This is a genomic window from Klebsiella sp. BIGb0132, assembly GCF_024810075.1.
In the GTDB taxonomy this organism is placed as follows: Bacteria; Pseudomonadota; Gammaproteobacteria; order Enterobacterales; family Enterobacteriaceae; genus Klebsiella; species Klebsiella terrigena.
In genome coordinates this window covers 57,672-113,957 of the sequence record NZ_JANUDW010000005.1, presented here as the reverse complement: position 1 = coordinate 113,957, position 56,286 = coordinate 57,672, and the positions used below count along the sequence as shown (strand labels likewise).

General features: G+C 58.3%; 54 protein-coding genes and 1 other annotated feature (2 of these 55 running past the window's edge). Of the genes, 23 read left to right on the top strand and 31 right to left on the bottom strand.

The genetic code is table 11. From position 1 onward, the window contains the following. Positions 1 to 491, top strand: partial view of a TetR/AcrR family transcriptional regulator gene (locus M2416_RS15515; protein ID WP_045853791.1) — the 3' portion only. Its footprint begins 157 nt before the window's first position; only the last 491 of its 648 coding nucleotides appear in the window; its start codon lies off the left edge, out of view; it ends in the stop codon at positions 489 to 491. 70 nt (positions 492 to 561) lie between these two features. On the opposite strand, the gene M2416_RS15510 is transcribed toward M2416_RS15515, so the two are convergent. Next, positions 562 to 978 carry a GNAT family N-acetyltransferase gene (locus M2416_RS15510; RefSeq protein ID WP_045853790.1) on the bottom strand — a complete coding sequence of 139 codons (417 nt, stop codon included), beginning with the start codon at positions 976 to 978 and terminating at the stop codon, positions 562 to 564. Positions 979 to 1,355: 377 nt separating this feature from the next. On the opposite strand from M2416_RS15510, the gene M2416_RS15505 reads away from it, so the two are divergent. The 8 genes from M2416_RS15505 to M2416_RS15470 all read left to right on the top strand — a co-directional run bounded on the left by M2416_RS15505 (position 1,356) and on the right by M2416_RS15470 (position 12,131). Further along, positions 1,356 to 2,480, top strand: coding sequence for an efflux RND transporter periplasmic adaptor subunit (locus M2416_RS15505; protein WP_259225587.1), 1,125 nt, complete (start codon positions 1,356 to 1,358; stop codon positions 2,478 to 2,480). Then, positions 2,480 to 5,587 (top strand): efflux RND transporter permease subunit, encoded by a 3,108-nt coding sequence (locus tag M2416_RS15500; RefSeq protein ID WP_259225586.1) that lies wholly within the window; start codon positions 2,480 to 2,482, stop codon positions 5,585 to 5,587. Before M2416_RS15505 ends, M2416_RS15500 begins: the two co-directional genes overlap by 1 nt. Positions 5,588 to 5,590: 3 nt before the next feature. Continuing rightward, positions 5,591 to 6,955: an efflux transporter outer membrane subunit gene (locus M2416_RS15495; protein ID WP_259225585.1), complete on the top strand. Its 1,365-nt coding sequence runs from the start codon at positions 5,591 to 5,593 to the stop codon at positions 6,953 to 6,955. A 48-nt stretch (positions 6,956 to 7,003) separates the two neighbouring features. Next, complete coding sequence (locus M2416_RS15490; RefSeq protein ID WP_259225583.1) at positions 7,004 to 8,167, top strand: multidrug effflux MFS transporter; 1,164 nt, start codon at positions 7,004 to 7,006, stop codon at positions 8,165 to 8,167. Between the two features lie 163 nt (positions 8,168 to 8,330). Next, positions 8,331 to 9,233 (top strand): N-acetylmuramic acid 6-phosphate etherase, encoded by a 903-nt coding sequence (murQ, locus tag M2416_RS15485; RefSeq protein ID WP_259225582.1) that lies wholly within the window; start codon positions 8,331 to 8,333, stop codon positions 9,231 to 9,233. Between the two features lie 24 nt (positions 9,234 to 9,257). Then, entirely contained in the window at positions 9,258 to 10,691 is a 1,434-nt protein-coding gene (gene murP, locus M2416_RS15480) for a PTS N-acetylmuramic acid transporter subunit IIBC (RefSeq protein WP_259225578.1), read from the top strand. 146 nt (positions 10,692 to 10,837) lie between these two features. After that, a complete protein-coding gene (locus M2416_RS15475) occupies positions 10,838 to 11,740 on the top strand; it encodes an EamA family transporter (protein WP_259225576.1) in 903 nt (300 codons plus the stop codon). Positions 11,741 to 11,840: 100 nt separating this feature from the next. Continuing rightward, positions 11,841 to 12,131: a YicS family protein gene (locus tag M2416_RS15470; protein WP_041143292.1), complete on the top strand. Its 291-nt coding sequence runs from the start codon at positions 11,841 to 11,843 to the stop codon at positions 12,129 to 12,131. 122 nt (positions 12,132 to 12,253) lie between these two features. On the opposite strand, the gene M2416_RS15465 is transcribed toward M2416_RS15470, so the two are convergent. Beyond that, positions 12,254 to 13,195 (bottom strand): LacI family DNA-binding transcriptional regulator, encoded by a 942-nt coding sequence (locus tag M2416_RS15465; RefSeq protein ID WP_041143293.1) that lies wholly within the window; start codon positions 13,193 to 13,195, stop codon positions 12,254 to 12,256. Positions 13,196 to 13,489: 294 nt separating this feature from the next. Here M2416_RS15465 and M2416_RS15460 point away from each other — a divergent pair, with 294 nt between their 5' ends. The 4 genes from M2416_RS15460 to M2416_RS15445 all read left to right on the top strand — a co-directional run bounded on the left by M2416_RS15460 (position 13,490) and on the right by M2416_RS15445 (position 17,049). After that, positions 13,490 to 13,804: a PTS sugar transporter subunit IIB gene (locus M2416_RS15460; protein WP_041143294.1), complete on the top strand. Its 315-nt coding sequence runs from the start codon at positions 13,490 to 13,492 to the stop codon at positions 13,802 to 13,804. An 11-nt stretch (positions 13,805 to 13,815) separates the two neighbouring features. Then, on the top strand, positions 13,816 to 15,141 hold the full coding sequence (locus M2416_RS15455; RefSeq protein WP_041143295.1) for a PTS sugar transporter subunit IIC: 1,326 nt from the start codon (positions 13,816 to 13,818) through the stop codon (positions 15,139 to 15,141). A 133-nt stretch (positions 15,142 to 15,274) separates the two neighbouring features. After that, entirely contained in the window at positions 15,275 to 15,577 is a 303-nt protein-coding gene (locus tag M2416_RS15450; RefSeq protein WP_041143296.1) for a PTS lactose/cellobiose transporter subunit IIA, read from the top strand. Between the two features lie 92 nt (positions 15,578 to 15,669). Beyond that, complete coding sequence (locus tag M2416_RS15445; RefSeq protein ID WP_259225573.1) at positions 15,670 to 17,049, top strand: carbohydrate porin; 1,380 nt, start codon at positions 15,670 to 15,672, stop codon at positions 17,047 to 17,049. An 85-nt stretch (positions 17,050 to 17,134) separates the two neighbouring features. On the opposite strand, the gene nepI is transcribed toward M2416_RS15445, so the two are convergent. Together nepI and M2416_RS15435 are read right to left on the bottom strand one after the other, a co-directional pair. Continuing rightward, positions 17,135 to 18,322, bottom strand: coding sequence for a purine ribonucleoside efflux pump NepI (gene nepI / locus M2416_RS15440; protein ID WP_259225571.1), 1,188 nt, complete (start codon positions 18,320 to 18,322; stop codon positions 17,135 to 17,137). A 176-nt stretch (positions 18,323 to 18,498) separates the two neighbouring features. Further along, on the bottom strand, positions 18,499 to 18,951 hold the full coding sequence (locus M2416_RS15435; protein ID WP_041143299.1) for a DUF1198 family protein: 453 nt from the start codon (positions 18,949 to 18,951) through the stop codon (positions 18,499 to 18,501). 487 nt (positions 18,952 to 19,438) lie between these two features. Here M2416_RS15435 and M2416_RS15430 point away from each other — a divergent pair, with 487 nt between their 5' ends. Then, positions 19,439 to 19,768 carry a putative T6SS immunity periplasmic lipoprotein gene (locus tag M2416_RS15430; protein ID WP_259225562.1) on the top strand — a complete coding sequence of 110 codons (330 nt, stop codon included), beginning with the start codon at positions 19,439 to 19,441 and terminating at the stop codon, positions 19,766 to 19,768. A gap of 196 nt (positions 19,769 to 19,964) precedes the next feature. On the opposite strand, the gene uhpT is transcribed toward M2416_RS15430, so the two are convergent. From uhpT to rbsK, 7 genes are all read right to left on the bottom strand, one after another. Further along, positions 19,965 to 21,356, bottom strand: a complete 1,392-nt coding sequence (uhpT, locus tag M2416_RS15425) for a hexose-6-phosphate:phosphate antiporter (RefSeq protein WP_123552575.1) — start codon at positions 21,354 to 21,356, stop codon at positions 19,965 to 19,967. A gap of 213 nt (positions 21,357 to 21,569) precedes the next feature. Continuing rightward, entirely contained in the window at positions 21,570 to 22,898 is a 1,329-nt protein-coding gene (uhpC, locus tag M2416_RS15420) for an MFS transporter (protein WP_041143301.1), read from the bottom strand. 9 nt (positions 22,899 to 22,907) lie between these two features. Next, entirely contained in the window at positions 22,908 to 24,389 is a 1,482-nt protein-coding gene (uhpB, locus tag M2416_RS15415) for a signal transduction histidine-protein kinase/phosphatase UhpB (protein ID WP_175637002.1), read from the bottom strand. A gap of 17 nt (positions 24,390 to 24,406) precedes the next feature. Further along, on the bottom strand, positions 24,407 to 25,000 hold the full coding sequence (gene uhpA / locus M2416_RS15410; protein WP_041143303.1) for a transcriptional regulator UhpA: 594 nt from the start codon (positions 24,998 to 25,000) through the stop codon (positions 24,407 to 24,409). Between the two features lie 82 nt (positions 25,001 to 25,082). Next, positions 25,083 to 26,099 carry an aldose 1-epimerase family protein gene (locus M2416_RS15405; protein ID WP_259225554.1) on the bottom strand — a complete coding sequence of 339 codons (1,017 nt, stop codon included), beginning with the start codon at positions 26,097 to 26,099 and terminating at the stop codon, positions 25,083 to 25,085. An 11-nt stretch (positions 26,100 to 26,110) separates the two neighbouring features. After that, positions 26,111 to 27,427, bottom strand: coding sequence for an L-fucose:H+ symporter permease (gene fucP / locus M2416_RS15400; RefSeq protein ID WP_041143305.1), 1,317 nt, complete (start codon positions 27,425 to 27,427; stop codon positions 26,111 to 26,113). A 26-nt stretch (positions 27,428 to 27,453) separates the two neighbouring features. Further along, the gene (gene rbsK / locus M2416_RS15395) at positions 27,454 to 28,374 is read right to left on the bottom strand and encodes a ribokinase (protein WP_041143306.1); all 921 of its coding nucleotides are present in this window, start codon (positions 28,372 to 28,374) and stop codon (positions 27,454 to 27,456) included. A gap of 335 nt (positions 28,375 to 28,709) precedes the next feature. On the opposite strand from rbsK, the gene M2416_RS15390 reads away from it, so the two are divergent. Next, positions 28,710 to 29,501: a DeoR family transcriptional regulator gene (locus M2416_RS15390; protein WP_259225552.1), complete on the top strand. Its 792-nt coding sequence runs from the start codon at positions 28,710 to 28,712 to the stop codon at positions 29,499 to 29,501. Between the two features lies 1 nt (position 29,502). Here M2416_RS15390 and ilvN read toward each other — a convergent pair whose 3' ends face one another. The 3 genes from ilvN to ivbL form a co-directional block, all read right to left on the bottom strand. Then, positions 29,503 to 29,793: an acetolactate synthase small subunit gene (gene ilvN, locus M2416_RS15385; RefSeq protein WP_041143308.1), complete on the bottom strand. Its 291-nt coding sequence runs from the start codon at positions 29,791 to 29,793 to the stop codon at positions 29,503 to 29,505. Positions 29,794 to 29,796: 3 nt separating this feature from the next. Beyond that, the gene (gene ilvB / locus M2416_RS15380) at positions 29,797 to 31,485 is read right to left on the bottom strand and encodes an acetolactate synthase large subunit (protein WP_076947896.1); all 1,689 of its coding nucleotides are present in this window, start codon (positions 31,483 to 31,485) and stop codon (positions 29,797 to 29,799) included. Positions 31,486 to 31,586: 101 nt separating this feature from the next. Beyond that, a complete protein-coding gene (gene ivbL / locus M2416_RS15375; protein ID WP_071844866.1) occupies positions 31,587 to 31,682 on the bottom strand; it encodes an ilvB operon leader peptide IvbL in 96 nt (31 codons plus the stop codon). Positions 31,683 to 32,257: 575 nt separating this feature from the next. Between ivbL and tisB the strand changes: the two genes are divergently transcribed. The 4 genes from tisB to emrD all read left to right on the top strand — a co-directional run bounded on the left by tisB (position 32,258) and on the right by emrD (position 35,145). Beyond that, on the top strand, positions 32,258 to 32,347 hold the full coding sequence (gene tisB, locus M2416_RS15370) for a type I toxin-antitoxin system toxin TisB (protein ID WP_071844867.1): 90 nt from the start codon (positions 32,258 to 32,260) through the stop codon (positions 32,345 to 32,347). Between the two features lie 88 nt (positions 32,348 to 32,435). Next, positions 32,436 to 32,882: a GNAT family N-acetyltransferase gene (locus M2416_RS15365; protein ID WP_259225549.1), complete on the top strand. Its 447-nt coding sequence runs from the start codon at positions 32,436 to 32,438 to the stop codon at positions 32,880 to 32,882. A 69-nt stretch (positions 32,883 to 32,951) separates the two neighbouring features. Beyond that, positions 32,952 to 33,785, top strand: coding sequence for a DMT family transporter (locus M2416_RS15360; RefSeq protein WP_041143311.1), 834 nt, complete (start codon positions 32,952 to 32,954; stop codon positions 33,783 to 33,785). A gap of 175 nt (positions 33,786 to 33,960) precedes the next feature. Next, complete coding sequence (gene emrD, locus M2416_RS15355; RefSeq protein ID WP_259225548.1) at positions 33,961 to 35,145, top strand: multidrug efflux MFS transporter EmrD; 1,185 nt, start codon at positions 33,961 to 33,963, stop codon at positions 35,143 to 35,145. A 62-nt stretch (positions 35,146 to 35,207) separates the two neighbouring features. On the opposite strand, the gene dsdC is transcribed toward emrD, so the two are convergent. Further along, positions 35,208 to 36,137, bottom strand: coding sequence for a DNA-binding transcriptional regulator DsdC (gene dsdC / locus M2416_RS15350; RefSeq protein WP_259225547.1), 930 nt, complete (start codon positions 36,135 to 36,137; stop codon positions 35,208 to 35,210). A gap of 226 nt (positions 36,138 to 36,363) precedes the next feature. On the opposite strand from dsdC, the gene dsdX reads away from it, so the two are divergent. Both dsdX and dsdA read left to right on the top strand, forming a co-directional pair. Then, on the top strand, positions 36,364 to 37,701 hold the full coding sequence (gene dsdX, locus M2416_RS15345) for a D-serine transporter DsdX (protein ID WP_076947900.1): 1,338 nt from the start codon (positions 36,364 to 36,366) through the stop codon (positions 37,699 to 37,701). A gap of 17 nt (positions 37,702 to 37,718) precedes the next feature. Next, positions 37,719 to 39,047: a D-serine ammonia-lyase gene (gene dsdA / locus M2416_RS15340; RefSeq protein ID WP_259225545.1), complete on the top strand. Its 1,329-nt coding sequence runs from the start codon at positions 37,719 to 37,721 to the stop codon at positions 39,045 to 39,047. A 7-nt stretch (positions 39,048 to 39,054) separates the two neighbouring features. Here dsdA and M2416_RS15335 read toward each other — a convergent pair whose 3' ends face one another. The 5 genes from M2416_RS15335 to M2416_RS15315 all read right to left on the bottom strand — a co-directional run bounded on the left by M2416_RS15335 (position 39,055) and on the right by M2416_RS15315 (position 43,303). Next, the gene (locus M2416_RS15335) at positions 39,055 to 39,495 is read right to left on the bottom strand and encodes a regulator (protein ID WP_310504036.1); all 441 of its coding nucleotides are present in this window, start codon (positions 39,493 to 39,495) and stop codon (positions 39,055 to 39,057) included. Positions 39,496 to 39,554: 59 nt separating this feature from the next. Next, entirely contained in the window at positions 39,555 to 39,899 is a 345-nt protein-coding gene (locus M2416_RS15330) for a DUF202 domain-containing protein (protein ID WP_076947902.1), read from the bottom strand. 7 nt (positions 39,900 to 39,906) lie between these two features. Next, complete coding sequence (locus M2416_RS15325) at positions 39,907 to 40,254, bottom strand: YidH family protein (protein WP_041143316.1); 348 nt, start codon at positions 40,252 to 40,254, stop codon at positions 39,907 to 39,909. 107 nt (positions 40,255 to 40,361) lie between these two features. Beyond that, the gene (locus M2416_RS15320) at positions 40,362 to 41,684 is read right to left on the bottom strand and encodes a 6-phospho-alpha-glucosidase (RefSeq protein ID WP_259225542.1); all 1,323 of its coding nucleotides are present in this window, start codon (positions 41,682 to 41,684) and stop codon (positions 40,362 to 40,364) included. Beyond that, a complete protein-coding gene (locus M2416_RS15315) occupies positions 41,681 to 43,303 on the bottom strand; it encodes an alpha-glucoside-specific PTS transporter subunit IIBC (RefSeq protein WP_259225541.1) in 1,623 nt (540 codons plus the stop codon). Before M2416_RS15315 ends, M2416_RS15320 begins: the two co-directional genes overlap by 4 nt. 298 nt (positions 43,304 to 43,601) lie before the next feature. On the opposite strand from M2416_RS15315, the gene M2416_RS15310 reads away from it, so the two are divergent. Next, positions 43,602 to 44,369 carry a GntR family transcriptional regulator gene (locus M2416_RS15310; RefSeq protein WP_076947904.1) on the top strand — a complete coding sequence of 256 codons (768 nt, stop codon included), beginning with the start codon at positions 43,602 to 43,604 and terminating at the stop codon, positions 44,367 to 44,369. Here M2416_RS15310 and M2416_RS15305 read toward each other — a convergent pair. From M2416_RS15305 to ibpA, 3 genes are all read right to left on the bottom strand, one after another. Further along, complete coding sequence (locus tag M2416_RS15305; RefSeq protein ID WP_045853756.1) at positions 44,316 to 45,977, bottom strand: putative transporter; 1,662 nt, start codon at positions 45,975 to 45,977, stop codon at positions 44,316 to 44,318. The genes M2416_RS15310 and M2416_RS15305 overlap by 54 nt on opposite strands. 191 nt (positions 45,978 to 46,168) lie before the next feature. Further along, positions 46,169 to 46,597, bottom strand: coding sequence for a small heat shock chaperone IbpB (gene ibpB / locus M2416_RS15300; RefSeq protein ID WP_041143321.1), 429 nt, complete (start codon positions 46,595 to 46,597; stop codon positions 46,169 to 46,171). Between the two features lie 112 nt (positions 46,598 to 46,709). Then, positions 46,710 to 47,123 (bottom strand): small heat shock chaperone IbpA, encoded by a 414-nt coding sequence (gene ibpA, locus M2416_RS15295; protein WP_041143322.1) that lies wholly within the window; start codon positions 47,121 to 47,123, stop codon positions 46,710 to 46,712. Further along, positions 47,117 to 47,191 (bottom strand) — a sequence feature (ROSE (Repression Of Heat Shock gene Expression) occurs in the 5'-region of heat shock genes and acts as an RNA thermometer to modulate expression.). It overlaps the preceding gene by 7 nt. A 239-nt stretch (positions 47,192 to 47,430) precedes the next feature. Here ibpA and M2416_RS15290 point away from each other — a divergent pair. Continuing rightward, a complete protein-coding gene (locus tag M2416_RS15290) occupies positions 47,431 to 47,763 on the top strand; it encodes a YceK/YidQ family lipoprotein (RefSeq protein WP_045853754.1) in 333 nt (110 codons plus the stop codon). A gap of 1 nt (position 47,764) precedes the next feature. Here M2416_RS15290 and M2416_RS15285 read toward each other — a convergent pair whose 3' ends face one another. From M2416_RS15285 to yidA, 8 genes are all read right to left on the bottom strand, one after another. Continuing rightward, complete coding sequence (locus M2416_RS15285; protein WP_076947906.1) at positions 47,765 to 48,991, bottom strand: DUF3748 domain-containing protein; 1,227 nt, start codon at positions 48,989 to 48,991, stop codon at positions 47,765 to 47,767. 51 nt (positions 48,992 to 49,042) lie between these two features. Then, on the bottom strand, positions 49,043 to 50,380 hold the full coding sequence (locus M2416_RS15280; protein ID WP_259225532.1) for an MFS transporter: 1,338 nt from the start codon (positions 50,378 to 50,380) through the stop codon (positions 49,043 to 49,045). Positions 50,381 to 50,558: 178 nt separating this feature from the next. Further along, positions 50,559 to 51,707 carry a galactonate dehydratase gene (gene dgoD, locus M2416_RS15275; protein WP_259225531.1) on the bottom strand — a complete coding sequence of 383 codons (1,149 nt, stop codon included), beginning with the start codon at positions 51,705 to 51,707 and terminating at the stop codon, positions 50,559 to 50,561. Further along, the gene (locus M2416_RS15270) at positions 51,704 to 52,321 is read right to left on the bottom strand and encodes a 2-dehydro-3-deoxy-6-phosphogalactonate aldolase (RefSeq protein ID WP_041143327.1); all 618 of its coding nucleotides are present in this window, start codon (positions 52,319 to 52,321) and stop codon (positions 51,704 to 51,706) included. The genes dgoD and M2416_RS15270 overlap by 4 nt, the downstream gene beginning before the upstream one ends. Continuing rightward, entirely contained in the window at positions 52,305 to 53,180 is an 876-nt protein-coding gene (locus M2416_RS15265; protein WP_076947908.1) for a 2-dehydro-3-deoxygalactonokinase, read from the bottom strand. The genes M2416_RS15270 and M2416_RS15265 overlap by 17 nt, the downstream gene beginning before the upstream one ends. Beyond that, complete coding sequence (gene dgoR / locus M2416_RS15260) at positions 53,177 to 53,866, bottom strand: D-galactonate utilization transcriptional regulator DgoR (protein ID WP_041143329.1); 690 nt, start codon at positions 53,864 to 53,866, stop codon at positions 53,177 to 53,179. Before dgoR ends, M2416_RS15265 begins: the two co-directional genes overlap by 4 nt. 241 nt (positions 53,867 to 54,107) lie before the next feature. Continuing rightward, a complete protein-coding gene (locus tag M2416_RS15255) occupies positions 54,108 to 55,247 on the bottom strand; it encodes a BamA/TamA family outer membrane protein (RefSeq protein WP_259225530.1) in 1,140 nt (379 codons plus the stop codon). A 228-nt stretch (positions 55,248 to 55,475) separates the two neighbouring features. Next, on the bottom strand, positions 55,476 to 56,286 hold the 3' portion of the coding sequence (gene yidA / locus M2416_RS15250) for a sugar-phosphatase (protein ID WP_041143331.1). It continues 2 nt past the right edge of the window; only the last 811 of its 813 coding nucleotides appear in the window; only part of the start codon is in view: it crosses the right edge, with 1 base visible at position 56,286; the stop codon is at positions 55,476 to 55,478.

Below are 56,286 nucleotides of genomic sequence, written 5' to 3'. Positions count from 1 at the left end.
AGGCCGGGGTCACGCCGGCGATGCTGCATTACTATTTCAACTCGCGGGAGATATTAGTCGACCAGCTGCTGGAGGAGCGCTTTATGCCGCTGCGCAGCGAAATCAGCAAAATTTTTATCGCCCATCCGCAAGATCCGCTGACCGCGTTTACCCTGCTGATTGAGGCGCTCGCCGCGCTGGCGGAGCAAAACGACTGGTTTGCGCCGCTGTGGATGCAGGAGATGATTGGCGAAATGCCGGTGCTGCGTCAGCATATGCACGCCCGCTTTGGCGACGATAAGTATCACCGGATGCTGGAGACCATAGGCCGCTGGCAGCAGGAGGGGAAACTCAACCCGGCCCTGTCGCCGGAGCTGCTGTTCACCAGCCTGATTAGCCTGGTGCTGGTGCCCTATTCGCGCATTCGCACCGATCCGCGCTTAAAAACGATGTCCCGACAAACCATCGTCAGCCACGCGCTGGCGATGATCCAGCAGGGGATTGGCGGCTGATATCCGCGGCTGTTTTCCCTCTGCCGCCCGGATCGGACGCATCGCGCCGCAGTCCGGGGCGGCAGCAGCCTTACAGCGCCTTCGAGAGATAATGGCGCTCCATGCCGGGGTGCGGGAAATCAGGCAGCGACATCTGCAGCCGGTAGCCCTGTTTTTGATAAAACGGCAGGGCCTGGAAGCTGAAGGTGTCCACCAGCACGTGGTTACACCCCTCTTCGCGCGCCTGCTTTTCCGCCGCACGCATCAGCTCGCCGCCCAGCCCGCTACCGCGCGAGGCTTCGCTGACCCACAGGTACTCAATACACAGCCAGTTCGCCTTTCTTTTGGCGATCAGACCGCCCTGCATCTCCCCCGCCCGATCGCGGAGATAGATCCCCAGTTCACCAAACTGCGTCGGGTCGAGGTAGCGCAGGTTGTATTCCCGTAGACCCGCCAGCAGCTCATCACGATCCGCGGGATTAATGCTGGTTGTCATTATTAAAGCCATTAATGCCTCCCGATTAAATTATGTAAGGGTATTAGCGGTGCTTACTTTCACAAAAAATTCTTATTTCCTCCATTATTTTTTGCCTTAATTTTCACGATTCAAATTTAGACAAAAAAACCTTTTCATTGGTCGATTGAGACGTATAATGAGCAAAAATGAGAATGATCATTCTCAACAAAAATCCAGGAGTGGAGCCATCTCATCTGCAGAGAAGCCAAAAAAATGACCGCTCCGGCGGCCGTCGTCGAATAACAGCATACAGGAACGTCTGAGTTCCTTTTTAGCCATTTTCGTTTATCCGAAAATGCCTCAGCGCCCAACCCATCACCTCACTATTGAATTAGCGGGGCGGACGTCGTTTATCCTGAGAAAATATAATGAAATACACCACCATACCCATCGCAATAGCATTATTTCTGCTGGTCGGATGCGATAATTCGCAAACATCTGCCCCGCAGCAAATGACGCCGGAAGTCGGCGTTGTCACCCTGAAAGGCCAGCCCGTTTCCGTCATCAGCGAGCTGACCGGCCGCACCACCGCATCGCTCAGCGCCGAAGTACGCCCGCAGGTGGGCGGCATCATTCAAAAGCGTCTGTTTACCGAAGGCGACAGGGTGAAAGCCGGCCAGGCGCTGTATCAAATTGACCCGGCCAGCTACCGCGCCGCCTATAACGAAGCGGCGGCCGCCCTGAAGCAGGCGCAATCGCTGACGGTTGCCGACTGCCAGAAGGCCCGCCGCTATACGCAACTGGTCAAAGACAACGGCGTGTCGCTGCAGGATGCCGATGACGCGCAGTCCACCTGTAACCAGGACAAGGCCAGCGTCGAGTCGAAAAAAGCCGCGCTGGAGAGCGCCCGCATCAACCTGAACTGGACCACCGTCAGCGCGCCGATTGCCGGGCGGATCGGCATCTCCTCCGTCACCCCAGGCGCGCTGGTCTCTGCCGATCAGGATACGGTCCTGGCGACGATCCGCGGGCTGGAGACGATTTACGTCGATCTCACGCGATCGAGCGTTGATCTGCTGCGCCTGCGCCAGCAAACGCTGGCAACCAACGCCAATACCCTCAGCGTCACCCTGATCCTCGAAGACGGCAGCACCTATGCCGAGAAGGGCCGCCTGGCGCTGACCGAAGTGGCGGTGGACGAATCAACCGGCTCGGTCACGCTGCGGGCGGTGTTCCCCAACCCGCAGCACGTCCTGCTGCCGGGAATGTTCGTCCGCGCCCGCGTCGATGAGGGCGTGATGGACGATGCGATCCTCGCCCCGCAGCAGGGGATCACTCGCGATGTCAAAGGTAACGCCACCGCGCTGGTGGTCGATGCCGACGGTAAAGTCGCCCAGCGTGAGGTCGCAACCGGCGAAGCCTACGGCGATAAGTGGCTGGTGGAGAGCGGCCTGAAGAGCGGCGACAGGCTGATCGTTGAAGGTACCAGCAAGGTTGCCGCCGGGCAGCAGGTCAAAGCCGTTGAAATGAAAAACAGCGGAGGCAACGCCTGATGTTCTCCCGCTTCTTCGTTCGACGCCCGGTGTTCGCCTGGGTCATCGCCATCCTGATTATGCTCGCCGGGATCCTCGCCATCCGCACGCTGCCGGTCGCCCAGTACCCGGACGTCGCGCCGCCGTCGGTGAAAATTTCCGCCACCTACACCGGCGCCTCTGCCGAAACCCTGGAAAACAGCGTGACCCAGGTTATCGAGCAGCAGCTTACCGGGCTGGATAACCTGCTCTACTTCAGCTCCACCAGCAGCTCCGACGGCTCGGTGAGCATTAACGTGACCTTCGAGCAGGGGACCGACCCGGACACCGCGCAGGTGCAGGTGCAGAACAAGGTCCAGCAGGCCGAATCGCGGCTGCCCAGCGAAGTGCAGCAGTCCGGCGTGACGGTGGTGAAATCGCAGAGCAGCTTCCTGCTGATCCTCGCGGTGTACGATAAAACCGACAAGGCCACCAGCTCCGATATCGCCGACTGGCTGGTGAGCAACATGCAGGACCCGCTGGCGCGCGTGGAAGGCGTCGGCAGCCTGCAGGTATTTGGCGCTGAATACGCGATGCGCATCTGGATGGACCCGACCAAACTGGCCTCCTATGCGCTGATGCCTTCCGATGTCGAAACGGCAATCGAAGCGCAGAACGTGCAGATCTCGGCGGGTAAAATCGGCGCGCTGCCGTCCTCTAACGCCCAGCAGCTTACCGCTACCGTGCGCGCTCAGTCGCGCCTGCAAACCGTCGATCAGTTCAAAAACATCATTGTGAAGAGCAAGAGCGACGGCTCGGTCGTCCGCCTGAGCGACGTCGCCCGGGTTGAAATGGGCAGCGAAGATTACACCGCCTCGGCGAACCTCAACGGCCACCCTGGCGCCGGCATCGCCGTCATGATGGCGCCGGGCGCCAACGCGCTGGATACCGCGACGCGGGTGAAGGATAAGATTGCCGAGTATCAGCGCCAGATGCCGCAGGGCTACGACATCGCCTATCCGAAGGACAGCACCGAGTTTATTAAAATATCGGTCGAGGATGTGATTCAAACGCTGTTTGAAGCCATCGCGCTGGTGGTCTGCGTGATGTATCTGTTTCTGCAGAACTTCCGCGCCACGCTGATCCCGGCGGTGGCGGTGCCGGTGGTGCTGCTTGGCACCTTCGGCGTGCTGGCGCTGTTTGGCTACTCCATCAATACCCTGACGCTGTTTGCGATGGTGCTGGCGATCGGTCTGCTGGTGGATGACGCCATCGTGGTGGTGGAAAACGTCGAGCGAATTATGCGCGATGAGGGGCTTCCCGCCCGGGAAGCCACCGAAAAGTCGATGGGCGAAATTTCCGGGGCGCTGATCGCCATTGCCCTGGTGCTGTCGGCGGTGTTCCTGCCGATGGCCTTCTTCGGCGGCTCAACCGGCGTTATCTATCGTCAGTTCTCGGTCACCATCATCTCGGCGATGATGCTCTCCGTGGTGGTGGCGCTGACCTTAACCCCGGCGCTGTGCGGCGCGCTGCTGAGCCACTCTAAGCCGCATACCAGGGGCTTCTTCGGGGCGTTTAACCGCCTGTGGGGGCGCACGGAGCAGGGCTATCAGCGCCGCGTGCTCGGCGGCCTGCGCCGTTCGGCGACGATGATGGGCGCCTTCGCGCTGATTTGCGCCGTCATGGCGCTGGCGATGTGGAAGCTGCCGGGCAGCTTCCTGCCGGCAGAGGATCAGGGCGAAATCATGGTGCAGTACACCCTGCCGGCAGGCGCGACCGCCGTGCGCACCGCCGAGGTTCGCCGCCAGGTGACCGACTGGTTCCTGACCAAAGAGAAGGCCAATACCAACGTTATCTTTACCGTCGACGGCTTCAGCTTCAGCGGCAGCGGGCAGAACGCAGGGATGGCTTTCGTGTCGTTGAAAAACTGGTCCCAGCGCAAGGGCGCAGCCAACACCGCGCAGGCCATTGCCCTGCGCGCCACCAAAGAGCTCGGCAGCATCCGCGACGCCTCGCTGTTTGCCATGACGCCTCCTTCAGTGGACGGCCTCGGGCAGAGCAACGGCTTTACCTTTGAGCTGATGGCCAGCGGCGGCACCGATCGCGACAGCCTGATGAAAATGCGCAGCCAGCTGCTGGCGGCGGCCAATCAGAGCCCGCAGCTGCAGTCGGTGCGCGCCAACGACCTGCCGCAGATGCCGCAGCTGCAGGTGGATATCGACAACAACAAAGCGGTGGCGCTGGGGCTATCGCTGAGCGACGTCACCGCCACCCTCTCCAGCGCCTGGGGCGGCACCTACGTCAACGACTTTATCGATCGCGGGCGGGTGAAAAAGGTCTATATCCAGGGCGATAGCGATTCTCGCGCCGTCCCCGCCGATCTCGGGAAATGGTTCGTGCGCGGCAGCGATGACGGCATGACGCCGTTCTCCGCCTTCGCCACCACCCGCTGGCAGTACGGCCCGGAAAGCCTGGTGCGCTACAACGGCTCCGCCGCATTTGAAATCCAGGGCGAAAACGCCGCCGGCTCCAGCTCCGGCGCGGCGCTGGATAAGATGGAAGCCCTCGCCAACAGCCTGCCGGCGGGCACCACCTGGGCATGGAGCGGCATGTCACTGCAGGAAAAGCTGGCCAGCGGCCAGGCCATGAGCCTGTACGCCATCTCCATTCTGGTGGTGTTCCTGTGCCTCGCGGCGCTGTATGAGAGCTGGTCGGTGCCGTTCTCGGTGATCATGGTTATCCCCCTCGGCCTGCTCGGCGCGGCGCTGGCTGCCTGGCTGCGCGATCTGAATAACGACGTCTACTTCCAGGTTGCGCTGTTGACCACCATCGGCCTGTCGTCGAAGAACGCCATTCTGATCGTTGAGTTTGCCGAATCGGCGGTGGATGAAGGCTATTCGCTTTCGCGGGCGGCAATCCGCGCCGCGCAAACCCGTCTGCGCCCTATCGTCATGACTTCGCTGGCGTTTATCGCCGGGGTGCTGCCGCTGGCGGTAGCGACCGGCGCGGGGGCCAACAGCCGCGTGGCGATCGGCAGCGGGATCATCGGCGGCACGCTGACCGCCACGCTGCTGGCGGTGTTCTTCGTTCCTCTGTTCTTTGTGCTGGTGAAGCGGTTCTTCACCCGCCAGCGTCCTTCTCAGGAGTAGGTTATGTTTCGTTTTACGTTAGTTTTTATCGCGCTCCTGAGCGCAGGCTGCGTCTCCCTTGACCCGCACTACGAGCGCCCGGCGGCGCCGGTGCCCGCCACGCTGCCCGGCGCCCACGGCGAGGCGACGACGGTCGTCAGCCAGTGGCAGCAGGTGGTAAACGACGCGCGGCTCAAAAAGGTGGTGACCATCGCGCTGAACAGCAACCGCGACGTGCAAAAAGCGCTGGCCGATATCGAAGCCGCCCGCGCCCAGTTTGGCGAAACCCGCGCTTCGCTGTTCCCCACCGTTGACGCCGAGCTGAGCCATACCCGCAGCAAAACGGTGGCCAGCGGCCTCACCTCATCGGCGGAAGCCGACGGGGCGGTCTCCAGCTTCGAGCTGGATCTGTTCGGCAAAAACCAGAGCCTGACCCGCGCGGCGCGGGAAACCTGGCTCGCCAGCGAATTTACCGCTCAGAATACGCGGCTGACGATGATAGCCGACCTGACCACCGCGTGGATCACCCTCGCGGCGGACAACAGCAGCCTGGCGCTGGCCAAGGAAACCATGGCCAGCGCCGACAGCTCGCGCAAAATTGTCGCCCGCCAGATGGCGGTCGGTACCGCTGCGGCCAGCGATCTCAGCGATGCCGAAGCGGTTTACCAGCAGGCGCGCGCCAGCGTCGCCAGCTATCGTACCCAGGTCGCGCAGGATAAAAACGCGCTCAACCTGCTGGCCGGCGAAAGCGTCCCTGAGAGCCTGCTGCCCGGCACGCTGCAAAGCCTCGGTGATAGCAGCATCGCCCTGATCCCCGCCGGCGTCTCTTCGTCGGTCCTGCTGCGCCGCCCGGATATTCAGGAGGCCGAGCACAACCTCAAGAGCGCCAACGCCGATATTGGCGCCGCGCGCGCCAACTTCTTCCCGAGCATTTCGCTCACCGCCAGCGCCGGGGTCGGCAGCGATTCGCTCTCTTCGCTGTTCAGCCACGGGATGCAGGTGTGGTCGTTCGCGCCGTCAATCAGCCTGCCGCTGTTTACCGGCGGCAGCAACCTGGCGCAGCTTCGCTATGCCGAAGCGGAGAAAAAGGGGCTGATCGCCACCTACGAGAAAAGTATTCAGAGCGCGTTCAAAGACGTCGCCGACGCCCTGGCGCGCCGGGAAACGCTGGGCGAGCAGCTGGATGCCCAGCAGCAGTACGTCGCCGCCGAGCAGAAATCGCTGGATATCGCCACCCGCAGCTATCAGGCAGGGATTGGCAACTATCTGTCGGTGCTGACCGCGCAGCGCACGCTGTGGTCGGCGCAGGCCACGCTGATTACCCTCCAGCAAACCGATCTGCAAAACCGCATTACGCTCTGGCAGTCGCTGGGAGGCGGCGCCAGCTGATCTGCTCCCGCCGGGCCGCAGGGCCCGGCATCCTCATAAGGACCTGCTATGCCGCGTATTTCTCTCTCCTGGGTTGTTATTCTCGGGCTGCTCTCGGGCATCGGCCCGCTCTGTACCGACTTCTACCTGCCGGCGCTGCCGGATATCACCCGCCAGCTGAACGCCACCAGCACGCAAACCCAGCTCTCGCTGACCGCCGCGCTGCTCGGGCTGGGCCTCGGCCAGCTGTTTTTTGGCCCGCTCAGCGACCGCATCGGCCGCCGCAGGCCGCTGATCCTCTCGCTGCTGCTGTTTATCGTCTCCTCGGCGATGTGCGCCCTGACCCAGGATATCCATCTGCTGATTCTCTGGCGCTTTTTGCAGGGCTTTGCCGGCGCGGGCGGCTCGGTGCTGTCGCGTTCGATTGCCCGCGACCGCTACCAGGGCGCGCTGCTGACGCAGTTCTTTGCCCTGCTGATGACCGTCAACGGCATTGCGCCGGTTCTGTCGCCGGTGCTTGGCGGCTACGTCATCACCGCCTTCGACTGGCGCACTCTGTTCTGGATAATGGCGGCGATCGGCGGCGTACTGCTACTGCTAAGCCTGGCGATCCTCCACGAAACCCTGCCGGCAAAAGGCGCCGCGACCTCGCGTAAATCGGGCGGCTCGCCGGTGCTTAAAAATCGCCGCTTTATGCGCTACTGCCTGATTCAGGCCTTTATGATGGCCGGCCTGTTCTCCTATATCGGCTCGTCGTCCTTCGTGATGCAGAGTGAATTTGCCATGAGCGCCATGCAGTTCAGCCTGCTGTTCGGCCTGAACGGGATTGGGCTGATTATTGCCGCGCTTATCTTCTCCCGCCTGACGCGCCGCTTTTCGGCCGAGTCCCTGCTGCGCACGGGTCTGATGCTGGCGGTGCTGTGCGCCGCCGGCATGCTACTGTTCGCCTGGCTGAAGCTGCCGCTGCCGGCGCTGATCGGCCTGTTCTTCACCGTGTCGTTTATGAGCGGCATCAGCACCGTGGCCGGGGCCGAAGCGATGAACGCCGTTGATGCCGGGCAGTCGGGCACCGCGTCCGCGCTGTTAGGTACGCTGATGTTTGTCTTTGGCGGCATCGCCGCGCCGCTCGCCGGACTCGGCGGTGAAACCATGTTGAAAATGAGCCTGGCCATGGCGATAAGCTATTTTCTGGCCCTGCTGCTGAGCCTGAAAACCCCCGCTGCGCTACGCTAGCCCAGCCTGCGGTAATAAAATATTCCAGTTTTATTACCGCACAATCCCCCGCCATACCTACAAATATCTTATTATCTGCCGTGCGCTAATCGTGATAACCTTCACATGAATGGAATAATTAATTCCTTAGAATACCCGCCACCGTGAATAATGAGGTTTTGTTATGAGTATCGACCTGAGCAAACTGCTGACCGAACGGCGCAACGCCAATAGCGCCAATATTGACACCCTGTCTACCGTTGAAATGCTGACGGTGATTAACCAGGAAGACAGGCTGGTGGCCGAGGCAATTACCCCCTATTTGCCGCAGATCGCTCAGGTTGTCGATAAGGTCGCCACCGCGCTGCAGGCGGGCGGACGCCTGATTTATATCGGTGCGGGCACCTCCGGCCGCCTGGGGATCCTCGACGCCAGCGAATGTCCGCCCACCTTCGGCACGCGTCCGGAGCAGGTGGTCGGGATTATCGCCGGCGGGCATAAAGCCATCCTCAGCGCGGTGGAAAACGTCGAAGACAACAAGGCGCAGGGCGCAATGGACCTGCAAAACCTCAATTTCAGCAACCGCGACGTGCTGGTTGGCCTCGCCGCCAGCGGACGGACGCCGTACGTCATCGGCGCAATGGAGTATGCCCACAGCCAGAACGCGTTTGTCGCTATCGTCAGCTGCAATCCGCACGGCGAGATGGCCCGGCTGGCGGACGTCGCTATCACTCCGGTCGTCGGCCCGGAAGTGGTAACCGGCTCAACCCGCCTGAAGGCAGGCACCGCGCAAAAGCTGGTGCTGAATATGATTTCGACCGGGGCAATGATCCGCGTCGGCAAGGTGTACAGCAACCTGATGGTTGACGTTGAGGCCACCAACGCCAAGCTTATCGAGCGTCAGGTCTCCATCGTCATGGAGGCGACCGAGTGCGATCGCGACGCCGCCCAGCGCGCGCTGGACGCCTGCGGCCGTCACTGCAAAACGGCCATTGTGATGGTGCTTGCCGATCTTAGCGCCGAAGAAGCGCAGTCGCTGCTGGCCAAAAATAGCGGCTATATCCGCAAAGCGCTGGGCAACGCCTGAGCGCCAACAGACAGGTAAACTGCAATGGCAAAAATAAATAAAGAGATGATAGCGCGGATCCTTACCCACGTCGGCGGAGCCGGAAACGTGGCCCAGGCCGGTAACTGTATGACCCGCCTGCGCCTGACGCTGCGCGACGAAGCGCTGGCCGATAGCGCCGCAATCCGTCAGGTTGAAGGCGTGATGGGGGTTATCGTCAGCGATGAGCAGTTTCAGGTCGTGCTTGGCCCGGGCAAAGCGCAAACCGCGGCGGAAATGATGAACGCCATGCTGGAGGATGCGCCGCAGGACGCCCCGTCGCTGGCGGATGTCGCCGCCGAGAAGAAACAGGCGCTGAAGAGCAAGCAAACCGGCGGGGTACAGAAGTTTCTCGCCAAATTCGCCACCATTTTTACGCCGCTGATCCCCGGCTTTATCGCCGTCGGCCTGCTGCTCGGCTTTGCTACCCTGGCAGAACAAATCTTCGTCCTGGAGAATGCGCACCCTAACGCCAGCCTGGTGGCGCTGATCGGCTATATGAAGATCTTCAGCAAAGGGATGTTTACCTTCCTGAGTATCTTAATCGGCTATAACGCCCAGAAGGCGTTTGGCGGCTCCGGGGTCAACGGGGCGATTATCGCCTCGCTGTTCGTTCTCGGCTACAACCCCGAAGCGACCAGCGGATTTTACGCCGGGATCACCACCTTCTTCGGCCACGGCATCGACCCGCGCGGCAATATTATCGGTGTGCTGATCGCCTCGATTATCGGCGCATGGGTGGAAAGGCAGGTGCGACGTATCATGCCGGCCAACCTCGATATGATCCTCACTTCGGCGGTCACGCTGCTGATTATGGGCGCGGTCACCTTTACGGTGATCATGCCGATTGGCGGCTGGCTGTTTACCGGAATGTCGTGGCTGTTCCTGCACCTCAACGGTAACCCGTTCGGTTCGGCGGTGCTGGCGGGGCTGTTCCTGCTGGCGGTGATGTTCGGCGTCCATCAGGGCTTTGTCCCGGTCTATTTCGCGCTGGTGGATGCGCAGGGCTTTAACTCGCTGTTCCCGATCCTGGCGATGGCCGGCGCCGGGCAGGTGGGCGCCGCGCTGGCCCTCTACTGGCGGGCGAAGCATGGCTCTCTGCTGCGCACCCAGATCAAAGGGGCGATTATCCCCGGCTTTCTGGGTATCGGCGAACCGCTGATCTATGGCGTCACCCTGCCGCGGATGAAGCCGTTTATCACCGCCTGTATCGGCGGCGCCTGCGGCGGCTTCTTCCTCGGCCTGATCGCGTGGCTGGGCCTGCCGGTGGGGCTGAATACGGTCTTTGGGCCCTCCGGACTGGTGGCGCTGCCGCTGATGACCTCCGGCAGCGGCATCTACGCCGGGATGGCGGTCTACGCGGCGGGGCTGGCCGTCTCTTACCTGTGCGGCTTTGCGCTGACCTGGCTGTTCGGCAGTAAGAACGTTGATTTGAGCTAAGGCGCAGCGCTGGTCAGGGGGCGCCTGGTCGGCCGTTCCCCGATCTGCGCCGCGCTTATGCGGACGGCGACTACCATTTCCTTCCCCGCCGTCCGAACGCGCCCATGCTATGATTCCCTTTTCGCGATATACCACCTGAGGGAAAGATGGGCTCCAGTAAAAAAGGGATGCTGAATGTACTTATAGCCGCCGTGCTATGGGGGAGTTCCGGCGTCTGCGCGCAGTACATTATGCAGCAAAGCCAGATGTCATCACCGTTTCTGACCATGACGCGCCTGCTGTTCGCCGGCCTGATCCTGCTGATGCTCTCTTTCGTCCACGGCGATAAAATTTTCCGCGTCCTGCAAAACCGCAAAGATGCCGTCAGCCTGCTGATTTTCTCGCTGTTTGGCGCGCTGACCGTGCAGTACACCTTCCTGATGACCATCGAAAAATCAAACGCCGCGACCGCGACGGTACTGCAGTTCCTGTCGCCGACGATTATCGTCGCCTGGTTCGCGCTGGCCCGCAAAACGCGCCCTCGCCCGCTGGTGCTGGCAGCGATCGGCACTTCGCTGGCTGGCACGTTTCTGCTGGTGACCCACGGCAACCCGACAACGCTCTCTATTTCACCCGCGGCGCTCTTCTGGGGGGTGGCTTCGGCCTTTGCCGCCGCCTTCTACACCACCTATCCGTCAACGCTTATCGCCCGCTACGGCACCCTGCCGATCGTCGGCTGGAGCATGCTGCTCGGCGGGGCGATGCTGCTGCCGTTCTACGGCGGCCAGGGCAGCAACTTTGTGGTCAACGGCCCCCTGCTGCTGGCCTTCTTTTATCTGGTGGTGATCGGCACTTCGCTGACCTTCAGCCTTTACCTGAACGGCGCGCAGATGATTGGCGGCGCGAAGACGGGGATCCTCAGCTGCGCCGAGCCGCTGAGCAGCGCCCTGCTCTCTTTGCTGCTGCTGGGTATCACCTTTACGCTGCCGGACTGGCTCGGCACCCTGCTGATCCTGTCATCGGTGGTGCTGATAGCCGTGGATTCACGGCGGCGCGTTCGGGCAGCATAGAAAAGCAATTTACTGATTTTAAACAATTTATAATCCAGATGATTTGCGTGTTTTGCGCACTACGCATATAGTTTGGTATCACCCTTGAAGGAGAAGCGCCATGAAAGCGTGTTGGATGTTGTGCCTGGTCAGCGCCCTCAGCGCCTCGGCTGCGTGGGCCGAATCGCCGCTACAAAGCCTGCAGTTCGAGCAGCAAAAACAGCTGGTATTAAAAGCGGTGAAGGAAAAATGCACCCCGGCGGCAACCCTTAGCGATAACGACTTTGCCAATAAGGTTCTCGCCTCGAAAGAGAATCAAACCTACGTGCGTGAGGCAACCCTGGCAAAAGAGCGTAATAACCAGAAGAACTACCAGGCGGCGATCGACAAGATTACCTGCCCGGCGCAGTGATCGCCCCTGCGACGCGGCCAACAGGCCGCCCGCCGCGCAAATAAAAATACCTGTCAGTTACGCCACTGGCAGGTATTTTTTTGACTTCATCATGGCCCCGCGGCTGCGCGCGCGGGGCCAGCTTAGATTTTCGGAATAATAAGATCCCCACGCAGCATGCTGCCGCCCAGCATTTGCGTCTTTTCCGTCAGCCAGCTGACGATCCGCATCGCCATCACATCCATCGAGTACTCAATCGCCGGAATGGTCGGAATACCCGGCAGCTGTAGCGAGCCGGCCAGGCTAAAGACCATCACCTTTTCCGGCACCGCGCGGCTGAACGCCTGCAGCTGCGGGACAACCCGCTGCGCCTGCTGCTCGTCCGCAACCAGCAGCGCATTGAAGTTCAACGTCGTCGCGTTGCTCACCAACTCCTGCACCGCCACCGACGGCGAAGTGCTGTCGAGGAATACCAGGTTACGATTAAACGGCAGGAAATTTTTCTCCAGCGCATGCTTGTAGCCCAGCAGCACCTGATCGGCAAAGCCGCTCCCCTCGGGATGGATGAGCGCAATTTGACGTCGCCCTTGGCTAATCAAATAGTTACAGGCAGTTTCCGCGGCAAAAGCGTGGTCAAACTGAATGCTGTTCGCCCCTTCGCTCTCGAGGCAGTCAATCAGCGCCACATCCGGCCGGTCAATATTCAGCGGGAAGCGGGCGCCGATAATCAGGATATCGTCGCACAGGCCGCAGCTGAGCTCTTCGAGCGAGTTCATCACCCCGTCGCGGGTGTTGGCGAAGCGCAGCAGCAGATGCTTTTGATGCTGACTCAGCTGTTTTTCCAGGGCATACAGATAGCTGGTGGTTTGATTGATATTATCCTGGGCGCAAATCACCCCGATGCAGCCCGTGCTCTGGCTGAACAATGATTGGGCAATCATATTTGGCCGGTAATTGAGCTCTTCCGCCGCCTGCAGTACCGCCTGACGACTGGCCTCTTTGACGCCGCGAGAGCCGCTCAGCACGCGTGAAACTGTGGCCTTTGAGACGCCAGCTAACCGTGATACATCGTTGATTGTAGACATCTTTCTCCCCTGACAGGGTCGGGCCGATCCCTGTAAATCTTTAGACCTGAATCGCTTCAATAGTAACCAACGGCAGTATATCCGTTTCCTTTTTTATTTGGAAACCGATTTTCCGTTTCATGGAAAATCATCGCAAAAACCACGGAATTATGTGAGCCGAATCTAATTAATCAGCCCCGTACACGGTAGATCTTGACGGTTATCACAGTTCTGTTTTTTATAAATGGAAACCGGTTTCCGTCTGATATCAAATCATCCACGCAATAACTTTTTACATATTGAGGATGAGTGTCGATGTACAAGATTATGCTGTGCTGCTCTGCGGGGATGTCCACCAGTCTGCTGGTCAGGAAGATGGTCGATGAGGCGAAGGAACGTAACCTGCCTGTGCAGATAGACGCCTATGGCGTTTCCGAATTTGACATGCAGTTTCCGCAATACCAGGTGGTTCTGCTCGGGCCCCAGGTAAAATACATGCTGAAAACATTATCTGAGAAAGCCGCTTCCCTGAATATTCCGGTCCAGCCGATAAACGCCATGGACTATGGAATGCAGCGGGGAGATAACGTCCTGGATTATGCTCTGTCGCTGATAGCAGCGGCGCATTAAGAGGTGTGCAAATGAGTTCTCTGTATCAGTCCATGATTGCCGTGATCGAGCAATCTATTACTCCGCTGGCAGGACGCCTTGGGCAGCAGAAATACGTTATCGCCATCCGCGATGGCTTCACTGCCGCATTGCCGTTTATGATCATCGGCTCTTTCATGCTGGTATTTATCTTTCCTCCTTTTTCACCCGACACCACCAACGGTTTTGCCCGCGGCTGGCTGGATTTCTCACAGCAGTATCGTGAGCAGCTGATGCTGCCGTTTAACCTGAGCATGGGGGTCATGACCTTCTTTATTTCCGTCGGCATTGGCGCCAGCCTCGGCCGCCAGTTTCAGCTCGACCCGGTGATGTCCGGCCTGCTGGCCTTTATGGCCTTCCTGCTGGTCGCAGCACCCTACGCTGACGGCAAAATTTCCACCCAGTATCTGTCAGGCCAGGGGATCTTCACCGCCTTAATTACCGCCATCTACTCCACCCGCGTTTACGCATGGCTGAAGCAGAATAATATTACTATCCGCCTGCCGAAAGAGGTGCCCACCGGCGTCGCGCGCTCGTTCGAAATCCTGATCCCGGTGCTGGTGGTGATCGGGACACTGCATCCGCTGAACCTGTTTATCGAAGCGCAGACCGGTATGATCCTGCCGCAGGCGATTATGCATCTGCTGGAGCCGCTGGTGTCGGCCTCCGACTCCCTGCCGGCAATCCTGCTCTCCGTGCTGATGTGCCAGATTTTCTGGTTCGCCGGGATCCACGGCTCGCTGATTGTGACCGGGATTATGAACCCGTTCTGGATGGCGAACCTGTCGGCAAACCAGGCGGCACTGGCCGCTGGCGCCGCGCTACCGCACGTTTATCTGCAGGGCTTCTGGGACCACTATCTGCTGATTGGCGGCGTGGGCTCGACGCTTCCGCTGGCATTCCTGCTGCTGCGCAGCCGCGTGGCGCACCTGCGGACCATCGGCAAAATGGGCATCGTGCCAAGCTTCTTCAACATTAACGAACCGATTCTGTTCGGGGCGCCGATTATCATGAACCCGATGATGTTTATCCCGTTCGTGTTCGTGCCGATGATCAACGCGGTGCTGGCCTACGGCGCAACCCGTCTCGGCTGGCTGACTCAGGTGGTCTCGCTGACGCCGTGGACCACGCCGGCCCCTATCGGCGCCTCCTGGGCGGCTAACTGGACCCTGAGCCCGGTGGTGATGTGCGTCATTTGCATGGTGATGTCAGCCGTCATTTACCTGCCATTCCTCCGCGCCTATGAACGCTCATTAATGAAAACTGAAGTCGAAAAAGCCAAAGCTGCCGTTCCGGTTGCTGAAACAGTCAGTCAGTAATAGTCGGGAAATACGCTCTTAGCTGTATTTCCCGGAGCGTCCGATAAAAATAACACCGTCATCAGGAATTATGCGGAAAAGGGATTTTCGCCGTACGCTTTAAATAATAAAGTTAATGATCTCAGGAACTATTATGATTGAATTAGAAGATGCGGTAATGGAAATTATCGTGAATGCGGGACAGTCACGCTCATTATGTTTCGAAGCGATTCATGCTGCCCGCCACGGTAATATTGATGAAGCTAAACTGCTCCTTAATGAAGCCGACGGCTACGCCCGCCGGGCGCACCAGATGCAGACCCAGCTTATCGAGCAGGATGCGGGCGAGGCGCGCCAGCCGATGACGCTGATTATGGTCCACGCTCAGGACCATCTGATGAATTCGCTGCTGGCTCGCGAGTTTTCACAGGAAATTATTCACTTATACCAACGTTAATATATAAACGTCATCCCATAGCTCACCCTTTATATTAATCGGGGCGGGATGGTTATTATCTTAATATATAAATTATTACCAGCGAGATAATTATGAATAATGTAAAAATGCTGCCATTAGCCATGGCGGTCGTTGCCGCACTGTGCCCAATTTCTGTATTAGCACAAGATTTTACTCAGCAACAAATCGACGCCATTGTGGCGAAAGCCGTGGATAAAGCGCTGGCCGACCGTCAGGCCAAAATCGATGCCGCCGCCGATAAAAAGGTGGACGTCATTACCAACCCCCAGACCACCGCAGCCACGCCGGATATGGCTATTCCATTCGGCCTGAAGTTTAGCGGCTACGCCCGCTACGGCGCCCAGTTCCAGACCGGCGATCAGAAGTTCGTCGGCGTCGACGGCTCTTACAACGGCGCGTCGGCCATCGGCCGTCTCGGCAACGAAGGTAACGGCGGCGAATTCCAGATAACCAAAGCCTTTAAGAGCAGCCAGGGCGCTATCTGGGATATTAACGTTATGTTCGACCACTGGAGCGACGAAGTTAACCTGAAAAAGGCCTACGTCGGCGTCACTAACGTCCTCGAATCAAACCCCAACGCCTATATCTGGGCCGGCCGCGACTTCCACCAGCGTCCGCAGCAGGGGATCAACGACTACTTCTGGATGAACCACGACGGCCAGGGCGCCGGGGTGAAAAACTTTGATATCGGCGGCGTGCAGTTTGACGTGGCGGGGGTCTCACAGGTTGAGTCCTGTAGCCCGGAGGTGATGGCCGATGAGTCCAACCCGTCGCGCATCACCTGTACCGGCGGCTCGGGCACCGGCGATGACGGCCACTACGCGCTGACGTCAAAAATCCACAATATGAAGGCTGGCCCAATCGACGTTGAGGTGTACGCCAACTACGGCTTTGATTCAAAAGCGGTGGATAACGACGCGCAGCTCGATGCCTGGCAGGGCGGCCTGGTGCTGAGCCATACCAACGACGGCGGCGTGAACAAAGTTATCCTGCGCTATTCCGATAACTCGGATAACAGCGTCTATAACAAAACCGACGATCTGACGGCCATCTACGCCAGCTTTGAGGGCAGCCACAAGTTTACCCGACAGGCGCAGGTGGAGTATCTGCTGGCCTTCCATGACTACGACAACGGCAAGGACAATACCGATAACCGTAAAAACTACGGCGCGATTATCCGTCCGATGTATTTCTGGAACGACGTGCATTCAACCTGGCTGGAGGCCGGCTATCAGCGCGTTGACTACGATCAGGGTGGCGACAACAAGGGCTGGAAGCTGACGCTGTCGCAAAACATCTCTATCGGGATGGGGCCTGAGTTCCGGCCGATGCTGCGCTTCTACGTCACCGGCGGTCAGGTGGATAATAAACATACCGCTAAGGTCAACGGCACCAGCAGCGATCAGCTGGACTCGCTGAACGTCGGCGGCATGTTTGAGGCCTGGTTCTAAGTCAGAAAGCAGTCCCGGGTCGCGGCATGAATGCCCGGCCCGGGTTTGGTTGCCCGGCCGGCGCTGCGCCCCGGGGCAACGACAGCTAGATCCGCACCTTCGTTGCCACCAGCAGCCCGGTCAGCAGCATCAGGGCGCCCGAGATAATCAGCGGCGACAGCAGGCCCAGGTGGTCGAGCGCCACGCCGCCAACCGCGGCCCCGCAGGTATTCGCCAGCTGAATCACCGCAACCTGGATCGAACCGGCCTTTTCCGCCTGGTCTGACAGCGAACGGGTGATCCACGTTGACCAGCCCACCGGGATCAGGGCGAAAGCAAAGCCCCAGATAATCGCCACCGTGGAGGCCACAATCTGACTTTCTCCCCACAGCACCAGCACCGCCGCGCTGGCCGCCAGAACCAGAGGCGCAGTCGCTAAGGCGGTTTTCACCGAGCGCTTCAGGAGCATCGACGACAGCGAGGTCCCGACAAAGCTGGCAATCCCAAAGCTCAGCAGCACCAGCGTCAGGCCATCAACGTCAAAGCCCGCGAGGGTCATATAGACCGGGCGAATGTAGGTAAAGAAGGAAAACTGGCCGGCGAAGGCCATGAAAATAGCGCACATCCCGGCCATTACGCCGGGACGCTTCAGCAGGCTCAGCATGTTTTGCTGCTGATGCGGCGCTTCACCAGGCAGCGAAGGCAGCACCTTCAGCACCCAAATCGTGCACAGCACGCCCATTACCGCCGCCGCGTTAAAGACGTTGCGCCAGCCGATAATGCCGCCGAGGAAACTGCCCAGCGGCGCGGCAATCACCAGCGCAATCGACACCGCTCCGAAGATAACCGACAGCGCTTTTGGCACCACCCGCATCGGAACCAGACGCATGGTCAGCGACGCCGACATCGCCCAGAATCCCCCTAACGCCAGCCCCAGACAGGCGCGACCTACCAGCAGCAGCCAAAAGCTGTTGGCAAAGGAGACCAGCAGGCAGGAGAGCGTCAGCAGCACGGAAAACAGGATCACCACGTAGCGGCGATCGGTGGTGCGGATAAGGGTCGTAATAAACAGGCTGGCAAACATCGCCACAAACGCGGTCGTGGTGACCGACTGTCCGGCCATCCCCTCGGAAATGCCTAAATCCTGCGCCATCGGCGTCAGCAGGCTCACCGGCAGGAACTCAACGGTTATCAGGCAGGCGACGCAAAAGGCCACCGCAAAAACCGCCGACCAGTTTGGCCGTGAAACTTCATTGGTCTGCGATTTGCTCGTGGTGCGGATATGTTCTGTCATGGCGTAACCTGAAGCTAAAAACGTACGGAAAAGCAGCGCAGTCTATCATCAAAATTGTGACGAATTTAACGTTTTGACAACTTTTCTTTCATTACCACGCTCAGTCGGATAGCCATTGCGTAATTCATGGATAAATTCAACGACGAGACAAATAGGAAGCGCAATGACTCGTGATATTAATGCAGATAAAACACCCCCTCTTCCGGCAGGAAGAGCTGGTTATAGCGCAGCTGGAAAGCGTTTAGCTCCTGCGGATCGGGCTCTATTTCACGCATAAAGCCAAGCGTCAGGCGGATTTGCGCATCGGTGATTGGCGCGGCAAGCCGGGCTTTACGCAGCAGACGGTACCAGCTGTTCAGATTCTCTTCGCTGCCATCAACAATGCAGACCTGCCAGATTAGCAGCACCTGCGCAGCATTCTGCAGATGGGCCTCATCGGGGCGCTCAAGGTAGCGAATAAACTCGGTTCCAGCCGTTTTACCAAACTGGTCGATCATCGACTCAATCGCAACCGGCGTGATCCCCAGCCGTTCGTTTAAGCGTTTGATCGCCCGGCGGGAATCAGAGGTCAACACCCGAAATCCGACCACAAACACCACGCCAAGCGTTGCCAGTATTATCCAGACCATACGTTCTCCTTAAATCAGCCGCTCATCATAGCGGGAAACATCCGGTCTCGACAGCAGGCAGCGCCAGATTAGTGAACTGAAAAAAGGGAAAAAACGACATGCAGCCAGGCCTGCGAACGCGAGCCCTTAACCGGCTAAATTCGGGGGATGACTAAGGGGGTAGCTGCAAGAGACCCGCCAACGGCAGTTGGCAAAAACGGGAGAAACGGGAGAAACGGTTAAAACTCATTGTTAGTTTCAGGAGGTGTTTTATTTCTCGCTATACCATTTCAATTTATAATACCGTTCAATAACCCATACATATCTTTTATACAATACGCCTGATTATTATTGACTTCGCCCGGCAAACATTTTTATGTGGCGCTTGTAATAACATCAACATTACCTTTCCACCTTAACTTTAAGATTATTCGCGTAAATCCCTTGTCTTTTATTATTAACTTCAGGAGTAGCATCGATGTAAATCTGTCATGAAAGGATTCCCTGGATGAAAAGACTCATCACTGCCCCTTTAATCTTCCTTCTTTCGGGTTGCCCTGGAGGTCAACCTGCCCCCTCCCAGCGTAGCGTCTTTATTCATGGAGACACTCTTTGCTTTAGCGTAAATAAAAATGACACGTTAGATCATTACAGTGTCTATTATTACCCAAAAGGCACTTACACGGTTATTAAAAGCAACGACAAAATAAATGTGCCCTACCCCAACACATGTTTTAAAATTAAATTAAAACACGGTTATCAATACAACATCTATTATGGCCTAAACGGCAAGCAGTACATAGACTCATTCTTTATTGATAACGATGGGAGATTATGAAAATGTCATTGCCAGCGTATTCATTTCTTCCGTTGATTTTACGCATGTCTACTATCCGGGTAGTTCTTCTCCAAATAGGGATGAAGCCATCAAAAAACCATCTGTAGGTCAGGAGCGGCCTAAATGCCCCTCCTTTACAGCAGATATAAAAAAAGCCCGGCGGGAAGGCCGGGCAAAGTTACTCATACCTGAAGCCTCAGGCGGTCTGCAATCGTTGTTTCTTCTTCTCGCGGCGAATTTTACGTTCTTCAAATACCGCCACGATGGCCATCAGGCAGATACAGCCAATGGCCGCCGCGTCCAGCGCCGCGAAGGTGCCCGCCCAGCCGGTGAGACCGAAGACCGGCGTGCCGTCGGCGATCATCCCGAGGCCCAGCTTGGCGAAGCTGTCGCCAATCAGGTAGGCGAAGGTGCCTTTGATGCCGTCCGCTGCGCCAATCGCCTTTTTCGGCACAAAACCGACGGCGGCGACGCCGATCAGCAGCTGCGGGCCAAAGACTAAAAAGCCGAGGGCAAACAGCGACATCAGATAGACATACTGATTGCTGGCATGCTGGTAAACGCCGAGCGTCGCAATGATCAGCGCCAGCGCGACGCAGGCAACCAGCGCCCGGCGGCCGTTAGCCAGATCCGACAGCCAGCCCCACAGCAGGGTGCCGACCAGCGCACCGACTTCAAACAGGGTAAAGCCCTGAATCGCCACCTCTTTTGACAGCTTCAGCTCCTGGAACGCGTAAACGGTTGACCACTGGTCGATGCCGATACGCACCACGTAGAGGAAAATATTGGAGAAGCACAGCAGCCAGATAACTTTGTTTTTCAGCACGTACTCGACGAAGATCTGCCACTTGGTCATCGCGCTCTCTTCGGTTTCTTTATCCTCTTCGCTGATCTCCTCCCCGAACAGCTCTTCGGCATTGCCGAGGCCGTAGGATTCAGGGGAGTCGCTGCCAAAACGCAGGCCGATAAAGCCCACGACCAGCGCGATAATCGACGGGAAGATAAACATCCCGATAACGTGGCCGTCGAACAGGTAGTTGGCGCCAAACAGCGCGACCCCTGCTGCGCCCGCGCCGCCGAGGTTGTGGGAGATATTCCACATCCCGAGGTACGATCCGCGCTTGCGTCGCGGCGTCCATTTGGTAATCGTCGAGTAGCTGCACGAGCCGCCGGTGCTCTGGAAAAAGCCGCTCAGCGCATAGAAGGCGATCATCAGGAACAGGCTGGTCGACCCGGCGCCCATGCTGGCGCTAAAGCCGAGCATACAGATGGCGGAGAGGATCAGCATAAACGGCAGGAACTGCTTGGTATTCTTGCCGTCGGCGTAGTAGGAGACCAGCGTTTTACCCACGCCGTAGGTGATGGAGAAGCCCAGACCAATCATCCCCAGCTGCGTCATGCTCAACCCGTAGGTCGAAATCATATCGTTTTGAGCGATGTTAAAGTTCTTGCGGATCAGGTACATGGTCAGGTAGCCGATGAAGACCACCAGATAGGACTGCATGAACGGTTTAAACCACATCTTGCGCCGCACGTCGAGCGGCAGATCCAGGGTCGGTTTACGTACCTGGTTTAGAAAGGCCAGCATAGGACACTCCAGGTTTTCCCTTGATGCCTCAGGCCTCAGGTACGTTGGCGACGCTCGCCTGCCGCCTTCCTGCAACATGAATTATTTTGGGAAAATGATATTGAATGACCGCTATTGTAAAAACTGGCCGTGCGGCTTGCCTGAGACAGCGTCCAGGTGAAACCGGGAAAATTTCTTAGTTTTGCCACACTCTGGGCAAAAAGGAGAGCCAGGTCACGCTTCGCTGGCGGTTCTCGGCGCCTGGGCGTTTAAAAATGGCAGCAGCAGCAGCGCCGAAATGCCGGCGGCGATAGTAATCACCACAAAAAAACCGCTCCAGTGCCAGACGTCCATCACCTGCGCCAGCGGCCAGCCGGAGAGCGAGGCCCCCAGATAGGCAAATAGCCCGACAAACCCGGTTGCCGCGCCCGCCGCGTCCCGATGTGAGCACTCCGCCGCCGCCATGCCGATCAGCATCTGCGGGCCGAAGACAAAGAAGCCGGTGGTAAAGAAGCAGGCGGCCTGCATCACGTAGCTGGCAAACGGCATCAGCCACAGGCCGCCTACCGACAGCATTATCCCGGCGGCAAAAATCAGGTTCATCGGCCCGCGGTTGCCGTTGAACAGCTTGTCCGAACCCCAGCCGGCCACCAGCGCGCCGATAAACCCGCCCAGCTCAAACATGGTCACCGCCGAGTTGGCGGTCACCAGATTGACCCCGAGGGTCTCCGACATATAGAGATTGCCCCAGTCGTTAATCGCCGCCCGCACCACGTAAACCAGCACGTAGCACAGCGACAGCAGCCAGATATAGGGGTTTGTTAGTACGTACTTGTAGAGGATCTCCCTGCGCGTCAGGCCCTGCCCTTCCTGTTGCTGGGCGATCTCCAGCTCATCGTGACGCCAGTCGCCTACCGCGGGCAGCCCCACCGCCTGCGGCCGGTCGCGCAGCCGCCAGCAGAGAAACAGCCCGGCGAGGATTGCCAGCATCCCGGCAATCATCATCCCGGCGCGCCAGCCGTAGTGCAGCGCCGCGGCGCCGATGACCATCGGGATCAGCGCGCCGCCGACGTTATGGGCGGTGTTCCACAGCGCCCACCAGCCGCCGCGCTCGGTACGGGAGTACCAGGACGTCAGCAGACGCGCGCAAACCGGCGAGCCCCAGCCCTGGAAAAAGGCGTTCAGCGCCCACAGCAGCGCAAAGGCCCATAGCGAAGTGGAAAAGCCGAACAGGATATTGACCACGCCGGTCGCAATCAGGCCGAGGCCCATAAAGTAGCGGGCGTTGGAGCGGTCGCTGACGATGCCGGAGAAAAATTTAGACAGCCCGTAGGTGATGTAAAACAGCGTCGCCAGCAGGCCGATATCGCTGCGGGTCAGCACGTTGCTGGCGAGAATTTCCGGCACCGCGGCGTTGAAGCTTTTGCGCGTGAAGTAGAACAGCGCGTAGCCCAGCCAGATGGTCAGCAGAATATGGCGCCGCCAGTAGCGATAGCGTTCGTCGAGGGCCTGCTTATCAACTATCGGCGCGGCGTCAGGGGGGGATTTCATAAAGGTGAACATCATCGTTCCTCAGGCGTAGCGCAGCGGCAGGTTGACGCAGACGCGCGTGCCGTGGGTGCAGGAAATGGTTAAGGTCCCGCCCAGCGCCGTCACGCGCTCGCGCATGCCGATCAGGCCAAAGCCGTGCTGTCCGGTGCCCGGCGGTAGCCCGCTGCCGTCATCCTCAAGCACCAGCATCAGCCGCCCATCCTGCTGCCAGCCCTGCAGCGTAACCGCGCTGGCGCTGGCGTGCTTAACGATATTGTTCAGCCCCTCCTGGCAGACGCGGAACAGGGTGACGCGCTGGCTTTCGCTTAACGCGGGTTCATCGATGCGCCAGTCGAGGTGGCTGACTATCCCGCGATCTTCGAGCTCCATTTCGCGCATCAGCGAACGTACCGCCTGTTCAAGGGTCAGATCGTCCAGCTGCCGCGGGCGCAGGCGCCCCAGCAGGCGGCGCACCGAATCATAGACGCCCAGCGAGAGCTGCTCGATAAGCTGGCTGCTCTGCCTGACGCCGCCGTTCTCCGGCGCCAGGCGCTGGACGATCCCGGCCTGAGTGCGGATGGCGGTGATGGTCTGGCCGATATCGTCATGCAGCTCGCGCGCCACGTCGCGGCGCACGCTCTCTTCGGTTTCCAGCAGCCGCTCCGCCAGCCGGCGGTTGCGCGCCAGCTCGCTTTGCAGCGACTGATTCAGCTCACGCAGGCGCTGAATGCCGGCCCCCAGCAGCAGGCCGGTCAGGCTTTGCGCCAGCAGGGAGAGCAGTAAATCCACCGGATGGTCGTGCCAGGTCTGGCTGGCGATAAGGGCAATCGCGTTCATCAGGGCGGCAATCAGCGCCCCCTGCCAGCCGTAGTGCCAGGCCAGGGCGATAATCGGCAGCGCCAGGCAGAACGGCGTAAAGCGCGAGAGCTCAGCGGGCAGCCCCAGCTGCAGCCAGAGGCTGACCATAAACAGCAGCAGATACCAGATCAGGTGCCGCCCGCGCCAGTTCACCGGCTGCGAAACCAGCGCGGGTCCCAGCGGACGCCAGACGGTACTGGTGAGATAGTGCCAGATGACCAGGCAGGTCGGCGCCAGCGTCAGGCCGCCGGTCAACGTCAGCAGCAGGGCGTTGAGGCCGTCGCTGCCTTCGCCAAGCCACGGCAGCGATTGCAGCAGCGCGGCGGCGATCAGCGCGCCGCCCTGGCGCAGCAGGGTCAGCCAGTCGCGCCGGTGACGATAGCGCGAAATCAGCGCCACCGGCAGCAGGGTCAGCAGACCGCCGATCATCAATATTATCGGATGGGCCAGCGCCACTTCCTGCGCCAGCCAGAAGATCAGCAGCCACTCCGCCCCCAGCAGCACCGGCCAGTAGCCGCGCGGACACTGCAGCATCAGGCCAAGGCGCAGACCGAAGGGAAAGAGCAGCACCGCGAGGTCCGGGCGCGCCACCACGTGCAGGCTGATGCTCCACAGGCAGAACCACGCGGCGGAGAAGATAAAGAAGCAGCCGACGACCGAGAACAGTCGCGAGAATAGCGCCTTCACTGCCAGCTATCGAACATGCGTCGCGCCAGCTCAACGTCGTTGCTGACGCCGAGCTTTTCCAGCAGGTTAGCGCGATGAACGTGGACGGTCTTTGGCGATAGCCCGAGCTCGGCGGCAATCTCTTTCACCGCCATCCCCTGGGCCAGCTTTTCCGCCACCTGCCGCTCGCGTTTGGTGAGCGGGTCCTGGCGGCCGGCCGCCAGCTTCATGGCGATATCCGGCGTCAGGTAGCAGCCGCCGGTCGCCACCGTGCGAACGGCGGCAATCAGCTCATCCGGACTGCAGCGTTTGGAGAGAAAGCCGCGAGCGCCGGCGTTCAGCGCCTGCTCCACCAGCGCCGGGCTGTCGTGGACCGAGAGCATAATAGTCGCTATGCCTTTGGGCAGCTGGCTCAGCAGCTCGAGGCCCGAGATATCCGGCATCGAAATATCGCAAATGCAGACCTGCACGCCGCGGCCCGGCAGACCCGCCAGCGCCTCGCGGCCGGAGCCGAACTCCGCCACCACCTGGAAATCGCTTTCCAGCGCCAGCAGCTGCGCAAAACCGGAGCGGACGATGAGATGATCGTCAATAAGGGCAATGGAGGTCATGGCGTTTCCTGGCGGATAAAAAAACGCGCTTACCTTAACGATAAGCGCGTTGCTGTTCAAGCCTTGAGCACTATTATCCGCCTCAGTCGTCGATGCCGGTGGTCACGCTGAAGGCGCGGGTCTGCTGCGGAGCCAGCGAGATCAGGCTGCCGTTACGCTGCGCCGCCAGAAATCCTTCGGGGCGACAGGTGGCCGGTAGCGCAAAAGCCGCCACCTGCTGATCGCCGTTATAGAGGATCCAGCGGGTCACATAGTTCAGCTCCGCGCTGGAGAAGCGGGTGATGAACGTGGTGCCATCCGGGGCCGTCATGCGGAATTCCGGCCTGTCGGTGTAGCGATCGAGCCTGTCGGCGAAAAAGACGATTTCCGGGTCGTAATCGTGCGGCTCGTTCAGTGCCGCCAGCGACGCCTCCCCCTGCAGAATACGCCAGTTGAACGCCAGCCACCGCTCGGTCGGCTGCACGTGGGCCGGTACCGACTCACGCAGCGCGAGCGCGTCGTCGGGGATATTCTGGCTGAAGCGGGCCCCGGCGACATAGGCATAGTTCATATGGCACATATACTGCAGCGGCATCGCGACGGAGGCGAGGTTGGTGACCGCCATGTGGATATCAAACAGCGCGCTCTCTTTATGCACGACCACCGCAGGCTGCGCCCGATAGTGATGACCGAAGCCCATGACGTATTCATAGCGCCCCGTCACCCGCAGGCTCTCCTCTTCCAGCTCCAGCCAGGCTTCATCCATCGCGGCGCAGGCCATCTCGCCGTGCAGCGGATGTACGTCCTCCGGCGACGGGCAGCCGTTCGCCAGCAGCCCGGAGTGGAAGGCGAAGCAGCCGTAGGTGGCCACCACTTCCGTCGCCGGCTTCGGCTCGCTGAACATATTGCGCATCGTCAGATCGCGACCGTCGAATTCGGCATCCCAGATCATTTGCCCCAGCCAGGGCAGAATGACCAGGTGGCCGCGCGAGTTCTCCACCCGCAGGCCCTCTACGCCGCTGGCGTAACGGAACGCGGTCACCGTAAAGGCATCGTTTGCCAGCAGTACCCGAGGATGCTCGGTAAACAGCTGACGCCAGAGGGTTAAACGTGTCGTCATGATGATTCTCCTCAGGAGGCCGTCGCTTCGGTCAGCGCACGGCGCGCTTTGCACTCACGCCAGAAGTAGACGCCCACGTAGATGAAGCACAGCATCGGCACCAGGAACGACACCTGCAGGGAGTGGATCGTATCCGCAACGAAGCCCTGAATCGCCGGCACCACCGCCGCGCCAATAATCGCCATCACAATCACCGCTCCGGCCATTTCGGTATGCTCGTTATCAACCGTATCGAGGGTCCCGGCATAGATGGTTGCCCAGCAGGGTCCAAACAGAACGCTCACCAGCACCGCCACGTACACCGCGCTGAAGCTCGGCGCCAGCGCCACGTAGGCGAGGAAGAGCGCGCCGATCGCCGAGTAGATAATCAGCACTTTTTCCGGCGTGAAGCGCGTCATCAGGATGTTGGCAATAAACTTACCGATAAAGAAGCAGGCGAAGCTGTAGACCATAAAGGTTGAGGCATCGCGCTCGTTGATATCCCCCAGCTCAAGCGCCAGGCGAATCGTGAACGACCAGACGGTGACCTGCATCCCGACGTAGAGGAACTGGGCGATAATCCCGCGACGGAAGCGGGCGTTGCTCGCCAGGTAGCGCAGAGTATCGAGCGCCGACGGACGCTTATGGTTCGCCGTCTGCGCAACTTTGCAGGTCGGGAAGCGGGTCAGCAGGAACAGCACCATCACCACCACCAGTACCATGATCATGTACTTGTAGGGCTCAAGGGTGTTTTCCAGCATCAGGATTTTAAAGTTATGGATCTGCTCGGCGTTCATGCCCGCCATCTGTTTTTCGAGGCTTTCACCATCGGAAAAGACCAGATATTTGCCCAGCAGGATACCGGCCGCGGCACCAATCGGATAGAAGGTCTGGCTGATATTCAGGCGCAACGTCGCCTGCGCTTTTGGCCCGATCATTGAGCTGTAGGTATTCGCCGCCGTCTCAAGGAAGCTCAGGCCGATAGCAATGGCGAAAATCGCAGCCAGGAACATGGTGTAGGTTGCCATGTGCGAGGCCGGGAAAAAGAGCGTACAGCCGACGATATAAAGCGTCAGGCCGGTTAAAATCGCCACCTTATAGCTGGTTTTTTTAATCACTAACGAGGCTGGAATGGCAATTAAAAAATAACCGCCATAAAACGCGCTTTGTACCAGCGCCGAGGCAAAGTTACTCAGCGCAAATACGCTTTTAAACTGAGTAATTAAAATATCATTTAATGCCGCAGCGCATCCCCATAGCGGGAATAAACAGGATAACAAAATAAACTGGAACAGAGGGGTTTTATTCAGATAGCCGTCGGCCATCTGAACGATATTTTTATCGTTCATAGTGCTACCTTTTACAGTGCAGAGGGTTATTCGTTTAACGCCAGATATTCATTGAATTGCTCAATGCTGGGATAAGACGATTGGGTACCTTTGCCGGTGACGCTGAAGGCGGCAAAGAGCGAGGCTTTTTTCATCGCGGCTTCAACATCGCCGCTCTGGACGTAGTAATGCGCAAAACAGCCGATAAAGGCGTCGCCGGCGCCGCTGGTATCAACCGCGCTGACCTTAAACGCCGGAACGTGAACGTCCCGATCGCGCGTCATCCATAGCGCACCTTTCTCGCCCATGGTGACAATAATATTGTTGAGCCCTTTTTCGACGAGGCTGCGGGCGGCGGCGCGAATATTATCGTAAGTATCCACGGGGAGTCCGGTTAATATTTCAAGCTCGGTTTCATTAGGGACGAAAAAATCACATTTACAGGCGTAGGACATATCTAATTCACGCAGCGCCGGCGCCGGATTTAATAAGACTTCGATGCCGTGTTTTTTACCAAACTCAATAGCGTGATAAACCGTTTCCAGCTGAACCTCAAGCTGTAAAACAATCAGCTGACACTTTTTTAAATCTTCGGCAGCGCGGTCAATATCCTCCGGGGAGAGAAACTTATTGGCGCCTTTAATAATCAGAATACTGTTGCTGGAGTTGGCGTTAACAAAAATCGGCGCCACGCCGCTGCTGGTACAGGGGACTTTTTCAACGTAGGTCGTATTAATGCCCCAGGACTCGAGGTTACGAATCGTGTTATCGGCAAAGATGTCGTCCCCGACCTTGGTCAGCATCAGGACTTTGGAGTTAAGCTTGGCTGCCGCGACGGCCTGGTTGGCGCCTTTACCGCCACAGCCAATTTTAAAAGAGGGCGCCTCGAGGGTTTCCCCCTCTTTAGGCATCTGATTGGTGTAGGTGATCAGATCCACCATATTTGAGCCGATAACCGCGATATCCATTTTACTACCCCTTAGAAACAATCACATAACAATGATATTATAGTAACATTATCATGTTACTTCCGTATCATTTGTGACCAGGATCGCGATTGCAGAATCACGGGGTGTTTATTTAACAACCATCTTCGTTCAGCGGCTCCGCATGCTCGTCACACAGCAAATACGGACCACAACAATAAGATATTGAAAATAAAATAGTTATAATTATATAGCTGCGTTGTTACCCGCTTTTAATTCTTGATAGCCCACAGTATAGTAGTGTGAATGCAGAATGTTTCGACGAACGAATAATGTTACTAAAGGAACATTTTCGCCCAAACTCGCGGAGAAGGTGAATGGAAACAAAGCAAAAAGAACGTATCCGGCGTCTGATGGAGCTGCTCAAGAAAACGGACCGCATCCATCTCAAAGAAGCCGCGCGGATGCTGGAAGTGTCGGTGATGACCATTCGTCGGGACCTCAGCCTCGAGAATGACGAACCGCTGCCGCTGACGCTGCTGGGTGGCTACGTGGTGATGGTGAACAAGCCCTCATCGCCCTCGGTCAGCGCTGCGCCGGCGGACAAAAGCCCCCACCACCGGGACGATTTGTCCGTCGCCATCCTCGCCGCCGGGCTGGTCAGCGAAAACGACCTGGTCTTTTTTGATAACGGCAGCGAGATGCCGCTGGTGATTGGCATGATCCCGGATGACATTACCTTTACCGGGATCTGCTATTCGCACCGGGTGTTTGTGGCGCTGAATGAAAAGCCTAACGCCACCGCGATCCTCTGCGGCGGCACCTACCGGGCCAAGAGCGATGCGTTTTATGATGCCAACAACCCCTCAGCGCTCGATTCACTGAATCCGCGGAAGGTGTTTATCTCCGCCAGCGGCGTGCACGACCATTTTGGCGTGAGCTGGTTTAACCCCGACGATCTCACCACTAAACGTAAGGCGCTGGATCGCGGGTTACGCAAAATCCTGCTCGCGCGCTACGCGCTGTTCGATGAGGTCGCGCCCGCCAGCATCGCCCCGCTATCGGCCTTTGATGTCCTGATCAGCGATCGTCCCCTGCCGGCAGACTACGCCCTGCACTGCCGGAACGGGTCGGTTAAAGTCATCACGCCGGATTCGACCAGCGACTAGTTCACTCGAAAAAGACGGCGATTTTATTAAACATGGAAGGATCGGACTGATTGCGCGTCACCTTCTCTACGTCTTCCAGCTTATCGATTTGGCTGATCATCTGCTCGAGACGCTGGTCGTTATTGACCAGCAGCCAGATGTGGCTCTGATTGCTGTTTTGAATCGGCAGGCAGAGGATACCTTCCACGTTGAAGGCGCGACGGGCGAACAGGCCGCAAACGTGGGTCATGACCCCAGGATGGTTGCGTACGGTGAGTTCCAGAATAACGTTGTCATGAGTCTGCTGTTGCATGGTTTATTCCCCCACCATTTCTGTATTTGCCGCACCCGGCGGTACCATCGGATAGACTTTTTCTTCGGCATCGATTCGCACATGAATCAGCGCCGGGCCAGGACGGTCAATTATCGCCTGCAGCGCCGCCTGCGGATCGGCTTCATGATTTAAGTCGCAGGTTTGCAGGCCGAAGCCGGCGGCAATCTGCATAAAGTTAATCATCCCCGGATAGGTGGCGGCAAACACGCCCTGCGGATAGAACAGGCTCTGCTGCTGATACACCAGGCCCAGCGCTTCGTTGTTCATCAGGATGATTTTAACGTCGAGCTGATTTTCAGCGGCGGTGGCCATCTCCTGAATGTTCATCATCAGGCTGCCGTCGCCGGAGAAGCAGATAACCTTCCGCTGCGGGTTCGCCAGGGCTGCGCCAACCGCCGCCGGCAGGCCAAAGCCCATAGTGCCCAAGCCGCCTGAGGTCAGCCACTGGCGGGGGCGATTCAGCGGATAGGCCTGCGCGGTCCACATCTGGTGCTGGCCCACGTCGGTGGTAATAATCGCTTCATCATCCACGCAGGCGGCAACGGCATTGATCAAACCGTAATGAGAGAGCGGGTCCTGCTGCTGCGGGATGGTGCACGGGAACTCGCGCTGCAGATCGGCAACCAGCTGGCGCCATTCGCTGCGCGGCTGCGCTGCAACCTGTGGGATCAGCTGTGCCAGAACCTCGGCGACATCGCCCTGAATTGCGACGTGCGGCTGCTTGATTTTGCCCAGCTCGGAGCGGTCGATATCGACGTGAATAATCTGCGCATTCGGGCAGAACTGCTCGGTTTTACCAATCGCCCGGTCATCAAAACGTGCGCCTAAAACAATCAGTAAATCAGCTTCTTGCAGCGTAAAGTTGGTGCTACGCGCGCCGTGCATACCGAGCATACCGAGCGACAGCGGGTGCGCCTTTGGCAACATGCCCAGCGCCATCAGGGTCATGGTGGTCGGCAGGTTGGCTTTTTCCGCCAGCTGGCGAACCTGCTCCGGAGCATTAATCACCCCGCCGCCCAGATAGAGCACCGGGCGCTTAGCGGCATTAATCATCGCCGCCGCTTCGCGTACGCTGGCGCCGTCAAACTCAGGCGCCGCCGCGCGAACGCCGGGCTCGGGTAATGCATCCAGTTCGATGGTCGCGGTCTGCACGTCCTTAGGAATATCTATCCACACCGGCCCCGGGCGCCCGGACTGCGCAATGCGAAAAGCGTCGCTTATCACCTGCGGCAGATCGGCAATGTCGCGAACCAGATAGTTGTGCTTAGTGATGGGGATAGAGATGCCGTAGGTATCGACTTCCTGGAAAGCATCGGTGCCGATCATCGAGGCCGGCACCTGGCCGGTAATGCAGACCAGCGGGATTGAATCCAGACGCGCGTCGGCGATGGCGGTGATCAGGTTCGTCGCCCCCGGGCCGCTGCAGGCCATACAAACCGCCGGCTTGCCCTCGGTTCGCGCCATGCCCTGGGCGATAAATCCGGCCCCCTGCTCGTGACGCGCCAGAATATGGCGAATCTGCTTGCTTTGGCTTAACGCGTCGTAGACCGGAAGAATGGAGCCGCCCGGAATACCCGTTACCGTGGTGATCCCCTGACGCTCCAGTAAATGAACAACTAACTGCGCGCCGGTAAAGCGCATTTTCTGTGATGCTGTGCCCGAACTTGCCATGCTCCAGTCCTTTTATTCTGAGCCGACCTACCGGGCGAGGGTCGAAAAAAAACCCCGCTCGGTTTGCGCCGGCGGGGTTTGGAATCGTGTTGTTCCGGACCCTACGGCGCATTGCCGACGACGACCACCACACGCACGACGACCACCGCGGCAGGCGCGGTTTTTAGTAGGGTCGAAGTCAGCATGGAAGCGTTCATTAGGGGCCTTTGTGTCGAAAAATTAACTGAATTTATACAAACACAGCTGCGGCCATTAAACAATGGATTTATTTTCAACCACGGAAATTTGCGCAGAGGATCACAATTTTTTAACCCGGCGCCAGAAAGCAAAAAACCCCGCCGTAGCGAGGTTTTTTTCAGCATTTTTGCGGCTGGTAACCGCAAGCACACTGTATTACGTCAACGGCAAAAGTATACGCGTTCGCGGAAGTTCACGCAATTTTAGCCAGGGTTTTTCATAAAATAGAGTATGGATCGGCGGTGGATTTTTGTCGAGAAAAATACTGTTTATTTATACAGTGAATGCTTATACTGAAAGCGTTCACTCTGTGCCATTCGGGGGCCGCATGTTTACCGGCGCAATCAAGTCCTGGCTGAAACGGGTGGTGCCGTCAGCGCCTTAACCCTGAAAGAGCACACTGTGTTACGTCAACAAATACGCTAATGTCTTCCGGGCACGGCAACGTGTTCAGGCAGGCGGCGTAGACCCTGGCTGGCAACAGGCGGCGGAAAGGTACGCCAGCCGGCTGTGCTCCTTTACCGAGGAGACGCGTATGGGCACGATGGATATTATCGTTCTTATCCTGAAACTCATGGTTGCCGTGTTGCAACTGCTTGATGCTGTCCTGAAACAGTTCCGCTGATTCAGGTTCAGGTCGCACCTGAGAGGGGCGGGAAACCGCCCCTCTACAGGCGGTCACCCTTCACCTGTGCCAACTGATGGAGAAACTTATGCCACCGCTGCTGATTGCTGCCACCACGCCGGATGACGCCGGCTTTCCCGCCCTGCGTAGCGAAAGCCTCGCCCAGCACTTTAATATGCTGCGCCGCCTGGCGGAGAACTGGCAGAGCGGAGAAAACCGCTTTAACGCGCCGGGAGAAAAGCTGCTTGGGGCCTTCCGCGGTGGAGAGCTGGTGGGCGTTTGCGGGCTGAACGCTGACGCCTACAGCCAGCAGCCGCGGGCCGGGCGCATTCGTCATCTGTACATCGGCGAGCGCTACCGGCGCCAGGGCGTCGGGCAGCAGCTGCTGGTGGCGGTTATCACCCATTCCGGCACCTGGTTCGATTTCCTCAACACCCACGCGCCGTCGTCGGCATGGCCGTTCTATGAAAGCCTGGGGTTTCGTCCGGTTTACGATGAGCCGCGGGTAACGCATCGCCTGTTCTGCTCGCTGTAGCCGCCTCTGGCTGGGCGAAATGGCGCATGTTACAGTTTCACCCTCACGCCCCTACGGTACCCTGCCCTGATGACGATAAACGTTTTCTGCATTCTGCTGTTCGCCGCCCTGCTGCACGCTAGCTGGAATGCGATCGTTAAAGCGAGCGGCGATAAGATGTATGCGGCCATCAGCGTGAGCGGTTCGGCGGCGGTTATCGCCCTGCTGCTGCTGCCTTTCGCGCCGCAGCCGACCCTCGCCAGCGCGCCGTATCTGCTGCTTTCCAGCGCTCTGCAGGTGGTTTACACCGTGCTGGTAGCAAAAACCTACCAGGTGTCGGACATGAGCCAGACCTATCCGCTGATGCGCGGCACGGCGCCGCTGCTGGTGGCGATAGTCAGCGTCGTATTCCTCGGCGACCGCCTCTCCCCTCTGGCATGGTCGGGCATCGGGGTCATCTGTCTGGCGATCCTGGCGATGGCCTACAACGGGCGCGCCAGCTCGCGCCGCGGCGTGGTGCTGGCGCTGATTAACGCCTGCTTTATTGCCGGCTATACCCTGGTAGATGGTACCGGCGTCAGGCTCTCCGGCTCTGCGCTGGGCTACACGCTGTGGTCCTTTTTGATGAACGGAAGCTGCCTGCTGGGCTGGGCGACGATCGCTCGTCGGCATGAAGTCAGCCGCTATCTGCGCCAGCACTGGCACAAGGGGCTGCTCGGAGGTATCAGCACCATGGGCTCCTACGGCCTGGCGCTGTGGGCCATGACCCAGGCGCCGCTGGCGGTGGTTGCCGCGCTGCGTGAAACCTCGATTCTGTTCGGCGCGCTCATCGCCTTTGTGCTGCTTAAAGAGCGGGTCATACCGCTGCGCATTGCTGCCGCCTGCGGCATCGCGGCCGGCGCGATCCTGCTGCGCCTCTCTTAGCGGATCATGGCAACATTAGTTGCCGATTATTGTTTACAAAACCTGCCTTTCATTCCCCGACAATCGCCGCCGGGTGGTTGTTCTGTCATTTTTATGTGGTAGATTCCTCCATCGTTTACCGGATGTGCCAGTCACATATTCTTAATTTATCTCTACTAACAAAGTATTCATCGACATGAAACGGCATAAGAACTTCAATTTGTTGTTGATGCTGGTCGTGCTGGTGGCCGTTGGCCAGATGGCGCAGACCATATATATTCCGGCCATTGCCGACATGGCCGTCTCGCTCAACGCCCGCGAGGGCGCCGTGCAGAGCGTGATGGCGGCCTACTTGCTGACCTACGGCGTATCGCAGCTGTTTTACGGGCCGCTGTCCGACCGCGTGGGGAGACGCCCGGTTATTCTGGTCGGCATGTCTATCTTTATGCTGGCGACGCTGGTTGCCATCACCACCCATAGCCTGACGGTGCTGATTGTCGCCAGCGCGAGCCAGGGCATGGGCACCGGCGTCGGCGGCGTCATGGCACGAACCCTGCCGCGCGATCTGTACGAAGGCGCGCAGCTAAGGCACGCCAACAGCTTGTTGAATATGGGTATTCTGGTCAGCCCGCTGCTGGCGCCGCTGCTTGGCGGGATCCTCAATACCCTCTGGAGCTGGCGCGCCTGCTACGCCTTCCTGCTGGTACTGTGCGCCGTGGTAACCTTCAGCATGGCGCGCTGGATGCCAGAAACCCGCCCGGCCGGCGCGCCGCGAACCCGCCTCTCCACCAGCTACAGAACGCTTTTCGGCAACGGCGCGTTCAACTGCTATCTGCTGATGCTGGTAGGCGGCCTCGCGGGAATTGCCGTTTTTGAGGCCTGCTCCGGCGTGCTGATGGGCGCCGTGCTGGGCTTGAGCAGCATGGCGGTCAGTATCCTGTTTATTTTGCCGATCCCGGCAGCCTTCTTCGGCGCCTGGTTTGCCGGGCGTCCGAACAAGCGTTTCCCGACGCTGATGTGGCAATCGGTGATTTGCTGCCTGCTGGCGGGAATTATGATGTGGATCCCGGGGCTGATGGGCGTCATGACCGTCTGGACGCTGCTGGTGCCGGCCGCGCTGTTCTTCTTCGGTGCCGGAATGCTGTTTCCGCTGGCAACCAGCGGCGCAATGGAGCCGTTCCCGTTCCTCGCCGGTACCGCCGGCGCGCTGGTTGGCGGCCTGCAGAATATCGGCTCCGGCGTCCTGGCCTGGCTATCGGCGATGATGCCGCAGACCGGCCAGGGCAGCCTCGGGTTGCTGATGATGCTGATGGGACTGCTGATTATGCTGTGCTGGCTGCCGCTGGCATCGCGCTTTAGCCGCCATCAGCAGCCGGTTTAGGGCTTCGGTAGTTCTCCCCGGGCCGGGCGCGAAGCGTCCTGCCCGGGCTCCCCATCCGGCTGCTAAGCCTGCACCCGGCTCTGCAGCCAGTTGATAAAGGCATCGATTTTTGGCCACTGGCGTCCCGGGAGCGTGGTCACATAGTAGTGCTGGTGGCATTTCAGCGTCATTTCGCCAAACGGCGCGATCAGCTCCCCGCTCTCCAGCCGCTTTTGCACCAGCCTTTTGCGCCCCATCGCCACGCCGACGTGGTTCATCGCCGCTATCACCGCTAAATCGGAACGATCGAAGCCAATCCCCGACGATTGCGGCATAGTCATCCCAAACTGCTGCGCCCAGCTAAACCACTCGTCGGTGCCGGAGTCGTTGCTCCAGGCCTGACGATCGTGCAGCAGCGTGCAGTGCTGGAGGTTATCGGGATTCTGCTGCAGCTGGTGCTGGCGGGCATAGTCCGGGCTGCATACCGGCACAATCGCCTCGTCCATCAGAAAGTGGTGGCTGAGCTGCGATGACGGCAAATCGTCAAAGTAGAGGGCCAGGTCGATGCCGGCGCGCTGCATATTGACGTTATCGTTGCCGGTCAGCACGGTCAGCGAGATCGACGGATAGCGGCGGGTAAAGTCGCCCAGCGCCGGGACCAGCCAACACTGGGCAATCGACGGCCGCGAGTAGACCGTCAGGGTGCCGGACAGCTCCTGGTTTTTGATGTCCAGGATCTCCTGATTGAGGCTATCGAGGGATGACTTCAGCGCCCAGAACACCCGCCTGCCTTCGTGGGTCAGCTCCACCTTGCGGTGCGAGCGCACAAACAGCTGAATACCCAGCTCCTCTTCAAGCTGGTTCATGCGGTGGCTCACCGCGCTGGGCGTCAACGACAGCTCTTCCGCCGCCAGGGCAAAAGATTCGTGCCGCGCGGCCACCTCAAAGGTATAGAGCTTTGACAGCTGCCAGCCGTTGAGCAGCCGGTTACCCCTCTCTTGTTGCGCATCCATCCTGCGTCTCCCCCGATATAATCAGCGCTGATTGTAAAGAAAACGGCCGCCAACCGTCGCCTTAAAGATGAATAAAAGTGACCCATAACGCAAAATAACGCCATTTTTAGATGTTAATCACTTATTTGATTCAATCTAATTCACCTGAAGAGCCAATTATATCGTTTGTCAGCCGGCGGCGTTTTTCTGTTCAATAGGCGCAGATTATTTACAGGCGAGGTAGGGTATGGAATCGCAGATTTGGGTTGTGAGCACGCTGCTGATAAGCATCGTGCTGATCGTGTTAACTATCGTCAAACTGAAGTTTCACCCCTTCCTGGCGCTGCTGTTAGCCAGCTTTTTTGTCGGTGCAATGATGGGGATGAGCCCGCTGGATATGGTGAACGCCATTGAGAGCGGAATAGGCGGAACCCTGGGCTTCCTTGCGGCGGTCATCGGCCTCGGTACCATCCTGGGTAAAATGATGGAGGTCTCCGGCGCCGCAGAGCGTATCGGCCTGACGCTCCAGCGCTGCCGCTGGCTATCGGTTGACGTCATTATGGTGCTGGTCGGCCTGATTTGCGGGATTACGCTGTTTGTGGAAGTTGGCGTCGTGCTGCTGATCCCGCTGGCATTCTCCATCGCCAAAAAGACCCACACCTCGCTGCTGAAGCTGGCGATTCCGCTGTGTACCGCGCTGATGGCCGTCCACTGCGTGGTTCCGCCGCATCCGGCCGCGCTGTTCGTTGCCAACAAGCTCGGCGCCGATATCGGGACGGTTATCGTCTACGGCCTGCTGGTCGGGCTGATGGCCTCGCTGGTTGGCGGTCCTCTGTTCCTCAAACTTCTCGGCAACCGCCTGCCGTTTAAGCCGGTTCCCGCCGAGTTTTCTAACCTGGAAGTCCGTCAGGAAGAGACGCTGCCGTCGCTCGGCGCTACGCTCTTTACCATCCTGCTGCCTATCGCGCTGATGCTGGTAAAAACCGTTGCCGAGCTGAATATGACCAGGGGCGGCACGCTGTACATGCTGCTGGAGTTTATCGGTAACCCGATCACCGCCATGTTTATTGCCGTCTTCGTGGCTTACTACGTTCTCGGCATCCGTCAGAATCTCGGGATGAGCGTCCTGCTAACCCATACCGAGAACGGCTTTGGTTCAATTGCCAATATCCTGCTGATTATCGGTGCCGGCGGCGCGTTCAACGCGATACTGAAAACCAGCGGCCTGGCGGACTCTCTGGCGGTGATCCTGTCGAACCTGCATATGCACCCCATCCTGCTGGCCTGGCTGGTGGCGCTGATCCTGCACGCGGCGGTCGGCTCGGCCACCGTCGCGATGATGGGCGCAACCGCCATCGTTGCCCCGATGCTGCCGCTTTATCCCGGCGTGAGTCCGGAGATCATCGCCATTGCCATCGGTTCAGGCGCTATTGGCTGCACGATCGTCACCGATTCCCTGTTCTGGCTGGTCAAACAATACTGCGGAGCGAGCCTGAGTGAGACGTTCAAATACTATACAACGGCCACATTTATCGCATCCTTACTTGCACTGGCCTGCACGTTCCTGCTTTCTTTCATCATCTGAGCGCCAAGAGACGTAATATGAAAAACGCTGACATGACTACTTTAATCGCCCAGTTCCCGCTGCTGAAGGATCTGATTGCCCTGAAAGAAACCGCCTGGTTTAACCCGGCAACCACCACCCTGGCCGAGGGTTTACCCTACGTCGGCCTGAGCGGCGAAGACGTCCAGGATGCCCGCGCCCGCCTCGAGCGCTTTGCGCCCTATCTGGCGCAGGCTTTCCCGGAAACCGCGGCTACCGGCGGGATTATTGAATCCGAGCTGGTGGCAATCCCGGCCATGAAGGCGCGGCTGGAGCAGGAATTTGCGCAGCCGGTGGCGGGCGAGCTGCTGCTGAAAAAGGACAGCCATCTGCCGATCTCCGGCTCAATTAAAGCGCGTGGCGGCATTTATGAGGTGCTGACCCATGCGGAAAAGCTGGCGCTTGAAGCCGGTCTGCTCACCACTGCTGACGACTACAGCAGGCTGCTCACGCCTGAATTTAGACAGTTCTTCAGCCAGTACAGCATCGCTGTCGGCTCCACCGGGAACCTCGGAATGTCGATTGGCATTATGAGCGCGCGCATCGGCTTTAAGGTCACCGTGCATATGTCCGCCGACGCTCGGGCGTGGAAAAAAGCGAAGCTGCGCAGCCACGGCGTGACGGTGGTGGAGTACGATCAGGATTACGGCGTAGCGGTTGAGCAGGGGCGTAAAGCCGCCGAGTCAGACCCTAACTGCTTCTTTATCGACGACGAAAACTCGCGCACGCTGTTCCTCGGCTACGCCGTCGCCGGCGAGCGTCTGAAGGCCCAGTTTGCTCAGCAGGGCCGGCTGGTCGATGCCGACCATCCGCTGTTCGTCTATCTGCCGTGCGGCGTGGGCGGTGGCCCTGGCGGGGTGGCGTTTGGCCTCAAGCTGGCCTTCGGCGACCACGTGCGCTGCTTCTTCGCCGAACCGACCCACTCTCCCTGCATGCTGCTCGGGGTGTATACCGGACTGCACGACGCGATTTCGGTGCAGGATTTAGGTATCGATAACCTCACCGCCGCCGACGGACTCGCCGTTGGCCGCGCATCGGGATTCGTCGGCCGGGCAATGGAGCGCCTGCTGGATGGCCTCTATACCCTCGACGACCAGACGATGTACGACATGCTGGGCTGGCTGGCGCAGGCGGAGAATATCCGCCTCGAGCCTTCGGCGCTGGCGGGCATGGCCGGGCCGCAGCACGTGTGCGCCAGCGCGGCGTACCAGCAAATGCACGGCTTTAGCCCGGAGCAGATGCAGAACGCCACCCACCTGGTGTGGGCCACCGGCGGCGGCATGGTGCCGGAAGAAGAGATGGCGCAGTACCTGGCGAAGGGCCGCTAGCCCGCCGTCAGCGCAGCAGCGGCATCAGCTCGGCGGGCGATCGATGCTGGCTTTGTAAGTCACGCATGACGCGCATATAGGGCGCGCTCATACTGTAAAACTGGCGATAACCCGCGCACAGCGGGTTTGGGCTATTTTGCGCATTCAGCGGCGGGCAATCACCGCCGCAAATCCTCAGCCACGGGCAGTCGCGACACGCAGGCGTGACCGGCGCGTCGGCGGGACGCACCGCTTCACCACACCAGCCGCGCAGGGCGCTCTCAAAGGGAAAAATCACCATCCGGCCGATATCTTCGCGTACCCAAATAGCAAAAACCGCGCACAGAAACGCTCCCCAGGCCTCGGCATCTTGCGGCTGAAGCTGTGGAACCAGGCGGATCGCTGCAACGCCCTGCTGGCGCAGCTGGTGATAATATTGCTGCGGGCTCTGGCAGTGATGGCGATAAATATTGACGTCCAGTACCTTCAGCTCTCTCTCTGCGGCACTCCTCCTGTGGCAACGTCCTGTCATGTCACATCCTTAATGAATAAAACAATCTGCCGTAGATGAGTTACAGCAAACATTAACGCCAGCGAAAGCACTGCGAGGGAGATCAAAAATTTGTCACGTACCGCCCGGGATTGTGCAAAATCGCTCTCGCTGATATCCATCAGGTTGCGGCTGCGGGTATAGCGCCAGAGAATAATGGCCACCGCGGCCAGCACGCCAATCGACAGCCAGAACAGCGCCCCCGCGCTGTGCCAGTTATGCTTGATAGCCAGCGCCATTAGCGCCCCGTAGCCCAGCAGCGTGCGAAACCAGGCCAGCGACGTGCGCTCCGGCTGCAGGCCAGGGTCGCGCTCCCGCCGCATCCGCCGCCTATCCACCGTAGAGCACCAGCCCCGTCACCACCACGACCACAATCATCAGCAGAATGCTGATCGCCAGCAGCGTTCTGGTATAGGGCAGATCCTGCTTCAGACGCATCGCCTTTTCATTACTCAGCCAGCGCAGATAGCCGTAAATGGCCAGGCCACCGGCAAACAGGCACAGCAGCAGCGCCAGCACCTCGCGGATCAGCGGCGTGGCAAAGTCGGGCGCCAGCTGATCGAGGCCGACCCCGGCGGCGAGAAAGCCCAGCGCCGTGCGGATCCAGGCGAGAAAGGTACGTTCATTGGCGAGTGAAAAGCGGTAATCCGGCGCTTCACCGACGCGGGAGATTTTCATCAGGGTTCCTTGTTCGTGCCACGGCCAGGCACCAGCATAGCGTAATTTGTCGCGAACAGGGGAAGAGGGAAAACCGGCACCCAACGGATGCCGGTTAGAGGGAGGGATTAGTGCAGCTCTGGCCAGTACTCTTTATTGGCCGTAATCAGGTCATCAAGGATAGCCTTCGCAACGGAGGCGCTCGGCACGGTTTTCGACAGCGTAATCGCCTGCCACAGCTTGTGGTAGGAGCGATGTTCCCAGGCATCAACCACCAGTTTTTCGACCGCCACCTGCTGGCCCATCATCCCTTTCTGGAAGTTCGGGATATCGCCCACCGTGAGCGGCTCCGGCCCGTTATGACCAACCAGGCACGGAATTTCGACCATCGCGTCGGCGTCAAAGTTATGGATAGCGCCATTATTCGGCACAATCAGCAGCATGCGCTCCTGGGTGTTGAAGGCAATCGCCGCCGCGAGGTCAACGATGTACGAGGCGTGCTCGTCGATCTCCAAATCACCGGCAGAGGATTTACCGGCGGCAATAATGGCCCGACAGGCAGTGAAGACGTTTTTCTCGCGATGATCCATGACCTCGTTTGCGCGGGTGCGCTCAGGGTTGGAGTGCGCCACCACATAGTCCGGGAACAGATAGTACTTCAGGTAGGTGTTCGGCATGGTGTCCGGATCCAGCGCCTGCACATCTTTTGCCTTGGCAAAGGTATCGTTCCAGCTCGCTTCGGTATGCGGGTCGTTTGACGGCGGAACGTAGCCATATTTAGCGACATGTTCACGCAGTTTCGGCATCAGGTCGTTACCCTGCAGATCCTCAATCGAGGTCCACCAGCCGAAGTGGTTAAGGCCATAGTAGCGCACACGCATCTGCTTGCGGTCTTTCAGGCCGACGATTTGCGCCATTCGCCCTTCGATACCGATCGGCATATCACAAATGTTGAGGATTTTCGCATTCGGGCGCAGGCGACGGGTCGCTTCTGCCACAATGGCCGCCGGGTTGGAGTAGTTAAGCATCCACGCGTTCGGCGAATATTTTTGCATGTAGTCCACCAGCTCCAGCACGCCGCCGATAGAGCGCATACCGTAGGCGATGCCGCCAGGTCCGCAGGTTTCCTGGCCCAGCACGCCGTGGCGCAGCGGGATTTTTTCATCTTTTTCACGCATCGGATATTTACCGACGCGAATGTGCGCCATCACGAAATCCACGTCGGTAAAGGCCGCCTGCGGGTCGGTGGTGTAGCTGAACTCAATATCCGGCGCCTGCTCTTTGAGAATGACTTTACAAGCTTCGGCGATAGTCTCCTGCCGCGCGCCGTCGTTGTCATAAAATTTCAGCGCCCGCAGCGGGAAACGGTCCTGGTTAGCTAACAGCATTAATACGATGCCCGGGGTAAAGGTACTGCCGCCGCCTGCGATAACAACTGAGAATTTCTTCATGATACTGCCTCCGTCATGGTGTTTTGTTCGGTCTGTAGAGAATCTTTGATGAGGGTTTCAAGCTGGTCGCGAACCTGAGGAACGTGCAGGCCAACGATGACCTGGATCCCGTTGCCGCGCCGCACCACTCCGTGGGCGCCCAGCGCTTTAAAGACGTCGTCACTTTGCGTTTTCGCCATATCGACCAGCGTGATACGCAGTCGGGTGGCGCAGTTATTGATGCTCTCGATATTGCTCGCCCCGCCCAGCGCCTGCAGGAAGCCTGCGGCCTGGCCGAGTTTGGTCTCCATCGCACCCGCGGCGCTGGTTTTGCCGCGCGCCGCCTGGTAGTCGGCCTTGCTGTAGAGCTTGATTTCACTCTCTTCCCGTCCCGGCGTTTTCAGGTTGAGGCGCAGGATCAGGGTGCGGAAGATAACGAAGTAGATACCGGTGAAGCATGCCCCAACGCCGATCTGGATAAACATCATCGACGCGTGGTTGTGGAACATCGGGATCCAGTTTTGCGGCAGGAACTGATCCAGCAAACCGCCGCCAAAATTGCCTACCACGCCGCACATATACATCACCGTCGCCATCGTCGCCGCCAGCACGGCGTGCACGGCGAACAGCAGCGGAGAGATAAACAGGAAGGTAAACTCCAGCGGTTCGGTAATGCCGACCAGCATGGCGGTGAGGGTGGCCGGTATCAGCAGGCCGGCAACCTTGACGCGGTTTTCCGGGGCGGCGGTAAAGTAGAGCGCCAGCGCAATACCCACCGAGCCAAAGACCTTCGAGTTGCCGTGCAGGGCGAAGCCGCCTTCCGGGAACAGGGTCTTCAGCGGCTCGGTGCTCTGACTGAACTCCTGCAGATGCTGCGCCCAGTACATCTGGATGCCGCCTTCCACCACCGCCGGGCCGAAGATAAACGGACCGTAGACAAAATGGTGCAGGCCGGTTGGGATCAGGATCCGCTCAAGGAAAATATAAACCCAGACCCCGAGCGCCCCGGCCGAGCGTAAAAACGCCTGCAGGGATTCAATACCCATCTGCACCTTCGGCCAGCCGAGCAGCGTCAGCCAGGCGCAGGGGATCATCGCCAGGAATGCCACGATGACGACAAACGAAGAGCCCTGGAAAATACCGAGGAAAACCGGGAGCGGTTTATCAAAATAGCGGTTATGGATCGCGGTCACGAAGCCGGAAATAACAATCGCGCCGATGATGCTGGTATCCAGCGTTTTAATCCCGGCAATCATTGCCAGGCCGCTGCCGGCGGTGGGTTCGGCGGTAAAGTCGACGCCGAAGAAATGGCCCCAGGTCATCCCCATCGCGTTAATGAAGTAGTTCCAGGTGAGGAAGCTGACCAGCACCGCGAGGCAGGCCCGGCCCTGCGCCTGTTTAGCGAGGCCAATCGGCAGGCCGACGGCGAAAATCAGCGGCATATTACGAAATACCGTCCAGCCGCCCTCTTCAATAATGTGAACGATTTGCGCAAATAAATTATCGGGGGCCGTAAGCGCTTCGCCGACAAACATCGGGTTGCGCAACATAATGGCAATCCCGACCACGATCCCGGCAAACGGAAACAGCAAAACCGGGGTAAACATGGCGCCGCCAAAACGTTGTATTTGACTGAGCATTTTAAAATCCTCATTTAACAACCAGTAGGGTTAGAGGCCTTATTTGTCTTGAGTATCGGCCTAAAGCGAGAATAGAAATTTACCCGTCATCCAACATGCAATGTCGGTGCGATTCGTGATCGCTTTCATGGTTTTAATTACAACGATGTTGTCTACTTTTGGAATGAAACATAGACAACAACAATGTCACCCATCTCCAGCCTGTAAAAATGTCAGCGTATTCATATGTAATTTAATGATTTTAAATACGAAACAGAGGTTTGATAATTACCTCTGATACTGGAATAGAGGTCTACTGGTGATCTACAAATCTATTGCTGAAAGATTGCGTCTGCGGCTCAATTCATCGGATTTCAACATCGGCAGCCCGCTGCCGGGAGAGAAAAAGCTGGCGCAGGAGTTTGGCGTCGCGCGGATGACCATTCGCAAAGCCATCGACCTGCTGGTGAACTGGGGGCTGGTGGTGCGTCGCCACGGCAGCGGCACCTACGTTGCGCGCAAAGACGTGCACCATGAAACCACCAACCTGACCGGCCTGGCCGAGGTGCTGCGCCAGCAGGGGAAAGAGGTGGTCAGCCAGGTGCTGATTTTTGAGGTGATGCCCGCGCCGCCCGCGATTGCCAGCCAGCTGCGGATTCAGATTAACGAACGGATCTATTTCTCACGACGCGTGCGCTACGTGGACGGAAAGTCCCTGATGCTGGAAGACAGCTATATGCCGGTCAAACTGTTTCGTAACCTGTCGCTGGTGCATCTCGAGGGGTCAAAGTTTGACTACATCGAGAAGGAGTGCGGGCTAACGATTAGCGGTAACTATGAGAGCCTCTCTCCGGTGCTGGCGGACAAGCAGCTGGCAAAATCGATGAATGTCCCTGAGCAGACGCCGCTGCTGCGCATCACCTCGCTCTCCTACAGCGACAGCGGCGAATTTCTCAATTATTCGGTTATGTTTCGCAACGCCAGCGAGTATCAGGTGGACTACCACTTACGCCGCGTCCACCTCGATAGCCCGTTAGCTCATCCCCCAGAACAGCACGGCGAGGAGCTGCGGAGTGATGATGCGTAAAAACATCACCAGCGGGTAGACCGTGGCATAAGACAGCGCCGCCGCGCCGCTGGTGGCGTGCAGGTTGTTGGCGAAGGCCAGCGCCGGGGGATCGGTCATGGAACCGGCCAGCATGCCGCAGAGGGTCAGATAGTTCATCTTCAGCAGCATTCGCGCCAGAACCCCGACCGTCAGCAGCGGAATGGCGGTAATGAAAATCCCGTAGGCTATCCAGCTCAGGCCGTCGCCATGGGTCAGCGTCAGAATAAAATCCCCCCCCGACTTCAGGCCAACCACCGCCAAAAACAGCACGATCCCGAGCTCGCGCAGCGCAAGGTTGGCGCTGGGCGGCATAAACCAATAGAGCTTGCCGATGCTGCCGATTCGCCCGAGGATCAGCGCCATAATCAGCGGCCCGCCGGCCAGGCCCAGCTTAAGCGCGACGGGAAAGCCGGGAATAAACAGCGGGATAGAACCCAGCAGCACCCCTAAACCAATGCCGATAAAGACCGGCAGCATCTGAACCTGCTGCAGTTTTTGCTGCGCGTTACCCAGTTCAGCAGCAACCGCGTCAATCGCCTCCGGGCGCCCCACAAGGTTAAGGATATCGCCAAACTGCAGGCTGGCATGGCTGCTGGCCACCAACTCCACGCCGGCGCGATTAAGCCGGGAGATAACCACGTCATAGCGCTGCTTGTAGTTGAGATCGCGTATTTTCTTGCCGAGGATTTTCTCGCTGGTCACCACTACCCGTTCGACTTTCAGATCGGTACCGCGGGTGGAGAGCGAGGTGGAGACCTCCTTACCGATAACCAGCTGCGCATTGTGTAAATCCTCCGGGCGCCCCACCAGATGCAGAAGGTCGCCGGTCTGGATCAGCGTGCCCGGAGCCGGGACCATCAGCAGCTCATCGCGCTTCAGGCGCGAACAGATCAGCCTGTCGCTGTTGAGCATCGGCACATCCTGAATCGCCATATTATTCAGGTTAGGGTTTTCTACGCGGACGTTAATGGTCTGCAGCAGCGCATGACCGTTACCGCTGCTCTCGTCAAACTGCTGGGCTTCTTTGTCGACGTTGACGCGAAAGAACAGGCGCACCAGCCACATGGTGAGCAAAATGCCGCAAATGCCAAACGGATAGGCCATGGCATAGCTCATCCCCATCTGGTCTACCACGTCGAGCGGCACGCCAAGATCGCGCAGGATCTGCTGCCCGGCCCCCAGCGCCGGGGTATTGGTGACCGCCCCGGAGAAAATACCGAGGACTATCGGCAGCGGAATATTAAAAAGCTTATGCAGCACCGCGGTCACCAGGCCGCCGAGAATAACGATGAGGATAGCAAAGAGGTTGAGCCGCAGCCCTGAGACGCGCAGAGAGGCAAAGAACCCCGGCCCAACCTGGATACCGATGGTGTAAACGAAGAGGATCAGGCCAAATTCCTGAATAAAGTGCAGCATGGGGCCGCTGAGGGTCACGCCGGCCTGGTCGACAAAGTGGCCGACGATAATACCGCCAAACAGCACGCCGCCAATGCCAAAACCCACGCCGCGAATTTTGACATTGCCGATCCACAATCCGACAACCGCCACCAGCGCCAGGACGCTGACGGTCAATGCTATATCACTCATCGTGTTTTCCCTGTGAATAACATTAGTAATGACAGGGATTATGGCCCAAGCCTCCAGGCCTGTATGCAGCCTGGCGCACAATAATCAGCGGGTCATCGAAAGCGCGTAGAGGCTATTTCTGCCGGATCATTTCAGCGCCGCAGGGCAAAAAAAAAACCCCGACGGATCGGGGCTTTGATGAGGGGGCCAGATTAGCTGTCGAGCGCCGGACGCTCGCTAATGGCGATCCGCTGCGGGATGACCGCTTCCGGTTCATTGCGGGTAAGATCGATATGCAACAGACCGTTATTAAAGGTGGCTCCCGAGACTTCCATATTTTCGGCCAGCGTAAAGCTGAGGCTAAAGGCCTGGCTTATCAGCCCCTGATGCAGCCACTTGGTCTCTTTTTCCGCCTGCTGCGGCGTGCCCTTCACGCTCAGGCGCGTGCCTTCCAGCTGAATATCCAGATCTTCCTGACGGAAACCGGCCAGCGCAAGGGTAATGCGATAGTGGTTATCGTCGCTTTTTTCGATGTTATAAGGGGGGAAGCTCTGGCTTTCACCGGCGGTTTGCAGCGCATTAGCCAGTTTGTCAAAACCGATCCATTGACGCAGCAGCGGGGATAAATCGTAGTTACGCATAATGTGTTTCTCCTTCTAAGAAGCGAGTGAATACCGCGGGTTGGTTAACCCGCACGTGCTCCCTGACGGCGAGCAAGTTTTAATATCGGGCCGCGCGGGCGACCCAACGGGATTAGTTGATTTCGATACGGCGAGGTTTATCCGCTTCCGGGATCACCCGTTCCAGTTCGATATACAGCAGACCGTTCACCAGGTTAGCGCCGCGAACGTGGATGTTTTCCGCGATCTGGAATTTACGCTCAAAGTTGCGCTCGGCGATGCCCTGATAGAGGTAGGTACGCTCTTTCGGCTCACCGGCGTGGGCACCTTTGACGATCAGCAGATTGTCCTGAGCGGTGATCTCCAGTTCGCTTTCGGCAAAGCCGGCAACGGCGATCGCAATGCGGTAATGGTTTTCGTCTACCAACTCGACGTTGTACGGAGGGTAGCCGCCATTGCTCTGGCTCTGATTGTTTTCTAACAGATTAAAAAGGCGGTCAAAACCAATAGCAGAACGATACAGCGGAGAGAGATCGAAATTACGCATAATAAATAGCTCCTGAAATCAGCGAGAATTTTATGACCTTCCATCATGGACAGGTCGTTATTACCCGGAATACCCCGCAGGCGTATTCTCATCGGGCCACGTTTCTAAAATGGGTTTCCCGGCGCGTTTTTCAAGACGAATGCCGCAATTTTTTTTGCAGTTTGCCGACGATTGCTTAGACTGGGGGGAGCACAAAAGGCAAAATGCGATGCCAGCCACAGTGCGGGGCAATAACGCTATGCATTCAGAGGATGGCTCGATATAACCGATAAATGGTTATCTCAATGCCCGAAACAATAATGGAAGAATGATGAAAAGCGGTCTGTTAAAGCTGGTCCTGTTCGGCGGAATGGTAGGCTTGAGCGGTTGCTCCAGCGTGATGTCTCATACCGGTGGCAAGGAAGGAACCTACCCAGGAACGCGAGCCAGCGCGCAGATGCTGGGCAACAGCGATGCCAACTGGGGCACAAAATCCCTGGTGGCAATAGATATGCCCCTCACCGCGGTGATGGATACGCTGCTGCTGCCGTGGGATATGTTCCGTACCGATAGCTCGATAAAATCGCGCGTAGAAAAAAGCGAAAGAGAGACGCTGGCGACCAATTCGGTTATCCCGCCAGCATCAATGACAACTCCTTGATCTAAGGCGTAACTTCGGTGGTCCACAGCTGACGATAGCCGTCCACCTCCGCCATCCATGCCAGATATTTGCCATCCGGCGAAAAGACGATCGCATCCGCTGAAGGCGCGCTTTCTCCCTCGGCCGTCAAAAAGGTCACCGCCCCCGACCGCGCGTGGCAAAGCGCAATCCGATTCTCCAGCACAAATCCCAGCCATTCGCCCGACGGGTGCCAGTTAAACGCCGACTGAATATCCGAACGATTAGCGGTGAGCTGCCGCAGGCCGCTACCCTGCGGCGAAATCAGCCACAGCTGAACCACGCCGGCATCATCGCGCATCAGAAACGCAATCTCCGTCGCCTGCGGGTTAGCCCGCACCCAGTGGCGCGGCGCGGTGGCTAATCCGGGATAGCGGCGCTGGTGAGTAAAGGTCAGGCGTCGCTGCATCACGCCGGCCGGCGGCGCGGGAAGCGTTGTCTCGGTACCCGCCAGCGGCGCATCGCCCTGCTGCTTCCAGCCTTGTTCGCTATCCGGCAGGGTGACGATAAACAGCTCGGGGACTTTTTCACCCTCTGCCGATCGCGTGTCGCCGATAAAGGCCAGAGCGTGATTACCGACCCAGCCCTCTTCATAAGCGCGGTTAATTTCATCGCTGCCCGGCGTCGGTTCAGGCGTCGTCCGGCTGACCAGCACGCACCAGTGGCTGCCGCCGTACTCACGCGGATGCTGCCCGCGCGGTACCACCGGGCCATAGGGCGCCGCCACCCCAACGTTGCGCAGATCCAGCGCCGGCGAGCGCTCGTGCATCACGTGATCGTTATAGGTAAAGCTGACCAACTGACCATCAGGACTATAAACATGGACGTGGCTACCGCCGCGCAGCGCGCCTGCGGTATAGGGAGCGGTGATATCCATCGCATCGAGGTTACGGCACTCCCCCTGAAACGACACCACGCCGCGGCGGTGGTGGAAATCATACCGCCAGCTCTCATCCGGATGTTCGGGTCCGTGAATAAAAACGTAGGCATCTTTCGTTGGATGAACGGTCACCACGCCAACGTGGGCGCCCTGCTGCGCGCGATAGATTGTCTCTACCGCGCCGGTGTGGACGTTGACCCGCTCAATCGTCTCCCCGGTGAAGGAGGCTCCGGACGGACGGACGTCAAAAACCAGCCACTGGCTGTCCGCAGTCCAGACGCGCGTATTGGTCAACTGATGATGGCGAGAGGCAAAAGTGATTTGTTTCATAGGGCTACCCTGATGCACGGCGTTCGCATCAGGGTATAGTATCGGTAAGAATTAGCCTACACGTTTAATATCGCCCACCAGCACGATGTAGGAAAGCGCGCCAATCAGGGCCACGACGGCAATATAAACCAGGGCAGGCGCAAAGCCATATCCCTGTGCCAGGTAGCCGATGACCAGCGGAACGGTGATCCCGCCCAGGCCGCCGACAAAGTTAAACACGCCCCCGGTCAGCCCAATCAGGCGCATCGGCGCCAGCGAGGACACCAGTGACCAGGTGATAGACGCAAAGCCGTTGCCGAAGAAGGCGATAGCCATCAGGGTCATAATCCACACCGGATCGTTGGTGTAATTCGCGCCGATAATACAGGTCGATATCAGCAGCCCACAGATAATGGGCGTTTTACGCGCGGCGCCCAGCGAGACGCCTTTTCGCACCAGCCGGTCCGCCAGCCAGCCCGAGAGCAGCACGCCAACGAATGCGGCAAGGAACGGAACCGTGGTCATAAAGCCCGCTTTTAGCGCGGAGATCCCCTTTTCCTGAGTCAGGTAGTTCGGGAACCAGGTCAGGAAAAACCACAGCGTGGAGGTGACGGCAAACTGCCCGAGGTACACGCCGACCAGCTTGCGATGGAATACCAGCTTCCAGTCGGCTTTGGTCATCGGCTGCCGCGCCTCTTTTTTGGCCGGCGCATCGCCGTCCACCAGGCCGCCGCCGTCGCGAATATAGTCCAGCTCGGCCTTGCTGATGCTTTTAGTCAGGCGCGGAGGCTGGTAGACCTTAAACCAAATTAACGACCAGACAATACCGATAGCGCCGGTGACGATGAACACCCAGTGCCAGCTCAGCAGCTCCTGGATCCAGATCAGCAGCGGCGTCAGGAACGCCAGCCCCACAAACTGACCGGAGGTGTAGAACCCGACCGCCGAGGCGCGCTCGTGCTCCGGGAACCAGCTGGTCACCATCCGGTTGTTGGTCGGGAACGCCGGGGCCTCAAAAATACCCGTAATCGCTCGCAGACCAATCAGCGACATCAGCCCCGTGGCAAAGCCCTGAAATAGCGTCGCCACCGACCAGCCAAAAATGGCAATAAAGTAGGTCATCCTCGAACCTACGCGGTCGAGGAACCAGCCGCCGGGAATTTGACACAGCGTATATAGCCAGGCAAAAGCAGAAAAAATATAGCCCATTTCCGTTTTGCTAATACCAAACTCTTCCTGAATATGCGCTGACGCGACGGCAAGATTAGCCCGATCAACGTAGCAAATAACAACGGTAATAAAGATCATAACCAGCGTCAGATAACGACGACGACCGGGTTTTGCAGCAGTCACTGAAATATCCATAGCAATCTGTCTCCAGATTTTGGGCATAGCGAAACCGCTCACCATGCCCTGTAATTTACAGAGGGTTTATTTGAATTTTTTATTAATAACTTAAGCGTAATGCGCTAAATAATTTGTGCCGGGGAACGGCGGCAACTTTTCACACTCCCTGGAGCATACATTAGTATGTGACTGGGGTAAGAAAATGCAGCCAACGCATCACCAGTGCAAAGTATGACGCACATTACCATTCGGCGACGGAACCATCCTCATGACGCCATAATGGATTACGCCAGTCCGGCGCATTTTTACTGAGCTCAATCACTCTGGCTTCATCAATTTCCACACCCAGCCCCGGCTTCGTTAACGGTTTAAAGAAGCCGCCTTCCATATTGAAGTCTTCTTTATTCTTCACAAAGTCGAGCAGCTCCGCGCCCTTATTGTAGTGAATGCCCATGCTTTGTTCCTGGAGGACCGCATTGCGGGCGACGAAATCGACGTGCAGGCAGGCGGCCAGGGCGATCGGGCCCAGCGGGCAGTGCGGCGCCAGCGCCACGTCATAGGCCTCGGCCATGCCGGCAATTTTATAGCATTCGGTGATCCCCCCAGCGTGCGACAGGTCCGGCTGCAAAATAGCCAGGCCGCCGGCTTCCAGCACCCGTTTAAATTCGAAGCGTGAGAACATACGTTCGCCCGCCGCAAGCGGAATATGCGTTTGCGCCGCCAGTTTTGGATAATATTCCGCCTGCTCCGCCAGTACCGGTTCCTCAATAAATAGCGGACGATACGGTTCCAGTTCTTTAATCAGCACCCTGGCCATCGGCGCGCTGACGCGGCCGTGGAAATCAAGGCCAAACTCAATTTCATTGCCGAAGGCTTCGCGGATTTGCGCCACGGTATTGACCGCGGCATCTACCGCCCGGGAATTATCAATAACTCCCATCTCTTCGCAGCCGTTTAATTTGAAAGTATCAAAGCCAATCCCGCGCAGCTTTTTAATACCCTCGATAACTTCCGCCGGGCGATCGCCGCCAACCCAGCTGTAGGCTTTAATTTTGTCCCGCACCAGGCCGCCCATCAGCTGCCATACCGGCGCATTCAGCACTTTGCCTTTAATATCCCACAGCGCCTGATCGATACCGGCAATGGCGCTCATCAAAATAGGGCCGCCGCGATAGAAACCGGCGCGGTACATCACCTGCCACAGGTCGTTAATACGCGCCGGGTCCTGGCCAATCAGGTACTCCCCCAGCTCATGGACCGCCGCTTCGACGGTGCGCGCGCGCCCTTCAATCACCGGCTCGCCCCAGCCAACGATGCCTTCATCGGTTTCAATTTTCAGGAACATCCACCGCGGCGGTAAACGGTAAGTAGTGAGTTTGGTTATTTTCATTGCACAGCCTCTCGATACGCTTTAACAAATTCGGCAGCCTGGCGGGCGGTGCGTTCAACGGACTGTCCGGCACGATAAAGATCGCTCCCCAGTCCTGCACCGATACAGCCGGCATCAATCCACTGCGCCAGGTTCTCCGGCGTGACGCCACCGACGGCGAAAACGGGGACCTCTGACGGTAAAACGGCCTTCAGCGCCTTGATGTAATCCGGGCCAAAAGCGGAGGACGGAAACACCTTCAGGGCTCTGGCACCCGCATCGAGCGCGGTGAAGGCCTCGGTGGCGGTCGCGCATCCGGGACAGACGGTCATGCCGTAGCCCACCGCGCGGCGAATCACTTCGCTTTGAACGTTTGGCGTAACGATCAGCCGACAGCCCATCTTCGCCAGCTCGTCAACCTGCTCCGGCTGCAGCACGGTGCCTGCGCCAATCAGCGCCCGATCGCCAAACGCCTCGACGATGGCCGGAATGCTTTGCTGCCAGCGGGGCGAGTTCAGCGGAATTTCGACGGCATCGAATCCCGCGTCGATAACGGCGCCCACGTGAGCCAGCGCCTCTTCCGGCGTGATGCCGCGCAGAATTGCGATCAGCGGAAGCTTAGTTTGCCACTGCATATATGATGCTCCTTATACCTGCCTGAAATGCGGTATCGCCGGAAACGACCGTCGCCTGACGACCAAATGTGGCCAGCGCCTGCTGGTAGCGGTTCGCCAACGCCTCTCCGGCAACGATGGTAATCTGCTGGTCAATCACGCTTTCGCTCATGGTGGCAACCTCAGCGCCAATCAGCAGACCGGATAAAAACTCGCTGACGTGCTCGCGCGGCAGCGTGCCGAGAACGTGCGAAGCGCGAACCTGAAAGAGCTGCGCTAAAACGGCGGGCGAGTTCAGCCCGCGCTCGAGGCCGGCAGAAAAGGCCGCCGCGGAGGTTTCCTGCGGTGGGAGACCGGCGCCCACCAGCGAGTGTTGCAGCAATAAATGGTGCAGTTCGCCGGTCATCACGGTGCGAAAATCAAGAATTTGCTCGCGGTCGGTATGCACCCATTTGCAGTGGGTGCCGGGCATCACATAGACCGATGAGGGGGCGATCGCGCGCGCGCCGAGCAGTTGCGTCTCTTCGCCGCGCATCACGTTGCGGTTATCGTCCCGGGAGACGCTAAGGCCGGGAACGATCCAGATATTGTCGCCAACGGCCGTTAACTGTTGGCAAATCGCGGAAAAATGGGCAGGAACCGGTAAGTAAGGAGCGATTTTCCAGCCCACGTTGCTGCCGACCATTCCCGCCATCACCGCTGGCGTGGCGTCGTCGCGCCAGCCTTCGGTTATCTCACTAAACACCGCCGCCGGGGATCTGCCGTTGAGGCGGGTTACGCCAGCCTCCGACTGCCTGCTCTCCAGGCATCTGTCGCCCTGAAAAAGCCAGGCGCGCAGGTTGGTCGATCCCCAGTCAATTGCGATGTAGCGAGATGTCATGTGATTTCCTTCAGCCTTCGTGTTGAGCTGGCGATCATGGTGAGCGCCGCCTGCTCCGCCGCTTCGCTATCCTGATGCCGGATGGCATCAAACAGCGCCTTATGTTCCTGGAGGGTCTTCGGCATATTGCCTTCATCTCCCATCCAGGTTCGTTCAAATACCGCTCGCTGCAGCGAGCTGATTGCCACGCTCAGCTGCTGTAACACCGGGTTATGCACCGACTGCAGCACCGCTTCGTGATAGCGAATGTCGGCTTCGTTAAACGCATCCCGGTCCTGGTTATTGGCAATCATCTCGTTCAGCGCATCTTCAATTTGCGCCAGATCGCTGGAGGTCGCGCGTTCAGCCGCCCAGCGGGCGATGGCCGGTTCCACCAGGTTTCGCACTTCGCTCATTGCGCCAATCAGGCGCGGGTCATAATCGTTCTCCAGTACCCACTGCAGCACCTCGGTATCAAGGTAGTTCCAGTGATTACGCGGCGAAACAAAGGCTCCGCGATAGCGCTTCATCTCAATCAGCCGCTTCGCCATCAGCGAGCGAAACACTTCCCGGATAATATTGCGCGACGTTTCAAACTCTTCGCACAGGTCCGCTTCTGCCGGCAGCGCCGAGCCGGGAACGTATTTACCGCCGACAATCTGGCGGCCCAGCGTCATGATGATGCGATCGGTTTTGGTCAGGTTCATGGCACGTCCTCTAAGAAAACACTCTGCCTTACTTTACCCTGACTGCCGGTTTTCGCCTCATCTTTGCAGTACAAACGTGATGCTCTTCGTTGTCTCACGTGGTGCATAGTAGTACTAAGCTGTAATGTTGTACTACAATTTAGATCACAAAAAGAACAATTGGTAAGATAAAAAAAGCGCGAACCCGCGGGTCGCTGCTTAAGGGGAGTGGTGGAACGGAGAGTTGGGCGGGGAAAGAGGCTTAGAAGGCTTCGCCAACCTGGAAGTAGAAACCGCTGCTGCCTTTACCGATGCCGTAGTCGAGGCGAATATTGACCCGAGGTTTGAATTCAAAGCGATAGCCAACGCCGGCCGTCGGTAGCCAATGGCCGTTGTTTAGCTCATCCACGGAAGGACCCATGGTGCCCGCGCCCACCCAGGCCACAATCCCGTGACGCCAGGTCAGCTGACGGCGATATTCAAGCTGGGTGCTGACCACGTTTTTATCGCGGTAGCGCCCCTGGTAATAGCCGCGCATCCGTTCGTCGCTGCCAAGCAGCGGCAGCATGCTCCACGGCACGTCTCCCTGAGTCAATACGCCATCGGCCTCCCAGGCCAGCACGCTTTTTTCGCTGAGCGCCTGGTAGCGGCTGTAGTGCAGGTGAAACTCATCGAACCGCGTATCGCTCCCGAGCCCCGGGGCGTAGTAGGTATAGCGCAGGTTGGCATACTGGCCCTTGCGCGGGTTCGGGACAAAATCACGATCGTCCCAGCTCAGATCGATACTGACACCGGAGCTGAATACCGACGGCCCCTGCGGGGTACTTTCGATTTTGGGCAAATCGCTTTGGTCCAGCCGATCGGCGTTCTGCGCCGCCAGCGACCAGCCGACGCCAAGATAAACGTTGTCCACCAGCTGTCGGTACAGGGTTGGCCGCAACGTCAGGACCTGAGCGGTATACTTTTCCTTGTTGCCGTCATCATCGGCGGCGGCAAAGCCCTGGCCCCAGTAGTAGGTTGGCGTGTTGGCCAGCGATCCTTCGAGAAAGACGCGCCACCGATCTTCGGCAAAAAAAGCGTAGTTTTTCACGCTGACGCCGAAGGCGCCGGTTGAGCTGGCGTAGCCGCTGAGGGTTAAGGTTGAGTTCTGGCTGACCGTATCGCTGGGATCGGGGCGGTACATACCCACCACCGCGGTGCCTATTCCCAGGCCCAGCTCGGGAGTGTAAAACGGCCCGGGCATCACGCCCCAGTCGATACCTTTAGCGGCATCAAATTTATCGCTGGCTCCCAGCGTCTTTAGCCAACCGTCTATTTTGTCACGGCTGAGCGCCTGTGCCTGCACCTGCCCGATAAAAGAGCATGTGATACAAAACAGAATGCCGCCGCGTAGCGTACTCAACAGCGATGCTCTCCAGTGAAAAAAGTCAGGGCCGACAAAGTGAAACCGCATCGTGTCTGAGTATAGTTGCCATCCAGCTTTACTCTTTGAAGCCGATACAGATTTGCGTAAACAAGGGCAGGAGAATATAGAGTTTTCGATTCGAAATGAGAGGGTTACGTGCGGATTTACGCTAAAAAATGAAAATACAGACGGCTCAGGCCCGGGTTTGCCGGGCCTGAAGATAAATCAGGATAAAACGTACTTCTCAATGGCCCAGGCCACACCGTCTTCAAGGTTCGATTTGGTAATAAAGTTTGCCGCTTCTTTCACGGTCGGTATCGCGTTATCCATCGCCACGCCGACGCCGGCGAACTCAATCATCGCGATGTCGTTTTCCTGATCGCCAATCGCCATGATCTCTTCCTGCTTGATATTCAGCGCATCGGCCAGCGACTTCACGCCGGTGCCTTTATTGACCCGCTTATCGAGGATCTCGAGGAAGTATGGCGCGCTTTTCAGCACGGTATACTTCTCTTTCACTTCAGCCGGAATGCGGGCGATAGCCTGGTCCAGAATCACCGGCTCATCAATCATCATCACCTTCAGCAGCTGGATGTTGGGATCCATATTTTCTGCTTCACAGAAGACCAGCGGGATGGTTGCGACGTAGGATTCATGCACCGTGTAGTAGCTCACATCGCGGTTAGCGGTATAGAGCGTATTGCGGTCAAGCGCGTGGAAGTGGGAGCCGACGTCGCGGGAAAGCTGTTCCAGATAGCGGTAGTCATCATAGCTCAGCGCAGTTTGCGCGACGGTGCTGCCGTCGCTTGCCTTCTGCACTAACGCACCGTTGTAGGTGATGCAGTAGTCTCCCGGCTGCTCCATGTGCAGTTCTTTCAGGTAGCTGTGCACGCCGGCATACGGCCGACCGGTGGTCAGCACCACGTTGACACCGCGCGCGCGGGCCGCGGCAATCGCGGTTTTAACGGCAGGAGAGATGGTATGGTCTGGCAGCAGAAGCGTGCCGTCCATATCAATTGCAATCAGTTTAATAGCC

Excerpts from the sequence above, each read along its gene's own strand:
- M2416_RS15435 (WP_041143299.1), bottom strand. The coding sequence starts at position 18,951 with ATGGTCTGGATAATACTGGCAACGCTTGGCGTGGTGTTTGTGGTCGGA.
- rbsK (WP_041143306.1), bottom strand. The coding sequence starts at position 28,374 with ATGGATATCGCGGTTATCGGCTCAAATATGGTGGATCTGATCACCTAC.
- M2416_RS15330 (WP_076947902.1), bottom strand. The coding sequence starts at position 39,899 with ATGCGGCGGGAGCGCGACCCTGGCCTGCAGCCGGAGCGCACGTCGCTG.
- M2416_RS15505 (WP_259225587.1), top strand. The coding sequence starts at position 1,356 with ATGAAATACACCACCATACCCATCGCAATAGCATTATTTCTGCTGGTC.
- dsdA (WP_259225545.1), top strand. The coding sequence starts at position 37,719 with ATGAAAAACGCTGACATGACTACTTTAATCGCCCAGTTCCCGCTGCTG.
- M2416_RS15445 (WP_259225573.1), top strand. The coding sequence starts at position 15,670 with ATGAATAATGTAAAAATGCTGCCATTAGCCATGGCGGTCGTTGCCGCA.
- dgoD (WP_259225531.1), bottom strand. The coding sequence starts at position 51,707 with ATGAAAATAACCAAACTCACTACTTACCGTTTACCGCCGCGGTGGATG.
- nepI (WP_259225571.1), bottom strand. The coding sequence starts at position 18,322 with ATGACAGAACATATCCGCACCACGAGCAAATCGCAGACCAATGAAGTT.
- M2416_RS15490 (WP_259225583.1), top strand. The coding sequence starts at position 7,004 with ATGCCGCGTATTTCTCTCTCCTGGGTTGTTATTCTCGGGCTGCTCTCG.
- M2416_RS15405 (WP_259225554.1), bottom strand. The coding sequence starts at position 26,099 with ATGACGACACGTTTAACCCTCTGGCGTCAGCTGTTTACCGAGCATCCT.
- uhpT (WP_123552575.1), bottom strand. The coding sequence starts at position 21,356 with ATGCTGGCCTTTCTAAACCAGGTACGTAAACCGACCCTGGATCTGCCG.
- M2416_RS15265 (WP_076947908.1), bottom strand. The coding sequence starts at position 53,180 with ATGACATCTCGCTACATCGCAATTGACTGGGGATCGACCAACCTGCGC.
- ivbL (WP_071844866.1), bottom strand. The coding sequence starts at position 31,682 with ATGAACGCTTCCATGCTGACTTCGACCCTACTAAAAACCGCGCCTGCC.
- M2416_RS15305 (WP_045853756.1), bottom strand. The coding sequence starts at position 45,977 with ATGAGTGATATAGCATTGACCGTCAGCGTCCTGGCGCTGGTGGCGGTT.
- M2416_RS15450 (WP_041143296.1), top strand. The coding sequence starts at position 15,275 with ATGATTGAATTAGAAGATGCGGTAATGGAAATTATCGTGAATGCGGGA.
- dsdX (WP_076947900.1), top strand. The coding sequence starts at position 36,364 with ATGGAATCGCAGATTTGGGTTGTGAGCACGCTGCTGATAAGCATCGTG.
- ilvB (WP_076947896.1), bottom strand. The coding sequence starts at position 31,485 with ATGGCAAGTTCGGGCACAGCATCACAGAAAATGCGCTTTACCGGCGCG.
- M2416_RS15430 (WP_259225562.1), top strand. The coding sequence starts at position 19,439 with ATGAAAAGACTCATCACTGCCCCTTTAATCTTCCTTCTTTCGGGTTGC.
- M2416_RS15285 (WP_076947906.1), bottom strand. The coding sequence starts at position 48,991 with ATGAAACAAATCACTTTTGCCTCTCGCCATCATCAGTTGACCAATACG.
- ibpA (WP_041143322.1), bottom strand. The coding sequence starts at position 47,123 with ATGCGTAATTTCGATCTCTCTCCGCTGTATCGTTCTGCTATTGGTTTT.
- M2416_RS15455 (WP_041143295.1), top strand. The coding sequence starts at position 13,816 with ATGAGTTCTCTGTATCAGTCCATGATTGCCGTGATCGAGCAATCTATT.
- uhpA (WP_041143303.1), bottom strand. The coding sequence starts at position 25,000 with ATGACCTCCATTGCCCTTATTGACGATCATCTCATCGTCCGCTCCGGT.
- uhpC (WP_041143301.1), bottom strand. The coding sequence starts at position 22,898 with ATGTTCACCTTTATGAAATCCCCCCCTGACGCCGCGCCGATAGTTGAT.
- tisB (WP_071844867.1), top strand. The coding sequence starts at position 32,258 with ATGGGCACGATGGATATTATCGTTCTTATCCTGAAACTCATGGTTGCC.
- M2416_RS15390 (WP_259225552.1), top strand. The coding sequence starts at position 28,710 with ATGGAAACAAAGCAAAAAGAACGTATCCGGCGTCTGATGGAGCTGCTC.
- M2416_RS15320 (WP_259225542.1), bottom strand. The coding sequence starts at position 41,684 with ATGAAGAAATTCTCAGTTGTTATCGCAGGCGGCGGCAGTACCTTTACC.
- murP (WP_259225578.1), top strand. The coding sequence starts at position 9,258 with ATGGCAAAAATAAATAAAGAGATGATAGCGCGGATCCTTACCCACGTC.
- M2416_RS15460 (WP_041143294.1), top strand. The coding sequence starts at position 13,490 with ATGTACAAGATTATGCTGTGCTGCTCTGCGGGGATGTCCACCAGTCTG.
- M2416_RS15360 (WP_041143311.1), top strand. The coding sequence starts at position 32,952 with ATGACGATAAACGTTTTCTGCATTCTGCTGTTCGCCGCCCTGCTGCAC.
- M2416_RS15280 (WP_259225532.1), bottom strand. The coding sequence starts at position 50,380 with ATGGTGAGCGGTTTCGCTATGCCCAAAATCTGGAGACAGATTGCTATG.
- ibpB (WP_041143321.1), bottom strand. The coding sequence starts at position 46,597 with ATGCGTAACTACGATTTATCCCCGCTGCTGCGTCAATGGATCGGTTTT.
- M2416_RS15475 (WP_259225576.1), top strand. The coding sequence starts at position 10,838 with ATGGGCTCCAGTAAAAAAGGGATGCTGAATGTACTTATAGCCGCCGTG.
- M2416_RS15510 (WP_045853790.1), bottom strand. The coding sequence starts at position 978 with ATGGCTTTAATAATGACAACCAGCATTAATCCCGCGGATCGTGATGAG.
- M2416_RS15270 (WP_041143327.1), bottom strand. The coding sequence starts at position 52,321 with ATGCAGTGGCAAACTAAGCTTCCGCTGATCGCAATTCTGCGCGGCATC.
- M2416_RS15365 (WP_259225549.1), top strand. The coding sequence starts at position 32,436 with ATGCCACCGCTGCTGATTGCTGCCACCACGCCGGATGACGCCGGCTTT.
- M2416_RS15325 (WP_041143316.1), bottom strand. The coding sequence starts at position 40,254 with ATGAAAATCTCCCGCGTCGGTGAAGCGCCGGATTACCGCTTTTCACTC.
- M2416_RS15495 (WP_259225585.1), top strand. The coding sequence starts at position 5,591 with ATGTTTCGTTTTACGTTAGTTTTTATCGCGCTCCTGAGCGCAGGCTGC.
- murQ (WP_259225582.1), top strand. The coding sequence starts at position 8,331 with ATGAGTATCGACCTGAGCAAACTGCTGACCGAACGGCGCAACGCCAAT.
- M2416_RS15315 (WP_259225541.1), bottom strand. The coding sequence starts at position 43,303 with ATGCTCAGTCAAATACAACGTTTTGGCGGCGCCATGTTTACCCCGGTT.
- M2416_RS15470 (WP_041143292.1), top strand. The coding sequence starts at position 11,841 with ATGAAAGCGTGTTGGATGTTGTGCCTGGTCAGCGCCCTCAGCGCCTCG.
- emrD (WP_259225548.1), top strand. The coding sequence starts at position 33,961 with ATGAAACGGCATAAGAACTTCAATTTGTTGTTGATGCTGGTCGTGCTG.
- dsdC (WP_259225547.1), bottom strand. The coding sequence starts at position 36,137 with ATGGATGCGCAACAAGAGAGGGGTAACCGGCTGCTCAACGGCTGGCAG.
- M2416_RS15500 (WP_259225586.1), top strand. The coding sequence starts at position 2,480 with ATGTTCTCCCGCTTCTTCGTTCGACGCCCGGTGTTCGCCTGGGTCATC.
- dgoR (WP_041143329.1), bottom strand. The coding sequence starts at position 53,866 with ATGAACCTGACCAAAACCGATCGCATCATCATGACGCTGGGCCGCCAG.
- M2416_RS15290 (WP_045853754.1), top strand. The coding sequence starts at position 47,431 with ATGATGAAAAGCGGTCTGTTAAAGCTGGTCCTGTTCGGCGGAATGGTA.
- M2416_RS15465 (WP_041143293.1), bottom strand. The coding sequence starts at position 13,195 with ATGTCTACAATCAACGATGTATCACGGTTAGCTGGCGTCTCAAAGGCC.
- fucP (WP_041143305.1), bottom strand. The coding sequence starts at position 27,427 with ATGAACGATAAAAATATCGTTCAGATGGCCGACGGCTATCTGAATAAA.
- ilvN (WP_041143308.1), bottom strand. The coding sequence starts at position 29,793 with ATGCAACAGCAGACTCATGACAACGTTATTCTGGAACTCACCGTACGC.